58 protein-coding genes, 2 tRNA genes and 2 pseudogenes are annotated in these 54,277 nt (G+C 51.8%); 43 read left to right on the forward strand and 19 right to left on the reverse strand.

Annotated elements, in window-relative coordinates; translation table 11 throughout:
• Positions 1–222 precede the first annotated feature (222 nt).
• Positions 223–1,092: a YjeJ family protein gene (locus FTE26_RS01320; RefSeq protein ID WP_001008073.1), complete on the reverse strand. Its 870-nt coding sequence runs from the start codon at positions 1,090–1,092 to the stop codon at positions 223–225.
• Positions 1,093–1,481: 389 nt separating this feature from the next.
• Positions 1,482–2,510, reverse strand: coding sequence for an EF-P beta-lysylation protein EpmB (epmB, locus tag FTE26_RS01325; protein ID WP_000940530.1), 1,029 nt, complete (start codon positions 2,508–2,510; stop codon positions 1,482–1,484).
• Between the two features lie 41 nt (positions 2,511–2,551).
• Here epmB and efp point away from each other — a divergent pair, with 41 nt between their 5' ends.
• From efp to sugE, 4 genes are all read left to right on the forward strand, one after another.
• Positions 2,552–3,118, forward strand: coding sequence for an elongation factor P (efp, locus tag FTE26_RS01330; RefSeq protein ID WP_000257278.1), 567 nt, complete (start codon positions 2,552–2,554; stop codon positions 3,116–3,118).
• Positions 3,119–3,169: 51 nt separating this feature from the next.
• Complete coding sequence (gene ecnA / locus FTE26_RS01335) at positions 3,170–3,295, forward strand: lipoprotein antitoxin entericidin A (RefSeq protein WP_000977757.1); 126 nt, start codon at positions 3,170–3,172, stop codon at positions 3,293–3,295.
• A 110-nt stretch (positions 3,296–3,405) separates the two neighbouring features.
• Positions 3,406–3,552: a lipoprotein toxin entericidin B gene (ecnB, locus tag FTE26_RS01340; RefSeq protein WP_000239596.1), complete on the forward strand. Its 147-nt coding sequence runs from the start codon at positions 3,406–3,408 to the stop codon at positions 3,550–3,552.
• A 174-nt stretch (positions 3,553–3,726) separates the two neighbouring features.
• Positions 3,727–4,044, forward strand: coding sequence for a quaternary ammonium compound efflux SMR transporter SugE (sugE, locus tag FTE26_RS01345; protein ID WP_000118482.1), 318 nt, complete (start codon positions 3,727–3,729; stop codon positions 4,042–4,044).
• On the opposite strand, the gene blc is transcribed toward sugE, so the two are convergent.
• From blc to frdA, 6 genes are all read right to left on the reverse strand, one after another.
• Complete coding sequence (gene blc, locus FTE26_RS01350) at positions 4,041–4,574, reverse strand: lipocalin Blc (RefSeq protein ID WP_001238369.1); 534 nt, start codon at positions 4,572–4,574, stop codon at positions 4,041–4,043. The two genes, sugE and blc, sit on opposite strands and share 4 nt — an antisense overlap.
• An 88-nt stretch (positions 4,575–4,662) precedes the next feature.
• The gene (locus FTE26_RS01355; RefSeq protein WP_001339477.1) at positions 4,663–5,796 is read right to left on the reverse strand and encodes a BlaEC family class C beta-lactamase; all 1,134 of its coding nucleotides are present in this window, start codon (positions 5,794–5,796) and stop codon (positions 4,663–4,665) included.
• A gap of 62 nt (positions 5,797–5,858) precedes the next feature.
• Positions 5,859–6,218 (reverse strand): fumarate reductase subunit FrdD, encoded by a 360-nt coding sequence (gene frdD / locus FTE26_RS01360; RefSeq protein ID WP_001299198.1) that lies wholly within the window; start codon positions 6,216–6,218, stop codon positions 5,859–5,861.
• A 10-nt stretch (positions 6,219–6,228) separates the two neighbouring features.
• Positions 6,229–6,624 (reverse strand): fumarate reductase subunit FrdC, encoded by a 396-nt coding sequence (gene frdC / locus FTE26_RS01365; RefSeq protein ID WP_000208757.1) that lies wholly within the window; start codon positions 6,622–6,624, stop codon positions 6,229–6,231.
• A 10-nt stretch (positions 6,625–6,634) separates the two neighbouring features.
• Entirely contained in the window at positions 6,635–7,369 is a 735-nt protein-coding gene (gene frdB / locus FTE26_RS01370; protein WP_000829498.1) for a fumarate reductase iron-sulfur protein, read from the reverse strand.
• A complete protein-coding gene (frdA, locus tag FTE26_RS01375; protein ID WP_001192973.1) occupies positions 7,362–9,170 on the reverse strand; it encodes a fumarate reductase (quinol) flavoprotein subunit in 1,809 nt (602 codons plus the stop codon). The genes frdB and frdA overlap by 8 nt, the downstream gene beginning before the upstream one ends.
• Before the next feature lie 324 nt (positions 9,171–9,494).
• On the opposite strand from frdA, the gene epmA reads away from it, so the two are divergent.
• Positions 9,495–10,472, forward strand: coding sequence for an elongation factor P--(R)-beta-lysine ligase (epmA, locus tag FTE26_RS01380; RefSeq protein WP_000004771.1), 978 nt, complete (start codon positions 9,495–9,497; stop codon positions 10,470–10,472).
• A gap of 218 nt (positions 10,473–10,690) precedes the next feature.
• Complete coding sequence (gene yjeM / locus FTE26_RS01385; protein WP_024198533.1) at positions 10,691–12,193, forward strand: glutamate/gamma-aminobutyrate family transporter YjeM; 1,503 nt, start codon at positions 10,691–10,693, stop codon at positions 12,191–12,193.
• Between the two features lie 150 nt (positions 12,194–12,343).
• On the opposite strand, the gene mscM is transcribed toward yjeM, so the two are convergent.
• The 3 genes from mscM to rsgA form a co-directional block, all read right to left on the reverse strand.
• The gene (mscM, locus tag FTE26_RS01390; RefSeq protein WP_001236804.1) at positions 12,344–15,667 is read right to left on the reverse strand and encodes a miniconductance mechanosensitive channel MscM; all 3,324 of its coding nucleotides are present in this window, start codon (positions 15,665–15,667) and stop codon (positions 12,344–12,346) included.
• A 21-nt stretch (positions 15,668–15,688) separates the two neighbouring features.
• Entirely contained in the window at positions 15,689–16,657 is a 969-nt protein-coding gene (gene asd / locus FTE26_RS01395) for an archaetidylserine decarboxylase (protein ID WP_000934920.1), read from the reverse strand.
• A 96-nt stretch (positions 16,658–16,753) separates the two neighbouring features.
• Positions 16,754–17,806, reverse strand: a complete 1,053-nt coding sequence (rsgA, locus tag FTE26_RS01400; RefSeq protein ID WP_000041970.1) for a small ribosomal subunit biogenesis GTPase RsgA — start codon at positions 17,804–17,806, stop codon at positions 16,754–16,756.
• 94 nt (positions 17,807–17,900) lie between these two features.
• Between rsgA and orn the strand changes: the two genes are divergently transcribed.
• The 4 genes from orn (at position 17,901) to FTE26_RS01420 (ending at position 19,130) form a co-directional block, all read left to right on the forward strand.
• The gene (orn, locus tag FTE26_RS01405; RefSeq protein WP_001295188.1) at positions 17,901–18,446 is read left to right on the forward strand and encodes an oligoribonuclease; all 546 of its coding nucleotides are present in this window, start codon (positions 17,901–17,903) and stop codon (positions 18,444–18,446) included.
• Between the two features lie 210 nt (positions 18,447–18,656).
• Positions 18,657–18,732: transfer RNA gene (locus FTE26_RS01410), tRNA-Gly, on the forward strand.
• Positions 18,733–18,767: 35 nt separating this feature from the next.
• Positions 18,768–18,843 (forward strand) — tRNA-Gly (locus FTE26_RS01415).
• Between the two features lie 233 nt (positions 18,844–19,076).
• On the forward strand, positions 19,077–19,130 hold the full coding sequence (locus tag FTE26_RS01420; protein WP_010723271.1) for a hypothetical protein: 54 nt from the start codon (positions 19,077–19,079) through the stop codon (positions 19,128–19,130).
• On the opposite strand, the gene queG is transcribed toward FTE26_RS01420, so the two are convergent.
• Positions 19,113–20,252 carry a tRNA epoxyqueuosine(34) reductase QueG gene (queG, locus tag FTE26_RS01425; protein ID WP_001294219.1) on the reverse strand — a complete coding sequence of 380 codons (1,140 nt, stop codon included), beginning with the start codon at positions 20,250–20,252 and terminating at the stop codon, positions 19,113–19,115. The two genes, FTE26_RS01420 and queG, sit on opposite strands and share 18 nt — an antisense overlap.
• Between queG and nnr the strand changes: the two genes are divergently transcribed.
• From nnr to FTE26_RS01530, 21 genes are all read left to right on the forward strand, one after another.
• Entirely contained in the window at positions 20,251–21,798 is a 1,548-nt protein-coding gene (gene nnr, locus FTE26_RS01430) for a bifunctional ADP-dependent NAD(P)H-hydrate dehydratase/NAD(P)H-hydrate epimerase (protein WP_272457394.1), read from the forward strand. The two genes, queG and nnr, sit on opposite strands and share 2 nt — an antisense overlap.
• The gene (gene tsaE / locus FTE26_RS01435; RefSeq protein ID WP_000981977.1) at positions 21,770–22,231 is read left to right on the forward strand and encodes a tRNA (adenosine(37)-N6)-threonylcarbamoyltransferase complex ATPase subunit type 1 TsaE; all 462 of its coding nucleotides are present in this window, start codon (positions 21,770–21,772) and stop codon (positions 22,229–22,231) included. The genes nnr and tsaE overlap by 29 nt, the downstream gene beginning before the upstream one ends.
• Positions 22,232–22,249: 18 nt before the next feature.
• Positions 22,250–23,587: an N-acetylmuramoyl-L-alanine amidase AmiB gene (gene amiB, locus FTE26_RS01440; RefSeq protein WP_000990319.1), complete on the forward strand. Its 1,338-nt coding sequence runs from the start codon at positions 22,250–22,252 to the stop codon at positions 23,585–23,587.
• A 9-nt stretch (positions 23,588–23,596) separates the two neighbouring features.
• The gene (mutL, locus tag FTE26_RS01445) at positions 23,597–25,444 is read left to right on the forward strand and encodes a DNA mismatch repair endonuclease MutL (protein ID WP_001122507.1); all 1,848 of its coding nucleotides are present in this window, start codon (positions 23,597–23,599) and stop codon (positions 25,442–25,444) included.
• Positions 25,437–26,387: a tRNA (adenosine(37)-N6)-dimethylallyltransferase MiaA gene (gene miaA, locus FTE26_RS01450; protein ID WP_001280345.1), complete on the forward strand. Its 951-nt coding sequence runs from the start codon at positions 25,437–25,439 to the stop codon at positions 26,385–26,387. Before mutL ends, miaA begins: the two co-directional genes overlap by 8 nt.
• An 85-nt stretch (positions 26,388–26,472) precedes the next feature.
• Positions 26,473–26,781, forward strand: a complete 309-nt coding sequence (gene hfq / locus FTE26_RS01455) for an RNA chaperone Hfq (protein ID WP_001051883.1) — start codon at positions 26,473–26,475, stop codon at positions 26,779–26,781.
• Positions 26,782–26,857: 76 nt separating this feature from the next.
• Entirely contained in the window at positions 26,858–28,138 is a 1,281-nt protein-coding gene (gene hflX, locus FTE26_RS01460) for a ribosome rescue GTPase HflX (protein WP_000460360.1), read from the forward strand.
• Positions 28,139–28,223: 85 nt separating this feature from the next.
• On the forward strand, positions 28,224–29,483 hold the full coding sequence (gene hflK / locus FTE26_RS01465) for an FtsH protease activity modulator HflK (protein ID WP_000312484.1): 1,260 nt from the start codon (positions 28,224–28,226) through the stop codon (positions 29,481–29,483).
• Between the two features lie 2 nt (positions 29,484–29,485).
• On the forward strand, positions 29,486–30,490 hold the full coding sequence (gene hflC, locus FTE26_RS01470; RefSeq protein ID WP_001232412.1) for a protease modulator HflC: 1,005 nt from the start codon (positions 29,486–29,488) through the stop codon (positions 30,488–30,490).
• Positions 30,491–30,571: 81 nt separating this feature from the next.
• Positions 30,572–30,769: a DUF2065 domain-containing protein gene (locus FTE26_RS01475; RefSeq protein ID WP_001089295.1), complete on the forward strand. Its 198-nt coding sequence runs from the start codon at positions 30,572–30,574 to the stop codon at positions 30,767–30,769.
• A gap of 103 nt (positions 30,770–30,872) precedes the next feature.
• Complete coding sequence (gene purA, locus FTE26_RS01480) at positions 30,873–32,171, forward strand: adenylosuccinate synthase (protein WP_000527955.1); 1,299 nt, start codon at positions 30,873–30,875, stop codon at positions 32,169–32,171.
• 204 nt (positions 32,172–32,375) lie between these two features.
• Positions 32,376–32,801, forward strand: coding sequence for a nitric oxide-sensing transcriptional repressor NsrR (nsrR, locus tag FTE26_RS01485; RefSeq protein ID WP_001177639.1), 426 nt, complete (start codon positions 32,376–32,378; stop codon positions 32,799–32,801).
• 38 nt (positions 32,802–32,839) lie between these two features.
• Complete coding sequence (gene rnr, locus FTE26_RS01490) at positions 32,840–35,281, forward strand: ribonuclease R (protein WP_000076327.1); 2,442 nt, start codon at positions 32,840–32,842, stop codon at positions 35,279–35,281.
• A gap of 179 nt (positions 35,282–35,460) precedes the next feature.
• On the forward strand, positions 35,461–36,192 hold the full coding sequence (gene rlmB / locus FTE26_RS01495) for a 23S rRNA (guanosine(2251)-2'-O)-methyltransferase RlmB (protein WP_001293282.1): 732 nt from the start codon (positions 35,461–35,463) through the stop codon (positions 36,190–36,192).
• 126 nt (positions 36,193–36,318) lie between these two features.
• Positions 36,319–36,720, forward strand: coding sequence for a YjfI family protein (locus FTE26_RS01500; RefSeq protein ID WP_000220137.1), 402 nt, complete (start codon positions 36,319–36,321; stop codon positions 36,718–36,720).
• A gap of 18 nt (positions 36,721–36,738) precedes the next feature.
• On the forward strand, positions 36,739–37,437 hold the full coding sequence (locus tag FTE26_RS01505) for a PspA/IM30 family protein (protein ID WP_000511955.1): 699 nt from the start codon (positions 36,739–36,741) through the stop codon (positions 37,435–37,437).
• Between the two features lie 50 nt (positions 37,438–37,487).
• Positions 37,488–38,147, forward strand: a complete 660-nt coding sequence (locus FTE26_RS01510; protein ID WP_000012553.1) for a YjfK family protein — start codon at positions 37,488–37,490, stop codon at positions 38,145–38,147.
• Between the two features lie 17 nt (positions 38,148–38,164).
• Positions 38,165–38,563: a DUF350 domain-containing protein gene (locus FTE26_RS01515; protein WP_000547760.1), complete on the forward strand. Its 399-nt coding sequence runs from the start codon at positions 38,165–38,167 to the stop codon at positions 38,561–38,563.
• Positions 38,564–38,572: 9 nt separating this feature from the next.
• A complete protein-coding gene (locus FTE26_RS01520) occupies positions 38,573–39,211 on the forward strand; it encodes a DUF1190 domain-containing protein (protein ID WP_000101653.1) in 639 nt (212 codons plus the stop codon).
• A 2-nt stretch (positions 39,212–39,213) separates the two neighbouring features.
• Positions 39,214–40,377, forward strand: coding sequence for a glutathionylspermidine synthase family protein (locus FTE26_RS01525; RefSeq protein ID WP_000943982.1), 1,164 nt, complete (start codon positions 39,214–39,216; stop codon positions 40,375–40,377).
• A gap of 83 nt (positions 40,378–40,460) precedes the next feature.
• The gene (locus FTE26_RS01530; RefSeq protein ID WP_001299244.1) at positions 40,461–42,086 is read left to right on the forward strand and encodes an isovaleryl-CoA dehydrogenase; all 1,626 of its coding nucleotides are present in this window, start codon (positions 40,461–40,463) and stop codon (positions 42,084–42,086) included.
• Between the two features lie 116 nt (positions 42,087–42,202).
• Here the strand turns inward: FTE26_RS01530 and yjfN are convergent, their stop codons facing one another.
• Positions 42,203–42,478: a DUF1471 family protease activator YjfN gene (yjfN, locus tag FTE26_RS01535; protein ID WP_000811566.1), complete on the reverse strand. Its 276-nt coding sequence runs from the start codon at positions 42,476–42,478 to the stop codon at positions 42,203–42,205.
• Between the two features lie 148 nt (positions 42,479–42,626).
• Positions 42,627–42,956, reverse strand: a complete 330-nt coding sequence (bsmA, locus tag FTE26_RS01540) for a biofilm peroxide resistance protein BsmA (protein ID WP_000254642.1) — start codon at positions 42,954–42,956, stop codon at positions 42,627–42,629.
• A 181-nt stretch (positions 42,957–43,137) separates the two neighbouring features.
• Here bsmA and yjfP point away from each other — a divergent pair, with 181 nt between their 5' ends.
• Positions 43,138–43,887 carry an esterase gene (gene yjfP / locus FTE26_RS01545; protein WP_000569695.1) on the forward strand — a complete coding sequence of 250 codons (750 nt, stop codon included), beginning with the start codon at positions 43,138–43,140 and terminating at the stop codon, positions 43,885–43,887.
• On the opposite strand, the gene ulaR is transcribed toward yjfP, so the two are convergent.
• Complete coding sequence (gene ulaR, locus FTE26_RS01550; RefSeq protein ID WP_000133631.1) at positions 43,884–44,639, reverse strand: HTH-type transcriptional regulator UlaR; 756 nt, start codon at positions 44,637–44,639, stop codon at positions 43,884–43,886. The genes yjfP and ulaR overlap by 4 nt on opposite strands.
• A gap of 107 nt (positions 44,640–44,746) precedes the next feature.
• The gene (gene ulaG / locus FTE26_RS01555; protein WP_001295191.1) at positions 44,747–45,811 is read right to left on the reverse strand and encodes an L-ascorbate 6-phosphate lactonase; all 1,065 of its coding nucleotides are present in this window, start codon (positions 45,809–45,811) and stop codon (positions 44,747–44,749) included.
• Positions 45,812–46,165: 354 nt separating this feature from the next.
• On the opposite strand from ulaG, the gene ulaA reads away from it, so the two are divergent.
• Genes ulaA through ulaF form a run of 6 tightly spaced genes read left to right on the forward strand, consistent with a single transcriptional unit; the run spans position 46,166 to position 50,572 of the window.
• Positions 46,166–47,563, forward strand: coding sequence for a PTS ascorbate transporter subunit IIC (gene ulaA, locus FTE26_RS01560; protein ID WP_001300695.1), 1,398 nt, complete (start codon positions 46,166–46,168; stop codon positions 47,561–47,563).
• Between the two features lie 15 nt (positions 47,564–47,578).
• Complete coding sequence (ulaB, locus tag FTE26_RS01565; RefSeq protein ID WP_000218360.1) at positions 47,579–47,884, forward strand: PTS ascorbate transporter subunit IIB; 306 nt, start codon at positions 47,579–47,581, stop codon at positions 47,882–47,884.
• Positions 47,885–47,893: 9 nt separating this feature from the next.
• The gene (ulaC, locus tag FTE26_RS01570; RefSeq protein ID WP_000776505.1) at positions 47,894–48,358 is read left to right on the forward strand and encodes a PTS ascorbate transporter subunit IIA; all 465 of its coding nucleotides are present in this window, start codon (positions 47,894–47,896) and stop codon (positions 48,356–48,358) included.
• A 13-nt stretch (positions 48,359–48,371) separates the two neighbouring features.
• Positions 48,372–49,022 carry a 3-keto-L-gulonate-6-phosphate decarboxylase UlaD gene (gene ulaD, locus FTE26_RS01575; RefSeq protein WP_000056760.1) on the forward strand — a complete coding sequence of 217 codons (651 nt, stop codon included), beginning with the start codon at positions 48,372–48,374 and terminating at the stop codon, positions 49,020–49,022.
• 9 nt (positions 49,023–49,031) lie between these two features.
• Complete coding sequence (gene ulaE, locus FTE26_RS01580; protein ID WP_000949492.1) at positions 49,032–49,886, forward strand: L-ribulose-5-phosphate 3-epimerase UlaE; 855 nt, start codon at positions 49,032–49,034, stop codon at positions 49,884–49,886.
• Positions 49,886–50,572 (forward strand): L-ribulose-5-phosphate 4-epimerase UlaF, encoded by a 687-nt coding sequence (gene ulaF / locus FTE26_RS01585; RefSeq protein WP_001170840.1) that lies wholly within the window; start codon positions 49,886–49,888, stop codon positions 50,570–50,572. The genes ulaE and ulaF overlap by 1 nt, the downstream gene beginning before the upstream one ends.
• Before the next feature lie 128 nt (positions 50,573–50,700).
• Here the strand turns inward: ulaF and yjfY are convergent, their stop codons facing one another.
• The gene (gene yjfY / locus FTE26_RS01590; protein ID WP_000492914.1) at positions 50,701–50,976 is read right to left on the reverse strand and encodes a DUF1471 family protein YjfY; all 276 of its coding nucleotides are present in this window, start codon (positions 50,974–50,976) and stop codon (positions 50,701–50,703) included.
• Positions 50,977–51,302: 326 nt separating this feature from the next.
• On the opposite strand from yjfY, the gene rpsF reads away from it, so the two are divergent.
• From rpsF to rplI, 4 genes are read left to right on the forward strand one after another with little or no spacing between them, the layout of a single operon-like run.
• A complete protein-coding gene (rpsF, locus tag FTE26_RS01595) occupies positions 51,303–51,698 on the forward strand; it encodes a 30S ribosomal protein S6 (RefSeq protein WP_001216676.1) in 396 nt (131 codons plus the stop codon).
• Between the two features lie 6 nt (positions 51,699–51,704).
• Positions 51,705–52,019: a primosomal replication protein N gene (priB, locus tag FTE26_RS01600; RefSeq protein ID WP_001296681.1), complete on the forward strand. Its 315-nt coding sequence runs from the start codon at positions 51,705–51,707 to the stop codon at positions 52,017–52,019.
• A 4-nt stretch (positions 52,020–52,023) separates the two neighbouring features.
• Positions 52,024–52,251, forward strand: coding sequence for a 30S ribosomal protein S18 (rpsR, locus tag FTE26_RS01605; RefSeq protein WP_000135199.1), 228 nt, complete (start codon positions 52,024–52,026; stop codon positions 52,249–52,251).
• Positions 52,252–52,292: 41 nt separating this feature from the next.
• Complete coding sequence (gene rplI / locus FTE26_RS01610) at positions 52,293–52,742, forward strand: 50S ribosomal protein L9 (protein ID WP_001196062.1); 450 nt, start codon at positions 52,293–52,295, stop codon at positions 52,740–52,742.
• A 70-nt stretch (positions 52,743–52,812) separates the two neighbouring features.
• Here the strand turns inward: rplI and FTE26_RS01615 are convergent, their stop codons facing one another.
• The gene (locus tag FTE26_RS01615) at positions 52,813–53,607 is read right to left on the reverse strand and encodes a DUF2686 family protein (protein WP_001350063.1); all 795 of its coding nucleotides are present in this window, start codon (positions 53,605–53,607) and stop codon (positions 52,813–52,815) included.
• A gap of 319 nt (positions 53,608–53,926) precedes the next feature.
• On the opposite strand from FTE26_RS01615, the pseudogene FTE26_RS01620 reads away from it, so the two are divergent.
• Positions 53,927–54,145: pseudogene (locus tag FTE26_RS01620) on the forward strand (TetR/AcrR family transcriptional regulator); the annotation flags it as partial.
• Here the strand turns inward: FTE26_RS01620 and FTE26_RS01625 are convergent.
• Positions 54,047–54,277, reverse strand: a pseudogene (locus FTE26_RS01625) (IS200/IS605 family transposase); the annotation flags it as partial. The pseudogenes FTE26_RS01620 and FTE26_RS01625 overlap by 99 nt on opposite strands.

A 54,277-nucleotide genomic window follows, 5' to 3' on the forward strand; every position in this document is an offset into this window, starting at 1 on the left:
GCGCCTGACGGCGCTGTGTCTGGCATGCCTGCAATCCGGGAAACCGGACCAGGAAAAAACTTGCAGGCCATAACAGTATCTACAGCAGGCATTGCAACTGATTGAATGCTTGAGAATTTGTAGGCCGGATAAGGCGTTTACGCCGCATCCGGCATGACCAACGATCACGTTATCAGTCATTTCAGGCTGGATGGCTCCAGCCTCGCATTAGCAAAGATGAGATTATTTCGCCTGTGGTGCAGTTTTGCTGGTGGATTGAACACGTAAGTGATGCAGCGCGCGTAAGCATTGATCCTGGGTTAGCGGTTGGGCGTTATTCGCCGCTACGGTGCGAACATAGACCTGACATGGCACACCCGCGAGTTTTTTCAGTCGTTGGCTGAAATCAAGCATTCGGCGAGTGATCGCCTCTATTTCTTTACCCGGCGTTGCTTCACGCGTTTTCACCACTGCGCCGCTAAATTGTTCTTTGCCACTTTCATCTTTAAAGCGGTAAAGCACCGCCAGATAATGGTCGAACAGGTTATGTTTCCATTCCGGTTGGGAATAGGTGTCATATTCCAGATTGCCATTTTCCTGGCAGTCAACGTCATATAACGGCAGGAAATCTAACAGTGAGGTAATACGTAATGCCAGTTCACGCATTTCCGCATTATTAATTGCATGAATGATTGCTCGCGCCAGCATTTCAATCTGCAACTCATTGACGACTAACTCACATTTGCTACCGTCATGTAGCGTTAATACGAAGGTAAGATTTTCGCCTTGATTATCGGTAAGTTCCAGCGTGTTAACCCGACGATTAATATCGGCATTTTTAAGCTCATCAACCAGAATTTCTGGGATGTTTTCTGCCATTTTCTTAATGACTTTATCGCGAGCTTGCTCATACTGAAGGCGTGCAGCAGCATCCAGTTTATGCTTTTGATGCATACGACTTTCCAGCGCAATCAGCAGGTCGCGCAGTTCCATGACAGACATAAAGAACAACGATTCTTTATTGCGAGGTTCTTTAATTTTCAGCGCCAGTGCAATGAAATTATTACTCTTGCGAATAACACCGGTATTAACACCCTTGATGCTTATGGCCATGTAGGTTCTCCCTAACCATTTCTCAATTAAATAATTAATTTTAATTTATAAGCCAGATAAATGGGCTTGGTAGTAATAGTTGTTAAAATAACATAAATAGCCGTACTCACTCTATATAAACAGAAAAGAAAGGTTAATTATTGGTGTTGGCTATATAAAGAGTAACAACAGCAATGTATATGAATAATTAAAGGTTATGCAACGGGCAAAGATTAAATTTCCCAGTTTAATGACAGGTTGCTGTACTTGCGTTTGTTGCTCTTGCCGGATGCGGCGTAAACGCCTTATCCGGCCTACAGTTCATTGCAAATCCATTCAATTTCAATGCACAATGTAGGCCTGATAAGCGTAGCGCATCAGGCTAATGTTTAACTTCCCTGTTTAATCAGTTACTGCTGGCGTAGCTGGAGATCCAGCGGCGTTTTGCTGGGTTCGCCGCCGATTTCTCGCGCCAGTTTCGGCACCAGATAACCCGACACCAGTGTCAGCAACTCACGCATAATCTGCCGTGCTTCGTCATCACTCACCATAAAATGCGCCGCGCCCTGTACTTTATCGAGCACATGCAGGTAATACGGCATTACGCCGGCATCGAACAACGCATTACTCAGGTTTGCCAGCGTTTGTGCGTTATCGTTCACACCACGTAACAGAACGCTCTGGTTAAGCAGGGTGACACCGACACGGCGCAATTTAGCCATCGCCTGACGGAACGTTTCATCTACCTCATTGGCATGATTGATGTGATTCACCAGCAAGATTTGCAGCGTAGAACGGGCAAAGCGTTCAACCAGCGCCTCGGTGATACGTGCCGGGATCACAATCGGCAGACGGCTGTGAATCCGCAGACGTTTGATATGCGGGATGGCTTCCAGTTGTGTGAGCAACCAGTCCAGCTCGTGATCTTTCGCCATCAGCGGATCGCCGCCGGAGAAAATCATCTCGTCCAGTTCCGGATGCGCAGCAACATACTCAAGAGCAGTCTGCCAGTTACGCTTGTTGCCCTGATTTTCGGCATAGGGGAAGTGGCGACGGAAGCAATAGCGGCAATTTACCGCGCAGCCGCCTTTGACCAGCAAAAGCGCCCGGTTGTGGTATTTATGCAACAAACCAGGCACTACGCTGTGCTGTTCTTCCAGCGGGTCGGTGGAGAATCCGGACGCGACGACAAACTCATCTTGCGAGGTAAGTACCTGACGCAAAAGAGGATCGTCCGGATTGCCTTTCTCCATGCGATCGATAAATGAGCGGGGCACACGCAGGGCAAACAGCTTTTTGGCGCTGCGTCCGGCCAACAGTTTTTCGTCCGCGTCTATATTCAAAAGACGCAGAAGTTCATCAGGATCGGTCACAACATCGGCAAGTTGCGTTAACCAATCTTCTCTGGATGGGGTATTTAGGGTTACAATATGCGCCATTTTGTGGCTTAGCTACCAATTAACAAATTTCAGAGGGCCTTATGGCAACGTACTATAGCAACGATTTTCGTGCTGGTCTTAAAATCATGTTAGACGGCGAACCTTACGCGGTTGAAGCGAGTGAATTCGTAAAACCGGGTAAAGGCCAGGCATTTGCTCGCGTTAAACTGCGTCGTCTGCTGACCGGTACTCGCGTAGAAAAAACCTTCAAATCTACTGATTCCGCTGAAGGCGCTGATGTTGTCGATATGAACCTGACTTACCTGTACAACGACGGTGAGTTCTGGCACTTCATGAACAACGAAACTTTCGAGCAGCTGTCTGCTGATGCAAAAGCAATTGGCGACAACGCTAAATGGCTGCTGGATCAGGCAGAGTGTATCGTAACTCTGTGGAATGGTCAGCCGATCTCCGTTACTCCGCCGAACTTCGTTGAACTGGAAATCGTTGATACCGATCCGGGCCTGAAAGGTGATACCGCAGGTACTGGCGGCAAACCGGCTACCCTGTCTACTGGCGCTGTGGTTAAAGTTCCGCTGTTCGTACAAATCGGCGAAGTCATCAAAGTGGATACCCGCTCTGGTGAATACGTCTCTCGCGTGAAGTAATGCGGTTGTGGTGCGGCCTGCAGGCTGCACCATCACTTATTCAGGTCAGAGATGATGAAACGCCTTATCGTTCTTGTTTTGCTTGCCAGCACGCTGCTCACGGGCTGTAACACCGCTCGCGGTTTCGGCGAAGACATCAAACATCTCGGCAACTCCATCTCCCGCGCTGCCAGCTAATTTTTCTTCTCTTCCGAAAAATCATCAGATTTCCATCATTTTTGGCGATGTTGTCTATTATTAATTTGCTATAGGCAAACATAAATAACATTACCTAAAAGGAAGACGTTATGGTGAAGAAGACAATTGCAGCGATCTTTTCTGTTCTGGTGCTTTCAACAGTATTAACTGCCTGCAACACCACGCGTGGCGTTGGTGAAGACATTTCTGATGGCGGTAACGCGATTTCTGGTGCAGCAACGAAAGCGCAGCAATAAGCAATAACGGTACGACAGTTATGTCGTGCCGTTTGTTTTTTTGCGATAGTCACAAAGGTAATAGTTGAAATTCCCCTGCCACCTGGCAAAATATCCGTTCAACCATCAGCTTTGCAGGACGACCTGCAAACGCCTCTTTTCACCGGGGACGGCCCCAATTCTCCGGAGCCTGATATGTCCTGGATTATCTTAGTTATTGCTGGTCTGCTGGAAGTGGTATGGGCCGTTGGCCTGAAATATACCCACGGCTTTAGCCGTTTGACGCCGAGTGTTATTACCGTGACGGCGATGATAGTCAGTATGGCGCTACTTGCCTGGGCGATGAAATCGTTACCGGTAGGGACGGCTTATGCCGTGTGGACGGGTATTGGCGCAGTCGGCGCTGCCATCACCGGCATTGTGCTGCTCGGTGAGTCCGCTAACCCGATGCGCCTGGCGAGTCTGGCGTTAATCGTATTGGGGATTATTGGTCTGAAACTCAGCACTCACTAACTACCGGGCTGCTGTACCCAAATAAACTTACTGACATCAAACCCTTCCCGGGTCGCGACTGCCAGCATCTCCTGTTTCACTTCGTCAGAAATGGTTGGCGTGCGGGAGAGTATCCACAGGTAGTCGCGGTCCGGGCCGCAAACCAGCGCATGGCGGTATTCCCGATCAAGTGCAATGACGTTATAACCGCCATAGAAAGGACCAAAGAATGACACTTTCAGCGCAGCGCGTGTTGGTGCGCCGGTAAAGTACGCTTTCCCTTCACTCTGCTGCCACATTTCTCTGTCAGGGTTATAGCCTTTATTGATGACATTCAGGCCGCCGTCATCACGCAGACTGTATGTTGCGGTGACTTTTTCCAGTCCACGTTCAAAACGGTGATCAAAACGGGCAATCTCATACCAGGTACCGAGATAACGTTTTGCGTCGAAATTATTCACTACTGTTACGCCACGCGGCGGCGTAGGAGAACTGCAGGCAACGACCAGAAATGCAGCTGTCGCTGCGGCAACGAGAGGGAGCAGGCGCATAAATGTTTCCTTACTGGTTTTTTTCTAAGTGTAGATGACAGCAAGGAAAAGCGCAGAAAAGGTCCGAAAATTCGGACCCGATGAAATTTTACTGTAGAGCGTTGAGAATCTGCCAGGCGGCGGCGACTCTCGCTGGATTGGGATAGTTTTTGTTAGCCAGCATCACTATACCCAGCTCTTTTTCTGGAATAAACGCGACATAGCTACCAAATCCGCCGGTTGCCCCTGTTTTATGTACCCATGATGCGCGTACTGCAGGAGTTGGGGGCGTAATCGCTTTTACAGGGTGTGCTGCCAGTGCAATTTTATTGCCACTGCCGTTAATGATGCTGTCAGGATTTACCGGCCAGTCCAGCATTTCCCAGCCCAGGCCCTGATACATATCGCCGGTTTGCCAGTAGCGAGATTGTGCCAGTTGTATCCCTTGCTGAAGTGTTTTGTCGTTGATATCACGGGGATTCATATTGCTTCGTACCCAGCGGGCCATATCTTCAATGGTCGACTTCACACCATAAGCTTCAGCATCTAACGCCCCTGGCGAAACATGCACTGCCTTACCTTCGCGATATCCCCAGGCGTAATTCTTTTCTTCTGGGGGAGGTACATTAATCCACGTATGGTTGAGTTTGAGTGGCTGGAAGACACGAGTTTGCATCGCCTGCTCAAAACTCAAACCAGACGGCTTCACAGCCAGTGCGCCGAACAAACCGATACTGGAGTTGGCATACAGACGTTGTGTTCCTGGAGCCCATGCAGGCTGCCAGTTTTGATAGAAGCGCAGCAAGTCGCTTGAGGATTTCACTTCATCCGGCACCTGCAATGGCAGGCCGCCAGCGGTGTAGGTCGCAAGATGTAATAGTGTGATCCCATTCCACTGTTTAGCGGTAAGTTCAGGCCAGTATTTTGTTGCGGGATCGCTTAACTTGATTTCCCCTCGAGCAATAGCGTCGCCACCAAGCACGCCCGTAAATGTTTTGCTGACCGAACCTAACTCAAACAACGTTTGCTGTGTGACGGGCTGCTTTTTGGCGATGTCCGCATAGCCCCAGGTAAAGTAATAAGGTTTACCCTGATAAATTACCGCCACCGCCATACCGGGGATCTTTTGTTGCTCTATAAGCGGGGTAATTGTGCGATGCACAATATCGTTGATTTGTTGAGGGGCAGCAAATGTGGAGCAAGAGGCGGTAATTAATAAGGCGCAGAGCGTCGTTTTGAACATAAGGTCTGGTTTCCATACAAAACGGCCCGCCATAGGCGGGCCGGATTTACATTGGCGATACGTTAGATTGTAACGATACCAATCAGCGTGACAACTGTCAGGATAGCAGCCAGACCGTAGAAAACCCATTTGCCCGCAGGCACGTGAATTTTCAGATCGTGCATCGCGTGGTGCATACGGTGTAAACCACACCACAGCGGCAGAACGATCATCAGGAACAGGAATACGCGACCAATGAAGCTCTGCGCGAACGCCAGAACGCGCTCGTAGCTCAGCGCATCACCCGGAAACAGCCCCAGTGGCAGCAGAATACCCACCAGCAGGATCATCACCGGCGCAATAATTGCGCTCCACATACCACCGGCCCCGAAGAGGCCCCAGAATACCGGTTCGTCAGAACGCTTTGGATTTGGATTAATCATCTCAGGCTCCTTACCAGTACAGGGCAACAAACAGGATTACGATGGTGGCAACCACAGTTACCGCCCAGAGACTTTTGATAATTGGCTCTGGTCCCATTTTTTCGTCTTTTACAATGATATTGGCCGCTTTCGGTGCCAGTTCAAACCAGGTTTTGGTGTGCAGCAGAGCTGCCGCCAGAGTGATCAGGTTAATGATCACGATAACCGGGTTTTGTAAAAAGTCGACGAATCCCGCCCAGGCTTCCGGGCCATTTTTCAGGGCAAACAGCCCGAAAATCAGTTCAATGCTGAACCACACAGCCGGAACCGCCGTGCCTTCGCGCAGCATGTAAAAGCGATAAAACGGCAATTTTTTCCACCAGGTGGACGTCATTGGCCGTACATACGGTTTACGTTTAGTCGTCATGTTGCACTCCTTAGCGTGGTTTCAGGGTCGCGATAAGAAAGTCTTTCGAACTTTCTACTTTGCCCTGCTGAATGGCCGCAGCCGGATCGACGTGTTTCGGGCAGACTTCGGAGCAATAGCCCACGAAAGTACAGCTCCATACGCCGTTCTGGCTGTTCAACTGCGCCATACGCTCCTTCTTACCGTGGTCGCGGCTATCTTCGTTATAACGATGCGCCAGCGTAATGGCAGCCGGACCGATGAACTCTGGGTTCAGGCCAAACTGCGGGCACGCGGCGTAGCACAGACCACAGTTGATGCAACCGGAGAACTGGTGATACTTTGCCATCTGCGCCGGGGTCTGGATGTTAGTACCCTGATCCGCGGTGCGGGAGTTGCCGATGATGTACGGTTTGATCGCTTCCAGACTTTCGATGAAGTGGGTCATATCGACCACCAGATCGCGTTCAATCGGGAAGTTAGCTAACGCTTCAACCTTCATACCGTCGGTGTAATCACGCAGGAAGGTTTTACATGCCAGTTTTGGCACGTTGTTAACCATCATGCCGCAGGAACCACAAATCGCCATACGGCAGGACCAGCGGTAACTCAGGTCCGGTGCCAGGTTGTCTTTGATGTAGCCCAGCGCATCCAGTAATGAGGTAGTTGCGTCATAAGGCACTTCATAGAATGCGCTATGCGGTGCGGTATCGACTTCCGGGTTATAGCGCACCACCTCAATTTTCAGGTTTTTCATCTCAGCCATTCGCCTTCTCCTTCTTATTGGCTGCTTCCGCCTTATCGGCTGCATCCGCTTCGCCACCGTAAACGCGTTTAGCTGGCGGCAGCGTAGTAATCTTCACGTCGCTGTACTCCAGGCGAGTCGTGCCATCAGCATCGCGGAAGGCGAGGGTGTGTTTGAGGAAGTTGACGTCGTCACGCTCGGTGCAACCTTCGTCCAGACGCTGGTGTGCGCCGCGGGACTCTTTACGTGCCATTGCGGAGTGCGCCATACATTCAGCAACGTTCAGACCGTGGCCCAGTTCAATGGTGTAGAGCAGGTCGGTGTTGAACACGCTGGAGGTGTCGGTGATGCGCACGCGCTTGAAGCGTTCCTGCAGCTCTGCCAGCTTGTCGATGGTTTTCTGCATCAGTTCCGGCGTACGGTAGATACCGCAACCTTCTTCCATTGCCAGGCCCATTTCGTCGCGGATCTTCGCCCAGTTTTCGCCGCCATCCTGGTTAACCAGATCTTTCAGACGTTGTTCAACGCCAGCTGCCTGCGCTTCAATTGCCGCTTCGTTGCCATTACCGGCAGTTGCTGCACGCTCTGTCGCTTGTTCACCGGCCAGACGGCCGAAGACCACCAGTTCCGCCAGGGAGTTAGAACCCAGACGGTTTGCACCGTGCAGACCAACAGAGGAACATTCACCCACGGCGAACAGACCTTTAATGCGGGTTTCACAGTTCTGATCGGTTTCGATACCGCCCATGGTGTAGTGTGCGGTCGGACGTACCGGAATCGGTTCTTTAACCGGATCGACGCCAACGTACGCTTTCGCCAGTTCGCAGATGAACGGCAGACGTTCATGCAGTTTTTTCTCGCCGAGGTGACGCAGGTCGAGATAAACCACATCGCCACGCGGCGTGGAGATGGTGTTGCCTTTACGCCATTCGTGCCAGAAGGCCTGAGAAACTTTGTCGCGTGGACCCAGTTCCATATATTTGTTTTTCGGCTCGCCCAGCGGAGTTTCCGGGCCCATGCCGTAATCTTGCAGATAACGGTAGCCATTTTTGTTGACCAGAATACCGCCTTCACCGCGGCAGCCTTCGGTCATCAGGATACCGGAACCTGGCAGACCGGTTGGGTGATACTGAACGAATTCCATGTCACGCAGCGGAACGCCGTGGCTTAGCGCCATACCCATACCGTCACCGGTAACGATGCCGCCGTTGGTGTTGTAACGATAAACGCGACCCGCACCGCCAGTAGCCATAACGACCGCGTTAGCACGGATCTGCACCAGCGTGCCTTCCATCATGTTCATTGCTACCAGGCCGCGAACATGACCATCATCAACCAGAATATCCAGCACGAAATGTTCGTCAAAACGCTGGATCTGCGGGAATTGCAGAGAGGTCTGGAACAGCGTGTGCAGCATATGGAAGCCGGTCTTATCGGCGGCGAACCAGGTGCGCTCGATTTTCATGCCGCCGAAGCGACGTACGTTGACGCTACCATCCGGGCGACGGCTCCATGGGCACCCCCACAGTTCCAGTTGGGTCATTTCGGTTGGGCAGTGGTGGACGAAATAATCCACGACATCCTGCTCACACAACCAGTCGCCACCCGCTACTGTATCGTGAAAGTGATATTCGAAGCTGTCATGATCCTGCGCGACAGCGGCGGAGCCCCCTTCTGCAGCAACGGTATGGCTACGCATCGGGTATACTTTTGAGATTAGTGCGATTTTTGCATTTGGATTTGCCTGCGCGGCAGCAATTGCAGCACGTAATCCCGCGCCACCGGCGCCTACAATGGCAAGATCGGCTTGAAAGGTTTGCACGACATTCCTCCAGATTGTTTTTATCCCACAGCCCCGTACTTCAGGGTAAGTGCCTGAAAGTTACGGTCTGCGAACGCTATTCCACTGCTCCTTTATAGGTACAACAGTATAGTCTGATGGATAAGTCTGAAATTTGACGAGATCGATTTTTTTAGTGCGCAAGAGGGCTAAATTATCACTGAAGATGATTAATTTAATTACTAAACCATCAGATCGTGCTTTTTTTAGTCACTGCCCACCGCTGTTTGATTCCTGCGTAAAATTTGTCTCGCCGTCGCGTTGCGAGTAGACTTCGTGCCCTTGTCAAAAACTGGAGATTTAACTATGAGCGAAACGGCATCCTGGCAGCCGAGCGCATCCATTCCTAACTTATTAAAACGCGCGGCGATTATGGCGGAGATCCGTCGTTTCTTTGCCGATCGTGGAGTGCTGGAGGTGGAGACGCCTTGTATGAGCCAGGCGACGGTAACCGATATTCATTTGGTCCCGTTTGAGACACGTTTCGTTGGCCCCGGGCATTCGCAGGGGATGAATCTCTGGTTAATGACCAGCCCGGAATACCATATGAAACGCCTGCTGGTTGCCGGTTGTGGGCCGGTATTCCAGCTGTGCCGCAGCTTCCGTAATGAAGAGATGGGGCGTTATCACAACCCTGAGTTCACTATGCTGGAGTGGTATCGACCGCACTATGATATGTACCGGTTGATGAACGAGGTGGACGATCTCTTACAACAGGTGCTGGACTGCCCGGCAGCAGAAAGCCTTTCTTATCAACAAGCTTTCTTGCGTTATCTGGAAATTGACCCGCTCTCTGCCGACAAAACGCAACTGCGGGAAGTCGCAGCGAAACTGGATTTGAGCAATGTTGCTGATACCGAAGAAGACCGCGACACGCTGCTACAATTGCTGTTTACCTTTGGCGTAGAGCCAAATATTGGCAAAGAAAAACCGACCTTTGTGTACCACTTTCCAGCCAGCCAGGCATCACTGGCGCAAATCAGTACCGAAGATCATCGGGTCGCTGAACGCTTTGAGGTTTATTATAAAGGTATTGAGCTGGCGAATGGTTTCCATGAATTGACGGATGCCCGTGAGCAGCAACAACGCTTTGAACAAGATAACCGTAAGCGCGCGGCGCGCGGTTTGCCGCAGCACCCCATTGACCAGAATCTGATTGAAGCCTTGAAAGTCGGTATGCCTGACTGTTCCGGCGTGGCATTAGGTGTTGATCGTCTGGTGATGTTGGCGCTGGGCGCGGAGACACTGGCTGAAGTCATCGCCTTTAGCGTTGACCGGGCATAATTCTGAAAAATTACTGAATTAACAGCGAAGAATGGCGTGATAAGCGCCATTCTGTAGCATATGTTTTCATTTTTCCGTTAAAGGCCACAATTTAAGACTGGATATTTGATATCATCCAGGTATCAATTCTGTATTGGTTTTTACGCTGCCTGCTCAATGTTGCGCAGTGCAGTTCAGTGGGCACGTGTTATACACGCGCTGAAATGAAGGATGGTTTCATGCCTCACACGATAAAAAAGATGAGTCTGATAGGACTCATATTGATGATCTTTACTTCCGTATTTGGATTTGCCAATAGCCCATCGGCTTATTACTTAATGGGTTATAGTGCGATTCCCTTTTATATATTTTCTGCATTGTTATTCTTTATTCCATTCGCCTTAATGATGGCTGAAATGGGAGCTGCTTATCGCAAAGAAAAAGGTGGTATCTATTCCTGGATGAATAATAGTGTCGGACCACGTTTTGCCTTCATTGGTACGTTTATGTGGTTTTCCTCTTATATCATCTGGATGGTGAGTACCTCCGCGAAAGTTTGGGTACCGTTCTCAACATTCCTCTATGGTAGCGACATGACCCAGCACTGGCGTATTGCTGGACTGGAGCCTACGCAGGTGGTTGGTCTGCTGGCAGTGGCATGGATGATTCTGGTCACCGTCGTTGCTTCAAAGGGGATTAATAAAATTGCCCGCATTACTGCGGTGGGCGGTATTGCAGTAATGTGTCTGAATTTAGTATTGCTGTTAGTAAGCATTACTATTTTGTTATTAAATGGTGGGCATTTCGCGCAGGATATTAATTTCCTTGCATCACCGAACCCAGGTTATCAGTCCGGTCTGGCAATGCTATCGTTTGTGGTATTTGCTATTTTTGCCTATGGCGGAATTGAAGCGGTTGGTGGTCTGGTCGATAAAACGGAAAATCCAGAAAAGAACTTTGCCAAAGGTATTGTTTTTGCCGCTATTGTTATTTCAATCGGTTATTCGCTGGCAATATTTTTATGGGGTGTCAGCACAAACTGGCAGCAGGTATTAAGTAATGGTTCCGTTAACCTTGGCAATATTACCTATGTGCTGATGAAGAGCCTCGGGGTGACGCTGGGTAACGCACTGCATTTGTCACCTGAAGCGTCATTGTCGCTGGGCGTATGGTTTGCGCGTATTACCGGACTTTCGATGTTCCTCGCTTATACCGGTGCGTTCTTTACGCTTTGCTATTCACCGCTGAAAGCCATCATCCAGGGGACGCCGAAAGCGTTGTGGCCGGAACCGATGACGCGCCTGAATGCGATGGGGATGCCGTCTATCGCCATGTGGATGCAGTGCGGGTTGGTTACTGTCTTCATCCTGCTGGTTTCGTTTGGTGGCGGTACCGCATCCGCGTTCTTTAACAAGCTGACGCTGATGGCGAACGTGTCTATGACGCTTCCTTACCTGTTCCTCGCGCTGGCTTTCCCATTCTTTAAAGCACGTCAGGATCTCGACAGACCATTTGTGATTTTCAAAACGCGTATGTCGGCAATGATTGCGACGGTGGTTGTCGTACTGGTGGTGACATTTGCGAACGTCTTCACCATCATTCAACCTGTGGTTGAAGCCGGAGACTGGGACAGCACATTGTGGATGATTGGCGGCCCTGTCTTCTTCTCGCTGTTAGCGATGGCGATTTACCAGAACTATTGCAGTCGCATGGCGAATAAACCTGAGTTAGCTCTCGACTGATCATATGAAATCCTGCAACTCATCGTCTCTCCGGCGATGAGTTGTCAGGAAGTAATGCGTATGGATGATACTCTCCAGGGCCGGTGATAACTGAAGATGATGTTAAGCTGCTAAATGAGCCACGTTGACATCATTTGGCAGCTTCATGCATTACAAACTTCCCGCCTGACGACCTTTGCCCGCAGAAGTTAATGTTCTCCCCGTTTGCTTACCGTTGAGGCTTTCCAGACGCATCTGGAAGGGCGGGAATGGCATATCGATACCGTGGGCGTGGAAGCCTGCCAGAATCAGCTGGTGGATCTCATGGCGTAGCGGCATACGGTGACCCATCTCAGCGGCGTAAATACGCAGCTCGAAAATCTGAATCCCCTGTTGCAGATCCACCAGGAAGACTTCCGGTGCCGGGTTGTCGATCACCAGCGAGCAGCGACGCGCTGCGGTGAGCAGGATTTCCGTCACTTCTTCGCTATTGGCATCGGCAGGGGCCGGTATCGTCAACACCACGCGCGTGACCGAGTCAGAGAGCGACCAGTTGATAAACTGCTCGGTAATAAACGCCTTGTTCGGCACGATTATCTCTTTACGGTCCCAGTCGCTGATGGTGGTGGCGCGGGTGTTAATTTTCGTCACGCTACCGGTAAGATCGCGGATCGTTACCGTATCGCCAATGCGAATCGGTTTTTCGAACAGGATAATCAGGCCAGAGATAAAGTTGGCGAAAATCTCCTGCAAACCAAAACCGAGACCAACACCGAGCGCGGCAACCAGCCACTGCAATTTCGACCACTCAATACCAATCATCGAGAAGCCGACCAGCCCGCCAATCAGCATCAGCAGATATTTGGTGATGGTGGTGATGGCGTAGCCCGTACCCGGCGTTAAATCCAGGTGCTGCAAAATCGCCAGTTCCAGCAGCGCGGGCAGGTTGCGCACCAGCTGCGTGGTGATGATAAACACCAGAATGGCAATCAGCACCGCACCGAGGGTAATTGGCTCCAGACTTTCTACGCCCTGTACCGTGGAGGTGACATCCCACAGCGAAATATTTTCGAGGAAGCCGAAAGCGGAATGGATTTCTGACCACAGCACAATGACCGAAAGCAGGGCGATCAACATCAAAATTGAGCGCACCAGCCGCAAGGATTGCGCACTGATGGCATCGAGATCGACTTCGCTTTCATCGACTTCAATTGCCCCTTCCGGGCTACTGTGATGATGCGCTTCCTCTTCGCCACGCGCGCGTTGCGCTAACATCTCTGCCCGGCGATGCTTCGCCCGGTCAAACGCCAGCCTGCGACGCTGGATCAGCATCCAGCGGCGGATAACGTGATAAACCACCAGTAGCAGGAACCAGATGGCAACCGAGGTTTCAAGCCTCGCTAACAGTGCCTGCGCCGTTGCCAGATAACCCACCGCTGACGCCAGAATGGCAACCAGTGGTGCGCCAATCATCATGTTCCACAGCATATGGTTGGTAATGTTGTCGCCGCTGCCCTCTTTGTTGAGGTACAGCGGGATCCCGGCCTTTTTCAGGCTGAGGGTGACCACCGCCAGCGCACCGCAAATGAGGATAAAGCAAAGCCGTCCCAGCGAACCGGAGAATTCACGGTCGTCGAGGTTATCGAACATCATCAGCGCCATAATCAGCGGCACAATAAGCCCGATGCTCATCAGGTAGTAGCGCATCCCACGGGAAACACGTTCGCGCGGCCAGCCAAAATGAGCGATAAACAAGCCGTTCGGGCGGGCAAAGGTGGCGCAAATCATCACTACCCACAGCAGCGGCACGGTGGCCGTTACGCCATCGCCAATCGCGACCGCCAGCGGATAAGGCCACGCCTCGCGCAAGCCGTAACCCAGCGTCATCCACAGCACCGGCAGCGGTGACGCGACGAGAATCGACCAGAAAAGAGTGCGCAACGTCAGCCAGAAGTGATCCTGAGTCACTTTGCCGACTTTCGCCGCCGAACGTTCAAGAAAACGGGTGAAATAGCGGCGCGAGTAAATACTGCAACCGACCAGAATCAACGCGCCAAACAGCGGCAAAATTGTCTCTTTGCTGGTCAGCATCATCACACTGGCTTTGCCCAACTGACTGAAGGTGTCCAGCGAAATGAGACGACGCAGATCCTGGGCGATTTCCAGCGGCCAGGCGATGGTCATCGGGCGCACGTCAGAGGTCCAGAACAGATAGCGGTGCGTTGCTTCGTTCACCTCTTTCAGCGCATCCTCCAGTTGCCCGTTGGAGACTTTCAGCTTGGTCAGTTCCAATAGTAGCGTGTCGCCACCCTGCAACAATGAGTTCAGCAACTCACGCTGAGTGCGTAGTTGTGCTTCCAGAATACGGTTTTGCTCGGCGGTCAGCGGCTGACCGTCGGCCTGATGAATTTGCCGTAGCAGCGGCTGTTTATTAAGCAGATCCTCATAACGTAACCGTTGCACACGCAACTGCGCCATTTCGGTATCAAGCTGTTGTGGTTTCGGCATTTCCGGCAGCCGTGCCACCTGCGCCCGCAACGCTTCGCCGAGCAGGTTGGACGATCCCAGCCATTGCGACTGTTCACGCAGCGTATTCAGCGCCTGCCGAACCTGTAACGTCTGGCTGGTGGCCTGGCGCTGTTGCGAGGCAACGAGATCCATCCGCTGCGCCTGTTGATTCAGTGCCGCCGATAGTTCGCGGTTAATTTTGAATTGCGCGACGATGTCTTTCGGCAAATCGGCGCTGTTTTCTGCCAGCAATTCGGTACTTTCCAGCGCCCGCTCCGCCTCAAGCTGACGTTGGCTGTTCAACTGATTACGTAAGGCCTGCAAATACGCATCCAGTTGCTGGCTCTCTTTTTCCGCCAGCTCTGAGCGTAAGCGCGCTAATTCCTGACGGTTATTGGCAGACAGCTGCGCCAGTTCCAGTTCATCAACGAGCGCTTTCAGGCGTGCGGAGTCAGACTGCAACGCGAAATTTTGTGCCTGATTGAGCGGGGTATTGCCAGTAAGCGTTCCCAGGCGGCGCTCGATCTCATTTAACTGACGGCGGGCGTCGGTTTGCTGTTGCGGCAGTTGATTCAGCGAATCGGCAATCTCGCGGGCGCGCTCCTGCTCTTGCTGGGCCTGACGGCTTTTATCCAGCAACTGGCTGCTGACCTGGAGAATTTCCTGATTCAGCGCGTCGGTAGACATCCCCGGCGACACGCTGCGCGGTTCGTCACGCATGTTGTTTAATTGTGCGCGCAGAGTAGCGGAAAGTTTCGGGTAATTATCAATGACTTCTTGATATTGCTTGATGCGCTCAAGGGAACCTTTTCGTTCCTCAAGCGCATTTAAGGCGGACTGGAGCGCCTCTACGACTTCCGGCTGCGCGGGTTTCGCCGCTTTTGCCTGCTCCAGTTCTTGTGAGATTTGTTTGCTATCGGGGGCCGTCGCGGCGTACGCCCCCCAACTGAGGCACCAGGCCATCAGAAAAGTGATAATCAGGCGCACGTCAGCGTTTCCTTTGATGGATTAGACCTGGTCTTTTTTATCGTCAACCAATGGGCTGGCGTCGTGTTCTGCTTCGATCTCTTCAGCAGGAAGCGGGGCCGGTTCAGCGTCTGGCGTAACAAAGGTTTCGGTAGATACTGCCAGCGGCTGGCCAATTTTCGTGACAGACAGGCTTTCCAGTTGCTCAACCAGATTCACTTTACCCGGTGCAAACAGGTTGATAACGGTGGAACCGAGTTTAAAGCGACCCATTTCCTGGCCTTTCAGCAGTGCCACAGAACCGTCGTTTTCCCCGGCAGGCCAGGTCCAGCGCTTGATGATACCTTCGCGCGGCGGCGTAATGGTGCCCGCCCAGACCGTCTCAATGCTGCCAACAATCGTCGCTCCGACCAGAATCTGCGCCATTGGGCCAAATTCGGTATCGAAAAGGCAAATCACGCGTTCGTTACGGGCAAACAGATTCGGCACGTTCTGAGCCGTGAGATGGTTAACGGAGAAGAGATCGCCCGGTACGTAGATCATCTCACGCAGAATACCGTTGCACGGCATGTGTACGCGGTGGTAGTCACGCGGGGAGAGGTAAGTGGTCACAAACGTACCGTTGCGGAACAGGTCCGCCATCAGATAGTTGCCTGCCAGCAAGGCTTCGAGGCTGTAGTTGTGGCCTTTGGCTTGCAGGATTTTATCTTCTTCGATTTTACCCAACTGGCTGATAACGCCATCGGCAGGCATGACCAGGACATTCGGATCGGTATCGATTGGGCGTACTTCGTCACGCAGCGGACGGACAAAGAATTCGTTAAAGGTGCGGTAGCTGGCGGTGTCCGGCTTTTGCGCCTCTTTCATGTCGACCTTGTAGTATTTAACGAACAGATCGATAACCAGTTTTGTCAGCCATCCTGCCCGCTTGCTTGCGCCCCAACCCGCCAGGCGAGTAAGCCATAGTTTCGGCAGAATGTACTGTAGCGAAAGTTTAAATGAATTTAACAAGGTAGCCTCCAGGCCATTGTTTTGTCGTTCCTGATCCGGCCTACATGCCGGATCCTGAAAAAAAGGGGACGATTCTAACGACGGTTAGCTTAATTGTCAGTCATCCGTATCAGAAAAGTTTTTACGCGTTTTTACCTGCGCCATGCTTTCCAGAATACGGTGATAGTTTTCGAAACGGGTTTCCGCGATTTTTCCTTCCTCAACCGCTTCCCGGATAGCGCAGCCCGGATCGGTATCGTGTTTGCAATCGCGATATTTACACAGACCTAAATAGTCATGGAATTCGACAAAGCCCTGAGTGATTTGTTCCGGCTCCAGGTGCCAGAGGCCGAACTCACGCACACCAGGGGAATCAATCACATCACCGCCGTGCGGGAAGTGATACAGTCGTGCGGCGGTCGTGGTGTGCTGACCGAGACCCGAGTTGTCAGAGACATCGTTGGTCAGGATCTCTTTTTGCAGCCCCAGCAACGCGTTCAGCAGGCTGGATTTGCCGACGCCAGACTGGCCGGCAAAAATGCTGATGCGCCCGGTCAACGCCTCTTCCAGCGGTTTTAGCCCATCCTGAGTATGGCTGGAAACCATCAATACGCGATAACCAATGTTGCGGTAGATATCCATCTGCTCGTTGACGAACGCCATGCCTTCGTCGTCCAGCAGGTCTATCTTATTGAGCACAATAATCGGCTCAATCTGCAAGGTTTCGCAGGCCACCAGGTAACGGTCGATAATATTGAGCGACAGCTCCGGCAAAATGGCGGAGACAATGACAATCTGGTCGATGTTGGCGGCAATAGGTTTCACGCCGTCGTAGAAATCCGGACGCGTCAACACTGAGGTGCGCTCATGCACCGCTTCCACGATCCCTTTGACATTTACGCCTTCCGCCGCCGGTTTACCCGGACGCCAGACTACGCGGTCGCCGGTTACCAGCGAACGGATGGTACGGCGAATATTGCAGCGGTGAACGTCGCCATCGGCGGATTCCACATCAGCGTGCATACCAAAGCGGCTGATGACGATACCTTCATCAGGCTCGCCAAACAGATTGTCGTCGTAGTCGGGCTTCTCCTTAGACGTTTTAAGACGACGCTGGTGATTGGCGTTCACGCGGCGCTGCTGGCCTTTGGAGAGTTTATTTTTACTCAATCGTACAGACTCCTGGTCGCCCCTGATGGGCAAAACATCTATGATACACGCAATTGTGGATCAATATAGTCACTGTGAATGGGTGGAAAATAGCATGAGTGCCAATGAAAACAACCTGATTTGGATCGATCTTGAGATGACCGGTCTGGATCCCGAGCGCGATCGCATTATTGAGATTGCCACGCTGGTGACCGATGCCAACCTGAATATTCTGGCAGAAGGGCCGACCATTGCAGTACACCAGTCTGATGAACAGCTGGCGCTGATGGATGACTGGAACGTGCGCACCCATACCGCCAGCGGGCTGGTAGAGCGCGTGAAAGCGAGCACGATGGGCGATCGGGAAGCTGAACTGGCAACGCTCGAATTTTTAAAACAGTGGGTGCCTGCGGGAAAATCGCCGATTTGCGGTAACAGCATCGGTCAGGACCGTCGTTTCCTGTTTAAATACATGCCGGAGCTGGAAGCCTACTTCCACTACCGTTATCTCGATGTCAGCACCCTGAAAGAGCTGGCGCGCCGCTGGAAGCCGGAAATTCTGGATGGTTTTACCAAGCAGGGGACGCATCAGGCGATGGATGATATCCGTGAATCGGTGGCGGAGCTGGCTTACTACCGCGAGCATTTTATCAAGCTGTAAAATTTTTCCTGGTCACGTAAGCGCCGGAATCCACTTGCGGCGGCGTGATTTTGACGCTAAATTGAACGTCTTGCTGATAATTTCAGCACTTGAGATAAAAACGCAAAAAAAACTTTTTTGGGGGGTTGCAGAGGGAAAGATTTCTCGTATAATGCGCCTCCCGTAACGACGCAGAAATGCGAAAATTACGAAAGCAAAATTAAGTAGTACGCGGGAATAGCTCAGTTGGTAGAGCACGACCTTGCCAAGGTCGGGGTCGCGAGTTCGAGTCTCGTTTCCCGCTCCAAAATTTGAAAGTGCTGTAAGGCACAGACCACCCAAGCGGGAATAGCTCAGTTGGTAGAGCACGACCTTGCCAAGGTCGGGGTCGCGAGTTCGAGTCTCGTTTCCCGCTCCAAATTCTTCTCTCAATAAAATATCCACAGCGATGCGATGCGTTATTGCTGGTTTTCGTTGTCTCTGACAAACTCTTGTAAACAGAGTTATCCACAGCCTCAGGCTGTAATCTTAATTTCAAAGAAACTTCGCACGATGAATAGTATTTTTTTAACCTATTGATAGATAAGTTAAAAATTAAGATTCCGTTTTGTCGAGTCGATCACTTGACGATTTTATTCGTCTTGAATTGCAATGCGTTTTTATTTTTATTCACAAGCTGTGGATGAATCAGGCGTCACGCGGTAACCCTTTTTCAATCACCCGAACCAGACGCTGTTTTTTCGGCAATTGCACTTCGACTATGCACGCATTTCGTCTCTCTATTTGCTGCGCAATCGCCCACGCTATGTGCTCATCGAGAAGTGGGTGCTCACCTTTACGACTTTCCAGCGCTGTCAAAATCGTTTCATCCCAAGGGGCATTGCCTAATGCTACGGCGATATTACGCAGCCAACGCAGGTGACCAATACGACGAATCGCCGATCCTTCCGTGACTTTTAAAAACTTCTCTTCGCTCCAGGCGAATAACTCAATGAGTTCCGGTGCGTGTAGCGGCTTACGCGGGCTGAAATCCTCTTCTGTGGTGAGTTGTGAATAGCGATTCCACGGGCAGATAAGCTGGCAGTCATCGCAACCGTAAATACGGTTTCCCATTAACGGTCGCAACTCTTCCGGGATCGCCCCTTCAAGTTCGATGGTGAGATAAGAGATACAGCGGCGAGCATCGACGGTATATGGCTCGACGATGGCACCGGTCGGGCAAATCGTCATACAGGCCACGCATTTACCGCATCCTTCCTCGACTGGTTGATCCACGGGCAGCGGAATATCGACCAGCAATTCGCCTAAAAAGAAGAAAGAACCGGCCTCGCGATTGAGGATAAGTGAGTGCTTACCTGTCCAGCCGAGCCCAGCTTTTTCAGCTAACGGGCGCTCGAGAATAGGCGCAGAATCGACAAACGGTCTAAAATTCAGCGAAACACAATGTTGCTGAATCATCTCGCCCAGCTTTTTGAGTCGGTTGCGCAGAAGTTTGTGATAGTCACGGCCCAGCGCATAACGGCTAACATAGCCGAGTTTGGGGTTTTTCAGCGTGCTGGCAAATGCGGCGTTAGCAGGAAGGTAATTCATCCGCACGCTGATCACGCGCAGCGTACCGGGCAATAATTCATGGGGGCGAGCGCGCAGCATACCGTGACGTGCCATCCAGTCCATTTCGCCGTGGTATTGTTTGTCCAGCCATGCTTGCAGTTTGGGCTCGGACTCGCTGAGATCGGTATCGGTAATACCTACCTGCTGAAAGCCCAGTTCCAGCCCCCACTGTTTAATTTTTTGCGCTAACTGATTGAGATCGAGGGGCTCTGACATGACGGACCATACAATGAAGAAAAACCCCGTAAGTATACCACACACCGTCTGGCACGCCGACGATATCCGCCGCGGAGAACGTGAGGCGGCAGATGCGCTGGGGCTTACACTCTATGAGCTGATGCTTCGCGCTGGCGAAGCCGCATTCCAGGTGTGTCGTTCGGCGTATCCTGACGCCCGCCATTGGCTGGTGCTGTGCGGTCATGGTAATAACGGCGGCGATGGCTACGTGGTCGCGCGGCTGGCCACAGCGGTCGGCATTGAGGTCACGCTGCTGGCCCAGGAGAGCGACAAACCGTTGCCGGAAGAGGCCGCGCTGGCACGCGAAGCATGGTTAAACGCGGGAGGCGAGATCCATGCTTCGAATATTGTCTGGCCCGAATCGGTAGATCTGATTGTTGATGCGCTGCTCGGTACCGGCTTGCAGCAAGCGCCCCGCGAATCCATTAGCCAGTTAATCGACCACGCTAATTCCCATCCTGCGCCGATTGCGGCGGTTGATATCCCTTCCGGCCTGCTGGCTGAAACCGGCGCTACGCCAGGCGCAGTGATCAACGCCGATCACACCATCACTTTTATTGCGCTGAAACCAGGCTTGCTCACTGGAAAAGCGCGGGATGTTACCGGACAACTGCATTTTGACTCACTGGGGCTGGATAGTTGGCTGGCAGGTCAGGAGACGAAAATTCAGCGGTTTTCGGCAGAACAACTTTCTCACTGGCTAAAACCGCGTCGCCCGACTTCGCATAAAGGCGATCACGGGCGGCTGGTAATTATCGGTGGCGATCACGGCACGGCGGGGGCTATTCGTATGACGGGGGAAGCGGCGCTACGTGTTGGTGCTGGTTTAGTCCGAGTACTGACCCGCAGTGAAAACATTGCGCCGCTGCTGACTGCACGACCGGAATTGATGGTGCATGAACTGACGATGGACTCTCTTACCGAAAGCCTGGAATGGGCCGATGTGGTGGTGATTGGTCCCGGTCTGGGCCAGCAAGAGTGGGGGAAAAAAGCACTGCAAAAAGTTGAGAATTTTCGCAAACCGATGTTGTGGGATGCCGATGCATTGAACCTGCTGGCAATCAATCCCGATAAGCGTCACAATCGCGTGATCACGCCGCATCCTGGCGAGGCCGCACGGTTGTTAGGCTGTTCCGTCGCTGAAATTGAAAGTGACCGCTTACATTGCGCCAAACGTCTGGTACAACGTTATGGCGGCGTAGCGGTGCTGAAAGGTGCCGGAACCGTGGTCGCCGCCCATCCTGACGCTTTAGGCATTATTGATGCCGGAAATGCAGGCATGGCGAGCGGCGGCATGGGCGATGTGCTCTCTGGTATTATTGGCGCATTGCTTGGGCAAAAACTGTCGCCGTATGATGCCGCCTGTGCGGGCTGTGTCGCGCACGGTGCTGCAGCTGACGTACTGGCGGCGCGTTTTGGAACGCGCGGGATGCTGGCAACCGATCTCTTTTCCACGCTACAGCGTATTGTTAACCCGGAAGTGACTGATAAAAACCATGATGAATCGAGTAATTCCGCTCCCTGATGAGCAGGCAACATTAGACCTGGGCGAGCGGGTAGCGAAAGCCTGCGATGGCGCAACCGTAATCTATCTGTATGGCGATTTAGGCGCAGGTAAAACCACCTTTAGCCGGGGCTTTTTACAAGCTCTGGGTCATCAGGGTAATGTCAAAAGCCCCACTTATACGCTGGTCGAACCCTATACGCTCGACAATTTAATGGTTTATCACTTTGATTTGTACCGCCTTGCCGATCCCGAGGAGCTGGAGTTTATGGGGATTCGCGATTATTTTGCCAACGATGCCATCTGCCTGGTGGAGTGGCCACAACAAGGTACTGGTGTTCTTCCTGACCCGGATGTCGAAATACACATTGATTATCAGGCACAAGGCCGTGAGGCGCGCGTGAGTGCGGTTTCCTCTGCGGGTGAATTGTTGCTGGCGCGTTTAGCCGGTTAACCTTTGAAAGGTGGCGGGATGATGTATCGCATCAGAAATTGGTTGGTAGCGACGCTGCTGCTGCTGTGCACGCCGGTGGGTGCCGCGACGCTCTCTGATATTCAGGTTTCTAACGGTAATCAACAGGCGCGGATAACGTTGAGTTTTATTGGCGATCCTGATTATGCGTTTAGCCATCAAAGCAAACGCACCGTGGCGCTCGATATCAAACAAACGGGCGTGATTCAGGGACTGCCGTTGTTGTTCAGCGGCAATAATCTGGTGAAGGCGATTCGCTCTGGAACGCCTAAAGATGCACAAACGCTACGGCTGGTGGTCGATCTTACCGAAAACGGTAAAACCGAAGCGGTGAAGCGGCAGAATGGCAGCAATTACACTGTCGTCTTTACGATTAACGCCGATGCGCCGCCACCTCCTCCTCCGCCGCCCGTGGTTGCGAAACGCGTTGAAACGCCTGCGGTTGTCGCACCGCGCGTCAGCGAACCGGCGCGCAATCCGTTTAAAACGGAAAGTAACCGCACTACGGGTGTTATCAGCAGTAATACGGTAACGCGTCCGGCAGCGCGCGCGACGGCTAACACTGGCGATAAAATTATCATCGCTATTGATGCCGGACACGGCGGTCAGGACCCTGGCGCTATCGGCCCCGGTGGTACGCGGGAGAAAAATGTCACCATCGCCATCGCGCGTAAATTGCGTACTTTGCTCAATGACGATCCGATGTTTAAGGGCGTTTTAACCCGTGACGGGGATTACTTTATCTCGGTGATGGGGCGCAGTGATGTGGCACGTAAGCAAAACGCCAATTTCCTCGTGTCGATTCACGCTGATGCCGCACCGAACCGCAGTGCGACTGGCGCTTCCGTATGGGTGCTCTCTAACCGTCGCGCCAACAGCGAAATGGCCAGCTGGCTGGAGCAGCACGAGAAACAGTCGGAGCTGCTGGGTGGGGCGGGTGATGTGCTGGCGAACAGTCAGTCTGACCCCTATTTAAGCCAGGCGGTGCTGGATTTACAGTTCGGTCATTCCCAACGGGTAGGGTATGATGTAGCGACCAGTATGATCAGTCAGTTGCAACGCATTGGCGAAATACATAAACGCCGACCAGAACACGCGAGTCTCGGCGTTCTGCGTTCGCCGGATATCCCGTCAGTACTGGTCGAAACCGGTTTTATCAGCAACAACAGCGAAGAACGTTTGCTGGCGAGCGACGATTACCAACAACAGCTGGCAGAAGCCATTTGCAAAGGCCTGCGCAATTATTTCCTTGCGCATCCGATGCAATCTGCGCCGCAGGGGGCAACGGCACAAACTGCCAGTACGGTGACGACGCCAGATCGCACGCTGCCAAACTAAGGACGATTGATGCCAATTCAGGTCTTACCGCCACAACTGGCGAACCAGATTGCCGCAGGTGAGGTGGTCGAGCGACCTGCGTCGGTAGTCAAAGAACTGGTGGAAAACAGCCTCGATGCAGGTGCGACGCGTATCGATATTGATATCGAACGCGGTGGGGCGAAACTTATCCGCATTCGTGATAACGGCTGCGGTATCAAAAAAGATGAGCTGGCGCTGGCGCTGGCTCGTCATGCCACCAGTAAAATCGCCTCTCTGGACGATCTCGAAGCCATTATCAGCCTGGGCTTTCGCGGTGAGGCGCTGGCGAGTATCAGTTCGGTTTCCCGCCTGACGCTCACTTCACGCACCGCAGAACAGCAGGAAGCCTGGCAGGCCTATGCCGAAGGGCGCGATATGAACGTGACGGTAAAACCGGCGGCGCATCCTGTGGGGACGACGCTGGAGGTGCTGGATCTGTTCTACAACACCCCGGCGCGGCGCAAATTCCTGCGCACCGAGAAAACCGAATTTAACCACATTGATGAGATCATCCGCCGCATTGCGCTGGCGCGTTTCGACGTCACGATCAACCTGTCGCATAACGGTAAAATTGTGCGTCAGTACCGCGCAGTGCCGGAAGGCGGGCAAAAAGAACGGCGCTTAGGCGCGATTTGCGGCACCGCTTTTCTTGAACAAGCGCTGGCGATTGAATGGCAACACGGCGATCTCACGCTACGCGGCTGGGTGGCCGATCCAAATCACACCACGCCCGCACTGGCAGAAATTCAGTATTGCTACGTGAACGGTCGCATGATGCGCGATCGCCTGATCAATCACGCGATCCGCCAGGCCTGCGAAGACAAACTGGGGGCCGATCAGCAACCGGCATTTGTGCTGTATCTGGAGATCGATCCGCATCAGGTGGACGTCAACGTGCACCCCGCCAAACACGAAGTGCGTTTCCATCAGTCGCGTCTGGTGCATGATTTTATCTATCAGGGCGTGCTGAGCGTGCTACAACAGCAACTGGAAACGCCGCTACCGCTGGACGATGAACCCCAACCTGCACCGCGTTCCATTCCGGAAAACCGCGTGGCGGCGGGGCGCAATCACTTTGCAGAACCGGCAGCTCGTGAGCCGGTAGCTCCGCGCTACACTCCTGCGCCAGCATCAGGCAGTCGTCCGGCTGCCCCCTGGCCGAATGCGCAGCCAGGCTACCAGAAACAGCAAGGTGAAGTGTATCGCCAGCTTTTGCAAACGCCCGCGCCGATGCAAAAACCAAAAGCGCCGGAACCGCAGGAACCTGCACTTGCGGCGAACAGTCAGAGTTTTGGTCGGGTACTGACTATCGTCCATTCCGACTGTGCGTTGCTGGAGCGCGATGGCAACATTTCACTTTTATCCTTGCCAGTGGCAGAACGTTGGCTACGTCAGGCACAATTGACGCCGGGTGAAGCGCCCGTTTGCGCCCAGCCGCTGCTGATTCCGTTGCGGCTAAAAGTTTCTGCCGAAGAAAAATCGGCATTAGAAAAAGCGCAGTCTGCCCTGGCGGAATTGGGTATTGATTTCCAGTCAGATGCACAGCATGTGACCATCAGGGCCGTGCCTTTACCCTTACGCCAACAAAATTTACAAATCTTGATTCCTGAACTGATAGGCTACCTGGCGAAGCAGTCCGTATTCGAACCTGGCAATATTGCGCAGTGGATTGCACGAAATCTGATGAGCGAACATGCGCAGTGGTCAATGGCACAGGCCATAACCCTGCTGGCGGACGTGGAACGGTTATGTCCGCAACTTGTGAAAACGCCGCCGGGTGGTCTGTTACAATCTGTTGATTTACATCCGGCGATAAAAGCCCTGAAAGATGAGTGATATCAGTAAGGCGAGCCTGCCTAAGGCGATTTTTTTGATGGGGCCGACGGCCTCCGGTAAAACGGCGTTAGCCATTGAGCTGCGTAAAATTTTACCAGTAGAGTTGATAAGCGTTGATTCTGCCCTTATTTACAAAGGGATGGATATCGGGACGGCGAAGCCGAACGCTGAAGAGTTACTCGCCGCGCCGCACCGATTGCTGGATATTCGCGATCCGTCGCAGGCTTACTCGGCTGCTGATTTTCGCCGCGATGCGCTGGCGGAAATGGCCGATATCACCGCGGCGGGGCGGATCCCACTGTTAGTGGGCGGTACGATGTTGTATTTCAAGGCATTGCTGGAAGGGTTGTCGCCGCTACCGTCGGCAGACCCGGAAGTGCGGGCCAGAATTGAGCAACAGGCGGCAGAGCAAGGTTGGGAGTCATTGCATCGTCAACTTCAGGAGGTAGATCCGGTTGCGGCAGCAAGGATTCATCCAAATGATCCACAAAGGCTTTCCCGGGCACTGGAAGTTTTTTTCATTTCGGGTAAAACTTTAACGGAACTGACGCAAACGTCAGGAGACGCTCTACCGTATCAGGTGCATCAGTTCGCCATCGCCCCGGCGAGCCGTGAACTGCTCCATCAACGCATTGAGCAGCGTTTTCATCAGATGTTGGCTTCAGGTTTTGAAGCAGAAGTCCGGGCGCTTTTTGCCCGAGGAGATTTGCATACGGACTTGCCTTCCATTCGTTGCGTGGGTTATCGCCAGATGTGGTCTTACCTTGAAGGCGAAATCTCATACGATGAAATGGTTTATCGAGGTGTTTGCGCCACGAGACAGTTGGCGAAGCGGCAGATAACCTGGCTGCGTGGTTGGGAAGGGGTTCACTGGCTTGACAGTGAAAAACCAGAACAGGCGCGTGACGAAGTATTACAGGTTGTTGGTGCTATCGCAGGCTGAATGTGTACAATTGAGACGTATCGTGCGCAATTTTTTCAGAATCGAAAGGTTCAAAGTACAAATAAGCATATAAGGAAAAGAGAGAATGGCTAAGGGGCAATCTTTACAAGATCCGTTCCTGAACGCACTGCGTCGGGAACGTGTTCCAGTTTCTATTTATTTGGTGAATGGTATTAAGCTGCAAGGGCAAATCGAGTCTTTTGATCAGTTCGTGATCCTGTTGAAAAACACGGTCAGCCAGATGGTTTACAAGCACGCGATTTCTACTGTTGTCCCGTCTCGCCCGGTTTCTCATCACAGTAACAACGCCGGTGGCGGTACCAGCAGTAACTACCATCATGGTAGCAGCGCGCAGAATACTTCCGCGCAACAGGACAGCGAAGAAACCGAATAAGGTTTCGGGCTGTTTTTTTTACACGGGGAGCCAGCGATCCTGCGTTCCCCGCTGATCTATTTAGAGGGTTATACGCTTGTTTGACCGTTATGATGCTGGTGAGCAGGCGGTACTGGTACACATCTATTTTACGCAAGACAAAGATATGGAAGACCTCCAGGAGTTTGAATCTCTGGTCTCTTCCGCCGGTGTCGAAGCATTGCAGGTGATTACCGGTAGCCGTAAAGCGCCGCACCCAAAGTATTTTGTAGGTGAAGGTAAAGCAGTTGAAATTGCGGAAGCTGTCAAAGCGACGGGTGCTTCGGTCGTTCTTTTTGACCATGCCCTGAGCCCGGCGCAAGAGCGTAACCTGGAGCGTTTGTGCGAGTGTCGTGTTATCGACCGCACCGGCCTTATTTTAGATATTTTCGCCCAACGTGCGCGTACCCATGAGGGTAAGTTGCAGGTTGAGCTGGCGCAGCTGCGCCATCTGGCTACGCGCCTGGTGCGTGGCTGGACCCACCTTGAAAGACAGAAAGGCGGGATAGGTTTGCGTGGTCCGGGTGAAACCCAGCTCGAAACCGACCGTCGTTTGTTGCGTAATCGCATCGTGCAGATACAGTCACGCCTGGAAAGAGTTGAAAAGCAGCGTGAGCAGGGGCGGCAATCGCGTATCAAAGCCGACGTTCCTACTGTTTCGCTGGTGGGATATACCAACGCCGGTAAATCTACCCTTTTCAATCGCATCACCGAAGCGCGGGTCTACGCGGCAGACCAGTTGTTTGCCACCCTCGACCCGACGTTGCGGCGTATTGACGTTGCAGATGTCGGTGAAACCGTACTTGCAGATACCGTAGGGTTTATTCGCCACCTGCCGCACGATCTGGTGGCGGCATTTAAAGCCACGTTACAAGAGACGCGGCAAGCCACATTACTGCTGCACGTCATTGATGCGGCGGATGTGCGTGTACAAGAAAACATCGAAGCGGTGAATACAGTTCTTGAAGAGATCGACGCTCACGAGATCCCAACCCTGCTGGTGATGAACAAGATCGATATGCTGGAAGATTTCGAACCGCGTATTGATCGGGACGAAGAGAACAAACCGATCCGTGTCTGGCTTTCCGCACAGACCGGAGCGGGGATACCACAGCTTTTTCAGGCTTTGACGGAGCGGCTTTCCGGCGAGGTGGCGCAGCATACATTGCGTTTGCCGCCGCAGGAAGGGCGTCTGAGAAGTCGTTTTTATCAGCTTCAGGCAATAGAAAAAGAGTGGATGGAGGAGGACGGCAGCGTAAGTCTGCAAGTTCGTATGCCGATCGTTGACTGGCGTCGCCTCTGTAAACAAGAACCGGCGTTGATCGATTACCTGATCTAACGGCGTAGCGTCTGAAGCGTGGAGTCATATCCTCTGGCGTCGAAAGACAACAGGGATCACCGCATAACAAATATGGAGCACAAACATGGCGTGGAATCAGCCCGGTAATAACGGACAAGACCGCGACCCGTGGGGAAGCAGCAAACCTGGCGGCAACTCTGAGGGAAATGGAAACAAAGGCGGTCGCGATCAAGGGCCACCTGATTTAGATGATATCTTCCGCAAACTGAGCAAAAAGCTCGGTGGTCTGGGCGGCGGTAAAGGCACCGGATCTGGCGGTGGCAGTTCATCGCAAGGCCCGCGCCCGCAGCTTGGCGGTCGTGTCGTTACCATCGCAGCGGCAGCGATTGTCATTATCTGGGCGGCCAGTGGTTTCTATACCATTAAAGAAGCCGAACGCGGCGTGGTAACACGCTTTGGTAAATTCAGCCATCTGGTTGAGCCGGGTCTGAACTGGAAACCGACGTTTATCGACGAAGTCAAACCGGTGAACGTGGAAGCCGTGCGTGAACTGGCCGCTTCTGGTGTGATGCTGACGTCGGACGAGAACGTAGTGCGCGTTGAGATGAACGTGCAGTACCGCGTCACCAATCCGGAAAAATATCTGTTTAGCGTGACCAGCCCGGATGACAGCCTGCGTCAGGCTACCGACAGCGCCCTGCGCGGGGTTATCGGTAAATACACCATGGACCGCATTCTGACGGAAGGTCGTACCGTGATTCGTAGCGATACTCAGCGCGAACTGGAAGAGACTATCCGTCCGTATGACATGGGTATCACGCTGCTGGACGTCAACTTCCAGGCTGCTCGTCCGCCGGAAGAAGTAAAAGCGGCGTTTGACGATGCGATTGCCGCGCGTGAAAACGAACAGCAATACATTCGTGAAGCAGAAGCGTATACCAACGAAGTTCAGCCGCGTGCGAACGGTCAGGCGCAACGTATCCTCGAAGAGGCGCGTGCGTACAAGGCCCAGACCATCCTGGAAGCTCAGGGTGAAGTGGCGCGCTTTGCTAAACTTCTGCCGGAATATAAAGCCGCGCCGGAAATTACTCGCGAGCGTCTGTATATCGAGACGATGGAAAAAGTGTTGGGTAACACCCGCAAAGTGCTGGTTAACGATAAAGGTGGCAACCTGATGGTTCTGCCGTTAGACCAGATGCTGAAAGGCGGTAACGCCCCTGCGGCGAAGAGCGATAACGGTACCAGCAATCTGCTGCGTCTGCCGCCAGCCTCTTCCTCCACAACCAGTGGAGCAAGCAACACGTCGTCCACCAGTCAGGGCGATATTATGGACCAACGCCGCGCCAACGCGCAGCGTAACGACTACCAGCGTCAGGGGGAATAACGATGCGTAAGTCAGTTATCGCGATTATCATCATCGTGCTGGTAGTGCTTTACATGTCTGTCTTTGTCGTCAAAGAAGGTGAGCGCGGTATTACGCTGCGTTTTGGTAAGGTACTGCGTGACGATGACAACAAACCTCTGGTTTATGAGCCGGGTCTGCATTTCAAGATACCGTTCATTGAAACGGTGAAAATGCTCGACGCACGTATTCAGACCATGGACAACCAGGCCGACCGCTTTGTGACCAAAGAGAAGAAAGACCTGATCGTCGATTCTTACATCAAATGGCGCATCAGCGATTTCAGCCGTTACTACCTGGCAACGGGTGGTGGCGACATTTCGCAAGCGGAAGTGCTGTTGAAACGTAAGTTCTCTGACCGTCTGCGTTCTGAAATTGGTCGCCTGGACGTGAAAGACATCGTCACCGATTCCCGTGGTCGTCTGACCCTCGAAGTACGTGACGCGCTGAACTCCGGTTCTGCGGGTACAGAAGATGAAGTTACTACCCCGGCAGCGGATAACGCCATTGCCGAAGCGGCAGAGCGCGTAACGGCTGAGACGAAGGGCAAAGTTCCGGTCATCAACCCGAACAGTATGGCGGCGCTGGGTATTGAGGTTGTCGATGTGCGAATTAAGCAGATCAACCTGCCGACAGAAGTGTCTGAAGCGATCTACAACCGTATGCGCGCCGAGCGTGAAGCGGTAGCGCGTCGTCACCGTTCACAAGGTCAGGAAGAAGCGGAAAAACTGCGCGCGACTGCCGACTATGAAGTGACCAGAACGCTGGCAGAAGCTGAGCGTCAGGGCCGCATCATGCGTGGTGAAGGCGATGCCGAAGCAGCCAAACTGTTTGCTGATGCATTCAGTAAAGATCCGGACTTCTACGCATTCATCCGTAGCCTGCGTGCTTATGAGAACAGCTTCTCTGGCAATCAGGACGTGATGGTCATGAGCCCGGATAGCGATTTCTTCCGCTACATGAAGACGCCGACTTCCGCAACGCGTTAATATAACGACTGCGGTACAGGTCATTAAAGCCACCGCATCCTCAGGGATGTCGGTGGTTTTCTTTTTCTATAAGGATAATGAATGAATTCGACAATCTGGCTGGCGCTTGCCCTGGTTTTGGTACTAGAGGGTTTAGGGCCGATGCTTTACCCGAAGGCATGGAAGAAGATGATCTCTGCGATGACCAATTTGCCCGATAATATTTTACGTCGTTTTGGCGGTGGACTTGTGGTTGCGGGCGTTGTGGTCTACTACATGTTGAGGAAAACGATTGGCTGAACAAAAAACAGACTGATCGAGGTCATTTTTGAGTGCAAAAAGTGCTGTAACTCTGAAAAAGCGATGGTAGAATCCATTTTTAAGCAAACGGTGATTTTGAAAAATGGGTAACAACGTCGTCGTACTGGGCACCCAATGGGGTGACGAAGGTAAAGGTAAGATCGTCGATCTTCTGACTGAACGGGCTAAATATGTTGTACGCTACCAGGGCGGTCACAACGCAGGCCATACTCTCGTAATCAACGGTGAAAAAACCGTTCTCCATCTTATTCCATCAGGTATTCTCCGCGAGAATGTAACCAGCATCATCGGTAACGGTGTTGTGCTGTCTCCGGCCGCGCTGATGAAAGAGATGAAAGAACTGGAAGACCGTGGCATCCCCGTTCGTGAGCGTCTGCTGCTGTCTGAAGCATGTCCGCTGATCCTTGATTATCACGTTGCGCTGGATAACGCGCGTGAGAAAGCGCGTGGCGCGAAAGCGATCGGCACCACCGGTCGTGGTATCGGGCCTGCTTATGAAGATAAAGTAGCACGTCGCGGTCTGCGTGTTGGCGACCTTTTCGACAAAGAAACCTTCGCTGAAAAACTGAAAGAAGTGATGGAATATCACAACTTCCAGTTGGTTAACTACTACAAAGCTGAAGCGGTTGATTACCAGAAAGTTCTGGATGATACGATGGCTGTTGCCGACATCCTGACTTCTATGGTGGTTGACGTTTCTGACCTGCTCGACCAGGCGCGTCAGCGTGGCGATTTCGTCATGTTTGAAGGTGCGCAGGGTACGCTGCTGGATATCGACCACGGTACTTATCCGTACGTAACTTCTTCCAACACCACTGCTGGTGGCGTGGCGACCGGTTCCGGCCTGGGCCCGCGTTATGTTGATTACGTTCTGGGTATCCTCAAAGCTTACTCCACTCGTGTAGGTGCAGGTCCGTTCCCGACCGAACTGTTTGATGAAACTGGCGAGTTCCTCTGCAAGCAGGGTAACGAATTCGGCGCAACTACGGGGCGTCGTCGTCGTACCGGCTGGCTGGACACCGTTGCCGTTCGTCGTGCGGTACAGCTGAACTCCCTGTCTGGCTTCTGCCTGACTAAACTGGACGTTCTGGATGGCCTGAAAGAGGTGAAACTCTGTGTGGCTTACCGTATGCCGGATGGTCGTGAAGTGACGACCACTCCGCTGGCAGCTGACGACTGGAAAGGTGTAGAGCCGATTTACGAAACCATGCCGGGCTGGTCTGAATCCACCTTCGGCGTGAAAGATCGTAGCGGTCTGCCGCAGGCGGCGCTGAACTACATCAAGCGTATTGAAGAGCTGACTGGTGTGCCGATCGATATCATCTCTACCGGTCCGGATCGTACTGAAACCATGATTCTGCGCGATCCGTTCGACGCGTAATTCTGGTACGCCTGGCAGATATTTTGCCTGCCGGGCTAACAGTGTGATACATTGCTGTGTCGGTTAAGCCATTACGCTATCCGACACAGTGTTAAATCCTCGCTTTTTTCCTTCCCCGAACTGAAATAAATTAGCGACACAGCTTGTGGCTGGTTTATCATCAATATAAATGTATTTTTTCCCGATTTCCCTTTTGAGGTTGATGTGCAGTTAACGAGTTTCACTGATTACGGATTACGTGCGCTGATCTACATGGCGTCATTGCCAGAAGGGCGGATGACCAGTATTTCTGAAGTGACTGACGTCTACGGCGTCTCCCGTAATCATATGGTCAAAATAATCAATCAACTTAGTCGTGCCGGCTACGTGACTGCTGTTCGTGGAAAAAATGGCGGCATTCGCCTGGGTAAACCGGCGAGTGCGATACGTATTGGTGATGTGGTGCGCGAGCTGGAGCCCTTATCGCTGGTGAATTGCAGCAGTGAGTTTTGCCACATTACACCTGCCTGTCGGTTGAAACAGGCGCTTTCTAAGGCCGTGCAAAGTTTTCTTACGGAACTGGATAACTACACGCTTGCCGATTTGGTTGAAGAGAATCAACCGCTTTATAAATTATTGCTGGTGGAGTGACGAAAATCTTCATCAGAGATGACAACGGAGGAACCGAGATGTCACAAGATCCTTTCCAGGAACGCGAAGCTGAAAAATACGCGAATCCCATCCCTAGTCGGGAATTTATCCTCGAACATTTAACCAAACGTGAAAAACCGGCCAGCCGTGATGAGCTGGCGGTAGAACTGCACATTGAAGGCGAAGAGCAGCTTGAAGGCCTGCGTCGCCGCCTGCGCGCGATGGAGCGCGATGGTCAACTGGTCTTCACTCGTCGTCAGTGCTATGCGCTGCCGGAACGCCTCGACCTGGTGAAAGGTACCGTTATTGGCCACCGTGATGGCTACGGCTTTCTGCGGGTTGAAGGGCGTAAAGATGATTTGTATCTCTCCAGCGAGCAGATGAAAACCTGCATTCATGGCGATCAGGTGCTGGCGCAGCCGCTGGGCGCTGACCGTAAAGGTCGTCGTGAAGCGCGTATTGTCCGCGTACTGGTGCCAAAAACCAGCCAGATTGTTGGTCGCTACTTTACTGAAGCGGGCGTCGGCTTTGTGGTTCCTGACGATAGCCGTCTGAGCTTCGATATCTTAATCCCGCCCGATCAGATCATGGGCGCGCGGATGGGCTTTGTGGTCGTAGTCGAACTGACTCAGCGTCCGACTCGCCGCACCAAAGCGGTGGGTAAAATCGTCGAAGTGCTGGGCGACAATATGGGCACCGGCATGGCGGTTGATATCGCTCTGCGTACCCATGAAATTCCGTACATCTGGCCGCAGGCTGTTGAGCAACAGGTTGCCGGGCTGAAAGAAGAAGTGCCGGAAGAAGCAAAAGCGGGCCGTGTTGATCTGCGCGATTTACCGCTGGTCACCATTGATGGCGAAGACGCCCGTGACTTTGACGATGCAGTTTACTGCGAGAAAAAACGCGGCGGCGGCTGGCGTTTATGGGTCGCGATTGCCGACGTCAGCTACTATGTGCGTCCGCCAACGCCGCTGGACAGAGAAGCGCGTAACCGTGGCACGTCGGTGTACTTCCCTTCGCAGGTTATCCCGATGCTGCCGGAAGTGCTCTCTAACGGCCTGTGTTCGCTCAACCCGCAGGTAGACCGCCTGTGTATGGTGTGCGAGATGACGGTTTCGTCGAAAGGCCGCCTGACGGGCTACAAATTCTACGAAGCGGTGATGAGCTCTCACGCGCGTCTGACCTACACCAAAGTCTGGCATATTCTGCAGGGCGATCAGGATCTGCGCGAGCAGTACGCCCCGCTGGTTAAGCATCTCGAAGAGTTGCATAACCTCTATAAAGTGCTGGATAAAGCCCGTGAAGAACGCGGTGGGATCTCATTTGAGAGCGAAGAAGCGAAGTTCATGTTCAACGCTGAACGCCGTATTGAACGTATCGAACAGACCCAGCGTAACGACGCGCACAAATTAATTGAAGAGTGCATGATTCTGGCGAATATCTCGGCGGCGCGTTTCGTTGAGAAAGCGAAAGAACCGGCACTGTTCCGTATTCACGACAAGCCGAGCACCGAAGCGATTACCTCTTTCCGTTCAGTGCTGGCGGAGCTGGGGCTGGAGCTGCCGGGTGGTAACAAGCCGGAACCGCGTGACTACGCGGAACTGCTGGAGTCGGTTGCCGACCGTCCTGATGCAGAAATGCTGCAAACCATGCTGCTACGCTCGATGAAACAGGCGATTTACGATCCAGAAAACCGTGGTCACTTCGGTCTGGCATTGCAGTCCTATGCGCACTTTACTTCGCCGATTCGTCGTTATCCTGACCTGACGCTGCACCGCGCCATTAAATATCTGCTGGCGAAAGAGCAGGGGCATCAGGGCAACACCACTGAAACCGGCGGCTACCATTATTCGATGGAAGAGATGTTGCAACTGGGTCAGCACTGTTCGATGGCGGAACGTCGTGCCGACGAAGCAACGCGCGATGTCGCTGACTGGCTGAAGTGTGACTTCATGCTCGACCAGGTAGGTAACGTCTTTAAAGGCGTAATTTCCAGCGTCACTGGCTTTGGCTTCTTCGTCCGTCTGGACGACTTGTTCATTGATGGTCTGGTCCATGTCTCTTCGCTGGACAATGACTACTATCGCTTTGACCAGGTAGGGCAACGCCTGATGGGGGAATCCAGCGGCCAGACTTATCGCCTGGGCGATCGCGTGGAAGTTCGAGTCGAAGCGGTTAATATGGACGAGCGCAAAATCGACTTTAGTCTGATCTCCAGTGAACGCGCACCGCGCAACGTCGGTAAAACGGCGCGCGAGAAAGCGAAAAAAGGCGATGCAGGCAAAAAAGGCGGCAAGCGTCGTCAGGTCGGTAAAAAGGTAAACTTTGAGCCAGACAGCGCCTTCCGCGGTGAGAAAAAAACGAAGCCGAAAGCGGCGAAGAAAGACGCGAGAAAAGCGAAAAAGCCATCGGCGAAAACGCAGAAAATAGCCGCAGCGACCAAAGCGAAGCGTGCGGCGAAGAAAAAAGTGGCAGAGTGATCAATACCCTCTTTAAAAGAAGAGGGTTAGATTGCTGACAAAATGCGCTTTGTTCATGCCGGATGCGGCGTGAACGCCTTATCCGGCCTACATAATCACGCAAATTCAATATATTGCAGAGATCATGTAGGCCGGATAAACGTAGTGCATCAGGCAAAACGTAAACAACGAGTACATTAATGAGCGAAATGATTTACGGCATCCACGCAGTGCAGGCCCTGCTGGAGCGCGCCCCTGAACGTTTTCAGGAAGTCTTTATTTTAAAAGGCCGTGAAGATAAACGTCTGTTACCGCTGATTCACGCCCTTGAGTCTCAGGGCGTGGTTATCCAGTTGGCAAACCGCCAATATCTCGACGAGAAAAGCGACGGTGCCGTGCATCAGGGCATTATCGCCCGCGTGAAGCCAGGACGTCAGTATCAGGAAAACGATCTGCCGGATCTGATCGCTTCGCTCGATCAACCGTTCCTGCTGATCCTCGACGGTGTAACCGATCCGCACAACCTCGGCGCGTGCCTGCGTAGCGCGGACGCTGCTGGCGTTCACGCGGTGATTGTGCCGAAAGATCGCTCCGCACAGCTCAACGCTACGGCGAAAAAAGTAGCCTGCGGCGCGGCAGAAAGCGTTCCACTGATTCGGGTGACTAACCTTGCGCGCACCATGCGTATGTTGCAGGAAGAGAATATCTGGATCGTCGGTACGGCAGGCGAGGCGGATCATACACTCTATCAGAGCAAAATGACCGGACGCCTGGCGCTGGTGATGGGCGCGGAAGGTGAAGGTATGCGTCGCCTGACCCGTGAACATTGCGATGAGTTGATCAGCATCCCAATGGCAGGAAGTGTTTCTTCCCTGAACGTTTCGGTTGCAACCGGAATTTGCTTATTTGAAGCGGTTCGTCAGCGCAGCTAGTTCGTCTGAATTATGAAAAGCCATCCAGATTTGGATGGTTTTTTTTTGTCTATAGCTGGTAAGATAATTACGTACTGCAAATATTCATTTTATTAATATTTAAACTAAATCTATATGGAATAATATATGACATGGAATCCGTTGGCGCTGGCGACGGCGCTGCAAACTGTACCTGAACAAAATATTGATGTGACAAATAGCGAGAGCGCATTAATTATTAAAATGAATGATTATGGCGATTTGCAAATCAATATTCTTTTTACTTCCCGCCAAATGATTATCGAAACCTTTATTTGTCCGGTAAGTAGTATCAGCAATCCAGATGAATTTAATACCTTCTTATTAAGAAATCAGAAGATGATGCCGTTGTCATCGGTAGGAATCTCCAGCGTGCAACAGGAAGAGTATTACATTGTTTTCGGGGCGTTATCGCTTAAATCTTCTCTTGAAGATATCCTGCTTGAGATAACCTCGCTGGTAGATAACGCATTGGATCTGGCTGAAATTACAGAAGAATATTCACACTAATTACAAGGACGGGTATTTATGGGAATTTTAAAAAGTTTATTTACGCTGGGGAAATCGTTTATCTCCCAGGCGGAAGAATCCATTGAAGAAACCCAGGGCGTGCGCATGCTGGAACAGCATATTCGTGACGCTAAAGCTGAACTCGATAAAGCCGGAAAATCTCGCGTTGATCTGCTGGCGCGGGTGAAATTAAGTCACGATAAGCTGAAAGATTTACGTGAGCGCAAAGCCAGTCTGGAAGCCCGTGCGCTGGAAGCGTTAAGCAAGAACGTTAATCCGTCGTTGATTAACGAAGTTGCTGAAGAAATCGCGCGCCTTGAGAATCTCATTACCGCTGAAGAGCAAGTGTTGTCGAATCTGGAAGTCTCCCGTGATGGCGTGGAAAAAGCAGTTACAGCGACAGCGCAGCGTATCGCTCAGTTTGAGCAGCAAATGGAAGTCGTTAAAGCCACTGAAGCCATGCAGCGTGCACAACAGGCTGTAACAACCTCTACCGTTGGCGCATCTTCCAGCGTTTCGACAGCGGCAGAATCCTTAAAACGCCTGCAAACGCGTCAGGCCGAACGTCAGGCTCGCCTGGATGCTGCTGCACAGTTGGAAAAAGTCGCAGACGGTCGCGATCTTGATGAAAAGCTGGCGGAAGCCGGAATTGGCGGTAGCAATAAAAGTAGCGCCCAGGATGTATTAGCAAGACTGCAACGCCAACAGGGCGAGTAATTTTTTTGCCAGCCTCGCTAAAAGGCTGGCAACTATTTTAAGGATAAAATATGTCTGGTTTTTTCCAGCGTCTGTTTGGCAAGGATAATAAGCCTGCTATCGCTCGCGGTCCGCTGGGACTTCATCTCAATAGTGGCTTTACGCTCGACACGTTAGCGTTTCGTTTGCTGGAAGATGAATTGCTGATTGCGCTGCCGGGTGAGGAATTTACGGTAGCCGCTGTCAGCCACATCGATCTGGGCGGCGGTAGTCAGATTTTCCGCTACTACACTTCAGGCGATGAATTTCTGCAAATCAATACCACCGGCGGCGAAGATATTGATGACATTGATGATATCAAGCTCTTTGTCTATGAAGAGAGCTACGGTATCAGTAAAGAGAGTCACTGGCGCGAGGCGATCAACGCCAAAGTGATGGGGGCAATGATCTTAAACTGGCAGGAAAAACGCTGGCAGCGATTTTTTAACAGCGAAGAACCGGGAAATATCGAACCCGTCTACATGCTGGAAAAAGTAGAAAATCAAAACCATGCCAAATGGGAGGTCCATAATTTTACCATGGGCTACCAACGCCAAGTAACCGAAGATACTTACGAATATTTGCTGTTAAATGGTGAGGAATCTTTTAACGATCTCGGCGAGCCAGAGTGGTTATTTTCGCGCGCGTTGGGTGTCGATATCCCGCTGACATCACTTCATATTATTGGTTAATTACAAGGACGTTTACAATGCATATACTGGATTCACTTCTTGCCTTTAGCGCCTATTTTTTTATTGGCGTGGCTATGGTGATTATTTTTCTTTTTATCTATTCTAAAATTACACCGCACAACGAATGGCAGTTAATCAAAAACAATAATACCGCGGCTTCACTGGCGTTCAGTGGTACATTGTTAGGTTACGTTATCCCATTATCCAGTGCGGCAATCAATGCGGTGAGTATTCCAGACTATTTCGCCTGGGGCGGGATTGCACTGGTGATTCAGTTACTCGTTTTTGCTGGTGTCAGACTTTATATGCCCGCATTAAGCGAAAAAATTATTAATCACAATACCGCAGCAGGAATGTTTATGGGAACCGCCGCGCTGGCTGGCGGTATTTTTAACGCAGCTTGTATGACATGGTAATGGACGATCATGGCCAGAAAACGCAAATCAAGAAATAACAGTAAAATTGGTCACGGAGCGATCAGTCGCATTGGAAGACCGCATAATCCTTTTGAGCCGCGCCGCAATCGCTACGCACAAAAATACTTAACGTTGGTGCTAATGGGCGGTGCCGTTTTTTTAATAGTCAAAGGATGGAGTGAAAGTAGCGATGTCGATAACGACGGCGACGGAACGTTTTACTCGACAGTGCAGGATTGTATTGATGACGGTAATAATGCCGACATTTGCGCGCGTGGCTGGAATAACGCCAAAGCGGCGTTTTATGCCGATGTTCCGAAGAATATGACTCAGCAGAACTGTCAGTCTAAGTATGAAAATTGTTACTACGACAACGTTGAACAGAGTTGGATCCCGGTAATATCTGGATTTTTGTTAAGCCGGGTTATTCGTAAAGATCGCGATGAGCAGTTTGTTTATAACAGCGGCGGATCCTCATTTGCTTCCCGCCCCGTCTGGCGCAACACTTCCGGTGATTACTCCTGGCGCTCCGGTTCTGGCAAAAAAGAGTCTTACTCTTCAGGCGGCTTTACCACCAAAAAAGCGTCAACCGTTTCGCGCGGCGGCTATGGTCGTTCTTCCAGCGCCCGTGGGCATTGGGGAGGCTAATCATGCTGAGACACAACGTTCCTGTGCGACGGGATCTGGACCAGATCGCCGCTAACAACGGTTTCGACTTTCATATCATCGACAATGAAATCTATTGGGATGAGAGTCGGGCTTACCGTTTTACTCTGCGCCAGATTGAAGAGCAGATCGAAAAACCGACTGCGGAACTGCATCAGATGTGCCTTGAGGTGGTGGATCGCGCGGTTAAAGACGAAGAGATCCTGACGCAACTGGCGATCCCGCCGTTGTACTGGGATGTGATCGCCGAAAGCTGGCGCGCACGCGATCCTTCGCTGTATGGCCGGATGGATTTTGCCTGGTGTGGCAATGCGCCGGTGAAGCTGCTGGAGTACAACGCCGATACGCCGACCTCGTTGTATGAGTCGGCTTATTTCCAGTGGTTGTGGCTGGAGGATGCCCGGCGCAGCGGCATTATTCCGCGTGATGCCGATCAGTACAACGCCATTCAGGAACGCCTGATTTCGCGCTTTAGTGAGCTTTACAGTCGGGAACCGTTTTATTTTTGCTGCTGTCAGGACACCGATGAAGACAGGAGTACCGTGCTGTACTTGCAGGACTGCGCCCAGCAGGCAGGGCAGGAGTCGCGGTTTATCTACATTGAAGATCTCGGTTTGGGCGTCGGCGGCGTACTGACCGATCTTGATGATAATGTCATCCAGCGTGCATTTAAGCTGTATCCGCTGGAGTGGATGATGCGTGACGATAACGGTCCGCTGCTGCGCAAGCGTCGCGAGCAATGGGTGGAGCCGTTATGGAAAAGTATCTTGAGTAATAAAGGGCTAATGCCGCTGCTTTGGCGCTTCTTTCCTGGTCATCCTAACCTTCTTGCATCCTGGTTTGAGGGCGAAAAACCGCAGATTGCCGCTGGCGAAAGCTATGTGCGTAAACCGATCTACTCGCGCGAAGGCGGAAACGTCACCATTTTCGACGGTCAGAATAACGTCGTTGACCACGCTGATGGTGATTACGCCGATGAACCGATGATCTACCAGGCGTTTCAACCTCTGCCGCGATTTGGCGATAGCTACACACTCATCGGTAGCTGGATTGTCGATGATGAAGCGTGCGGAATGGGGATCCGTGAAGATAACACACTGATCACCAAAGACACCTCACGTTTCGTTCCGCATTACATTGCTGGATAAGAATGTTTTAGCAATCTCTTTCTGTCATGAATCCATGGCAGTGACCATACTAATGGTGACTGCCATTGATGGAGGGAGACACAGTGCACTGGCAAACTCACACCGTTTTTAATCAACCTATACCATTAAATAACAGCAACTTATACCTGTCTGATGGCGCGCTCTGCGAAGCGGTAACGCGTGAAGGTGCTGGCTGGGATAGCGATTTTCTAGCCAGTATTGGTCAGCAGTTAGGAACGGCTGAATCCCTTGAACTGGGGCGGCTGGCGAATGTGAATCCGCCTGAATTATTGCGCTACGATGCGCAAGGACGCCGTCTGGACGATGTGCGTTTTCACCCCGCCTGGCACCTGCTGATGCAGGCGCTATGTACCAATCGGGTGCACAATCTTGCCTGGGAAGAAGACGCTCGCTCCGGCGCATTTGTGGCGCGCGCGGCGCGTTTTATGTTGCACGCACAGGTTGAGGCAGGGTCGTTATGTCCGATAACCATGACCTTTGCCGCCACGCCATTGCTGTTACAGATGTTACCCGCGCCGTTTCAGGACTGGACCACGCCGCTGCTGAGCGATCGCTACGATTCTCACTTATTGCCAGGTGGGCAAAAACGCGGTTTGTTGATTGGCATGGGAATGACGGAAAAGCAGGGCGGTTCCGATGTCATGAGCAACACCACCCGCGCAGAGCGCCTGGAAGATGGCTCTTATCGGCTGGTGGGGCATAAATGGTTTTTCTCGGTGCCGCAAAGCGATGCGCATCTGGTGCTGGCGCAGACTACGGGCGGTTTGTCCTGCTTTTTTGTGCCGCGCTTTTTGCCTGACGGGCAACGCAACGCGATTCGCCTCGAGCGGCTGAAAGATAAGCTGGGTAATCGCTCTAACGCCAGCTGCGAAGTGGAGTTTCAGGATGCCATTGGCTGGTTGTTGGGGCAGGAAGGGGAAGGAATTCGTCTGATCCTGAAAATGGGTGGGATGACGCGTTTTGATTGCGCCCTGGGTAGCCATGCCATGATGCGCCGTGCATTTTCGCTGGCGATTTATCATGCACATCAACGCCATGTTTTTGGTAATCCATTGATCCAACAGCCCCTTATGCGTCATGTCTTAAGTCGCATGGCACTTCAGCTTGAAGGGCAAACGGCGTTGCTGTTTCGTCTTGCGCGAGCGTGGGACCGGCGTGCCGATGCCAAAGAAGCCCTGTGGGCGCGTTTATTTACGCCTGCGGCAAAATTTGTGATCTGCAAAAGAGGTATGCCGTTTGTGGCCGAAGCGATGGAGGTGCTGGGCGGCATTGGTTATTGCGAGGAGAGCGAGTTGCCGCGGCTTTACCGGGAGATGCCGGTAAACAGTATTTGGGAAGGTTCCGGCAATATTATGTGTCTGGATGTGCTGCGCGTTCTCAATAAGCAAGCGGGCGTATACGACTTATTGTCGGAAGCGTTTGTGGAAGTGAAAGGGCAGGATCGCTATTTTGATCGCGCGGTTCGTCGTTTACAGCAGCAGCTGCGCAAGCCAGCTGAAGAATTGGGGCGAGAGATTACTCATCAGCTATTCCTGCTGGGCTGCGGTGCGCAAATGTTGAAATATGCCTCTCCGCCAATGGCGCAGGCGTGGTGTCAGGTGATGTTAGATACGCGCGGCGGCGTACGGTTGTCAGAGCAGATCCAGAATGATTTATTGCTGCGGGCGACGGGGGGAGTGTGTGTGTAAGCGTATACGACTGATGCGACGCTGGTTTCGATTAACTCAATGAAATATGTGAAAATTGTAGGCCGGACAAGGCGCTCGCGCCGAATCCGGCATTGTTCATTTGCTGTAGATGACACTCATGCATACAGTATCGCCTGTACGCGCCAGTTATCAGGCTGCTGGTCTTCGTACATGGTAATAATGCGGTACCATGACGCACCTTGTTCATCGGCCTTTAACGCCACGATACGTTCCACGTCCTGCGGATCCCCTGAAATATTGCTAACTGAGATCTGACCTATTTCATTCAGGCCCGTCACGCAGTCAGCACTGGCGAATTCTGCAGACTGTGCCGTGGCGCTCGCAGGATAAGTCACTAATTGCAGCGAGGGTGAGGCAAGTAATTGTTTCATCGTCAGCTCCATTTTTCGTTTCCCCACATGTTGCAGGGCATTCCATCGCGGTAATAAACGCCCAGGCTTCCAGCCGGTAATTTATTGTGCACAGGTAAACGCATAGGGACGCAAAGCAATGTAAAGCTGACTATGTAAGTTGTCTGATTTATTTACGGTACAAAATGGCTTGTGAATACCACTGTCCTGTCACGATGGTTTCGTCCACCATGACGACAACGTAATAATCAGCTTTTGCAGCGACAGCTTTTGCTCTGATTTCTGCTAATGCGTCATCCGGAGAACCCCGAACCATCGTGCTTACGCTACCTATTCGCTGTAACCCTTGCGTCTGGTCGCGGCGAATCTCTTGCGGATGGTTCGTTACTGGCGGTGCTGGCTGTGGCGTACCTTGCAGTGCGCTACAGGCACTTAACATCAACACCAATAATAAACTGGCAAACCGGTAAATAACGCTATTACGTTTCCTGCTAACCATAGTGTAGTGCCTTATTAATTTAACTTTGGGGGAATGTTCCCGAATTGTTACCTGGTACGCGATTTTCGAATGAAAACGTGACGAAAGCGTAACCCACATCTCAACATTATGAACTAATACCGCCAGCAGAAACTTGTGCTAAGGATTTCTTCATGTCATACCAGACAAAAAGGAGAGACAGATGATTGAAATAGAATCACGCGAGCTGGCAGATATTCCCGTTCTTCATGCTTATCCTGTCGGGCAAAAAGATACCCCGTTACCGTGCGTAATTTTTTATCACGGCTTTACTTCATCCAGTCTGGTGTATAGCTATTTTGCCGTTGCGCTGGCGCAGGCTGGTTTGCGGGTGATCATGCCGGATGCGCCCGATCACGGTAGCCGTTTTAGTGGTGACGCAGCGCGGCGGTTAAATCAATTCTGGCAAATCTTGCTACAAAGTATGCAGGAATTCACTACTTTACGTGCGGCAATAGCCGAAGAAAAGTGGCTGCTTGATGACCGTCTGGCAGTCGGTGGTGCGTCGATGGGCGCGATGACGGCACTGGGGATTACCGCTCGCCACCCCACGGTGAGATGTACCGCCAGCATGATGGGATCGGGCTATTTTACATCACTCGCCCGTTCACTGTTTCCACCGCTGATACCTGAAACGACAGCACAGCAGAATGAATTCAATAACATTGTCGCGCCGCTGGCAGAGTGGGAAGCGACAAACCACCTGGAACAACTTAGTGACAGACCTCTACTGCTGTGGCATGGCCTCGACGATGACGTTGTGCCTGCCGACGAATCACTACGTTTGCAGCAGGCCTTAAGCGAGACGGGACGGGATAAACTGCTAACCTGTTCATGGCAGCCAGGCGTGCGTCACCGCATTACGCCTGAGGCGTTAGATGCTGCAGTGACATTTTTCCGCCAGCATCTTTAAACACGCAGAATGCTGACCCCTTGCGCTTCCAGTTGTTGCAGGATTTCCGGGTTAGCATTTTTGCCGGTGATCAGCATATCAATTTGATCGGCACGGCTAAAAAGCATTCCCGCGCGTTCGCCAATCTTACTGCTATCAACCAGTACCACCAGTTTCCCTACCACGCTCAGCATCTTCTGCTCTGCCATTGCCGTCAGCATATCGGTTTTATACAACCCTTCTGCTGTCAGTCCTTTGCCGCTGGTAAACATCCAGTGCCCGGCATAGAGACTGTTTTCGCTGCCCTGCGGGCTTAAAGTGATGGACTGACTTTTGTTGTACTGTCCGCCCATAATGATCACGCTGTCATGTTCTTGATCGATCAGGTAATTTGCCAGCGGTAGATAATTAGTGATGATTTGCACTGGCTTGCCACACATTTCCCGCCCAAGCAGAAACGCGGTGGAGCCGCAGTTGATGACTACGCTTTCGCCCGGATTAACCAGCTGCGAGGCCGCTTTAGCGATACGTACTTTTTCATCGTGATTCTGCGCCTGATGCAGATTCATCGGCGTCCAGCGCGGGCGCTGTTGGGTAATAGCTTCTGCGCCATTGCGCACTTTTTTCAGTTTGCCGCTTTCGTCAAGTTTATTGATATCGCGTCGCGCAGTGGCAGGCGAAATTCCCAGACGCTCAACGACTTTCTCAACGGTCACAAAGCCCAATTGTGCGAGCATTTCCAGGAGGATTTGATGTCTTTGTGCTTCAGTCATGAGCTATTCCGATAAAATTTGATTTTTTTAGATGATATTTGAAATAGCCAGGAAATACTACGCCGGATAGCGCGAACTACTCCACGCTATCCGGTATAAACGACAGATTACAGGAATGACTTGAACGGCAGATCCGGTTCAATAGTGAAGCAATCATCGAAACCACGCGGATAGTGGTACTCGAAGTTGTCTTTATCCAGCGGCCAGGTAAATTTGCCGCCAACCTGCCAGATAAACGGCTTGAAGCCATACTTCAGGCGATCTTTTTTCATCTCCCACAGCACGCGGATCTCTTGCGGATCGGCCTGGAAGTTTGACCAGATATCGTGGTGGAACGGGATCACTACTTTCGCATTCAGCGCTTCACCCATACGCAGCATATCGGCGCTGGTCATTTTGTCGGTGATACCACGCGGATTTTCGCCGTATGAACCTAAAGCCACGTCGATCTGATGCTCATTACCATGTTTTGCATAGTAGTTAGAGTAGTGGGAGTCGCCGCTGTGATACAGGGAGCCGCCAGGCGTTTTGAACAGGTAGTTCACCGCGCGATCGTCCATGCCGTCCGGCAGTACGCCAGCCGCTTTTTGATCGGCAGGCAGGGTGATCAGTGCAGTACGGTCGAAAGCGTCAAGCGCATGAATTTCAATGTCTTTCACTTTTACAACATCGCCCGGTTTGACCACGATGCAACGCTCTTTCGGTACGCCCCAGCCAATCCACAAATCAACGCAGGTTTTCGGTCCAATGAATGGTACGTCATCAGCACAGTTCTGCATCACGGCAGCAGCGACGTTAACGTCGATATGATCGTTGTGATCGTGAGTCGCCAGTACCGCGTCGATCTGGCGAATCGCAAACGGATCAAGAACAAACGGGGTGGTGCGTAGGTTTGGCTGCAGTTTTTTCACGCCAGCCATGCGCTGCATCTGGTGACCCTGTTTCATTAACGGGTTACCGTGACTTTGTTTGCCAGTGCCGCACCAGAAATCAACGCAAACGTTGGTGCCACCTTCTGATTTCAACCAGATCCCGGTGCAGCCTAGCCACCACATCGCAAATGTGCCAGGGGCGACCTGCTCTTGTTCAATTTCTTCATTCAGCCAGCTACCCCACTCCGGGAAAGTGCTCAGGATCCAGGATTCTCGGGTGATACTTTTCACTTTACTCATCGCCATTTACCTTCATGATAGTTCAATTCGAATCAATATATGATTGGTTTTGATTAATCCTGACACTATTTTTTCAGGAAGGCAATGACCATTTTTTGACTTTTTGCCAGGGAAGTTGTTGTTGATTTTGAGTGTGGAAAGATTTAATGGAATGTGTAGTTAAATTAACTAAATGAATTTAAATAAATAATTGTTTCGTTGTGTGAATCCCACTCTATCCGTGTGGAATTATTTGCGGGTCGCGTCACATTTAATCATAAATAATCTTGTTGTGATTAATTTTGAAAATTAGAGTGAGTGCACAACATTCCGGGTGTGCGGAATACCCGGTTACCTCTTCTTCAGGAGATCGTTATGGAGATCCTCTACAACATCTTTACCGTGTTTTTTAACCAGGTCATGACCAATGCCCCGTTGTTGCTGGGTATTGTGACCTGTCTGGGCTACATCCTACTGCGCAAAAGTGTCAGCGTTATTATTAAAGGCACGATTAAAACCATAATTGGTTTCATGTTGTTGCAGGCAGGGTCCGGCATCCTCACCAGCACCTTCAAACCGGTGGTGGCGAAAATGTCCGAAGTCTACGGCATTAACGGCGCAATTTCCGATACTTACGCGTCGATGATGGCAACCATCGACCGCATGGGCGATGCCTATAGCTGGGTAGGTTACGCGGTGTTGTTAGCGCTGGCGCTGAACATCTGTTACGTGCTGCTGCGTCGCATTACCGGTATTCGTACCATCATGCTGACTGGTCATATCATGTTCCAGCAGGCGGGGCTGATTGCCGTTACGTTGTTTATTTTCGGCTACTCCATGTGGACAACCATTATCTGCACGGCGATTCTGGTTTCGCTCTACTGGGGCATTACCTCCAACATGATGTACAAGCCGACTCAGGAAGTGACGGACGGCTGCGGTTTCTCCATCGGTCACCAGCAACAGTTTGCATCATGGATTGCCTATAAAGTTGCGCCGTTCCTCGGCAAAAAAGAGGAAAGCGTTGAAGACCTCAAACTGCCAGGCTGGCTGAATATTTTCCACGACAACATCGTCTCCACGGCGATTGTGATGACCATCTTCTTTGGTGCCATTCTGCTCTCCTTCGGTATCGACACCGTGCAGGCGATGGCAGGCAAAGTGAACTGGACGGTGTACATCCTGCAAACTGGTTTCTCCTTCGCGGTGGCGATCTTCATCATCACTCAGGGCGTGCGCATGTTTGTGGCGGAACTCTCTGAAGCATTTAACGGTATCTCCCAGCGCCTGATCCCTGGTGCGGTTCTGGCGATTGACTGTGCGGCTATCTATAGCTTCGCGCCGAACGCCGTGGTTTGGGGCTTTATGTGGGGCACCATCGGTCAGCTGATTGCGGTTGGCATCCTGGTCGCCTGCGGTTCCTCGATCCTGATTATTCCCGGCTTTATCCCGATGTTCTTCTCCAACGCCACCATCGGCGTGTTCGCTAACCACTTCGGCGGCTGGCGTGCGGCGCTGAAGATATGTCTGGTGATGGGGATGATTGAAATCTTTGGCTGCGTCTGGGCGGTGAAACTCACCGGTATGAGCGCCTGGATGGGCATGGCGGACTGGTCGATTCTGGCACCGCCGATGATGCAGGGCTTCTTCTCCATCGGTATCGCCTTTATGGCCGTCATCATTGTAATTGCACTGGCTTATATGTTCTTCGCTGGCCGCGCACTGCGCGCAGAAGAAGATGCAGAAAAACAACTGGCAGAACAGTCTGCTTAATAAGGAGTTTTGATTATGACCGTACGTATTCTGGCTGTGTGTGGCAACGGACAAGGCAGTTCCATGATCATGAAGATGAAAGTGGACCAGTTTTTAACCCAATCAAACATTGACCACACGGTAAATAGCTGCGCGGTTGGCGAATACAAAAGCGAGTTGAGCGGCGCGGATATCATCATCGCTTCTACGCACATTGCGGGCGAAATCACCGTGACCGGCAACAAATACGTGGTTGGTGTGCGCAACATGCTCTCTCCTGCCGACTTTGGCCCGAAACTGCTGGAAGTGATCAAAGCGCATTTCCCGCAGGACGTGAAGTAAGGACGCGCCATGAAATTACGTGATTCGCTGGCGGAAAATAAATCCATCCGCCTGCAGGCTGAAGCTGAGACATGGCAGGACGCAGTAAAAATCGGCGTTGACCTGCTGGTGGCGGCGGATGTTGTCGAGCCGCGTTACTACCAGGCGATTCTGGATGCGGTTGAACAGCACGGTCCGTACTTTGTGCTCGCACCTGGCCTGGCAATGCCGCACGGTCGCCCGGAAGAGGGTGTTAAGAAAACCGGTTTTGCGCTGGTGACGCTGAAAAAGCCGCTGGAGTTCAACCACGAAGATAATGATCCGGTGGATATACTCATCACCATGGCGGCGGTCGATGCCAACACTCACCAGGAAGTGGGTATCATGCAGATCGTCAACCTGTTTGAAGATGAAGAGAATTTCGACCGTTTACGCGCCTGCCGTACCGAGCAGGAAGTACTGGATCTCATTGACCGCACCAACGCGGCAGCTTAAGAAGGAATTGAAGATGTCATTACCAATGTTGCAAGTCGCGCTGGACAACCAGACTATGGATAGCGCCTACGAAACCACTCGCCTGATTGCCGAAGAAGTCGACATTATCGAAGTGGGTACCATTCTGTGCGTGGGCGAAGGCGTGCGTGCGGTTCGCGATCTGAAAGCGCTCTACCCGCACAAAATCGTACTGGCTGACGCCAAAATTGCCGATGCAGGCAAAATCCTTTCGCGTATGTGCTTCGAAGCCAACGCTGACTGGGTGACCGTGATTTGCTGTGCGGATATCAACACCGCCAAAGGTGCGCTGGACGTAGCAAAAGAGTTTAACGGCGACGTGCAGATCGAACTGACCGGTTACTGGACCTGGGAACAGGCGCAACAGTGGCGCGATGCAGGCATTCAGCAGGTGGTTTATCACCGCAGCCGTGACGCACAGGCCGCAGGCGTGGCGTGGGGTGAAGCGGACATTACCGCGATCAAACGTCTTTCCGATATGGGCTTCAAAGTCACCGTCACCGGTGGCCTGGCACTGGAAGATCTGCCGCTGTTCAAAGGTATTCCGATTCATGTGTTTATCGCTGGTCGCAGCATCCGTGATGCCGCTTCTCCGGTGGAAGCTGCACGTCAGTTCAAACGTTCCATCGCCGAACTGTGGGGCTAAGGAGCGGATATGTTGTCCAAACAAATCCCGCTTGGCATCTATGAAAAAGCGCTCCCCGCCGGGGAGTGCTGGCTGGAACGGCTGCAACTGGCAAAAACGCTGGGCTTCGATTTTGTCGAGATGTCGGTAGATGAAACGGACGATCGCCTGTCGCGCCTCGACTGGAGCCGCGATCAGCGTCTGGCGCTGGTGAACGCGATTGTTGAAACTGGCGTACGCGTGCCGTCCATGTGCCTTTCTGCTCATCGTCGTTTCCCACTGGGTAGCGAAGATGACGCGGTGCGGGCGCAGGGGCTGGAGATTATGCGTAAAGCTATCCAGTTCGCCCAGGACGTTGGTATTCGCGTGATCCAGCTGGCGGGCTATGACGTTTATTATCAGGAAGCCAATAACGAAACGCGTCGTCGTTTCCGTGACGGCCTGAAAGAGAGCGTTGAGATGGCAAGCCGTGCGCAGGTGACGCTGGCGATGGAGATCATGGATTATCCGTTGATGAACTCCATCAGCAAGGCGCTGGGCTACGCGCACTATCTCAACAATCCGTGGTTCCAGCTCTACCCGGATATCGGCAACCTGTCGGCGTGGGACAACGATGTGCAGATGGAGTTGCAGGCCGGAATCGGGCATATCGTCGCGGTACATGTGAAAGACACCAAACCTGGCGTCTTCAAAAACGTGCCGTTTGGCGAAGGTGTAGTGGATTTCGAACGTTGTTTCGAAACGCTCAAACAGAGTGGCTATTGCGGGCCGTACCTGATTGAGATGTGGAGCGAAACGGCGGAAGACCCGGCGGCAGAAGTGGCGAAAGCGCGTGATTGGGTGAAAGCGCGCATGGCGAAAGCGGGCATGGTGGAGGCGGCATAATGCAAAAGCTAAAACAGCAGGTATTTGAAGCCAACATGGAGCTGCCGCGCTACGGGCTGGTGACCTTTACCTGGGGCAACGTCAGCGCTATCGACCGCGAACGCGAGCTGGTGGTGATCAAGCCCAGCGGCGTTGCCTACGAAACCATGAAAGCGGACGATATGGTGGTGGTTGATATGAGCGGCAAGGTGGTGGAAGGGGAGTATCGCCCATCTTCCGACACTGCGACGCATCTCGAACTCTACCGTCGTTACCCGTCGCTTGGCGGCATTGTCCATACCCACTCCACTCATGCCACCGCATGGGCGCAGGCGGGGCTGGCGATCCCGGCGTTAGGCACTACGCATGCCGACTACTTCTTTGGCGACATCCCGTGCACGCGCGGATTAAGCGAAGAAGAGGTGCAGGGTGAGTATGAACGGAACACTGGCAAAGTGATTATCGAAACGCTGGGCTACGCCGAGCCGCTGCATACGCCGGGAATTGTGGTGTATCAGCACGGACCGTTCGCCTGGGGGAAAGATGCCCACGACGCGGTGCATAACGCGGTAGTGATGGAAGAAGTGGCGAAAATGGCGTGGATTGCGCGCAGTATTAATCCACAACTCAATCACATCGACAGCTTCCTGATGAATAAACACTTCATGCGTAAGCACGGTCCCAACGCTTATTACGGGCAGAAGTAAAACACGCGCTGCGGAAATTTCCTTCCTCGGGAGATAACTGGTCTAATTCCGCAGCCGTTTTTCAAAAAAAGCCCCCTGCGAAGGGGGCAAAGCAAACTATGGCAATGTTTCGTTGGTTATACCTGGTGCTAGCGATAAATATCCGCGCTGGCGTGCATATTGCCGTTACTCCCCGGTTCCCGCATCAGAATTACGTGGTAGTACGTTGCGCCCTGCGCATCTGTCTCTTCATTTAATGCCTGACGTGCTTCGCTTTCAGTGGCGAAATTATGATTGATATAAATCACGCCTAAGCTTTGCACATCGTCCATATTTCTGGCCTGGTGGTTATTAATTTCAATGGCTGCCCATGTATTTGCACTTAGCAAAAGCACAGCCAGAAGGGCTAAAACTCGACTGAACATAGATACCTCCTCGACGGCTGTCTTCGTGTGCTCTCCTCTGTGATGATCTTCTGATTTAATTTTAATCAATGATAAAGAAGTTGATGGCGACCATTTCTGATGCAGTTGTTCGAAAAAACACTGTGACGGAATGTGATGAACTTCAAATCAGCGGTTTAGAGGTTATTTGCGAAAGGGGAGATTTATTTCTGCTCCGCCCTTGAGTTTAGCGGGGCATACAAGTACTATAACGCGTCATTTTTCAGCCGACCTTTAACACGTTCCTTGCCTCCCCGGGATTCGGCTGACCCAGACAGGAGGCTGAATAATCCGTAAGGAGCAATTCGATGCGTCATTACGAAATCGTTTTTATGGTCCATCCTGACCAGAGCGAACAGGTTCCGGGCATGATCGAGCGCTACACTGCTGCCATCACTGGTGCAGAAGGCAAGATCCACCGTCTGGAAGACTGGGGCCGCCGTCAGCTGGCTTACCCGATCAACAAACTGCACAAAGCACACTACGTTCTGATGAACGTTGAAGCTCCGCAGGAAGTGATCGATGAGCTGGAAACTACCTTCCGCTTCAACGATGCCGTTATCCGCAGCATGGTTATGCGTACCAAGCACGCTGTTACCGAAGCATCTCCGATGGTTAAAGCGAAAGACGAGCGCCGTGAGCGTCGCGATGATTTCGCAAACGAAACCGCTGATGATGCTGAAGCTGGGGATTCTGAAGAGTAATTTCTGATGACCAACCGTCTGGTGTTGTCCGGCACCGTGTGCAGGACTCCCCTTCGAAAGGTCAGTCCATCAGGAATTCCTCACTGCCAGTTCGTGCTTGAGCATCGTTCTGTGCAGGAGGAAGCCGGCTTTCACCGGCAGGCGTGGTGCCAAATGCCCGTTATTGTTAGCGGACACGAAAACCAGGCCATTACTCACAGTATAACGGTCGGCAGTCGCATAACCGTTCAGGGGTTCATTTCATGCCACAAGGCAAAGAACGGACTGAGCAAAATGGTTTTGCATGCCGAGCAGATTGAATTGATAGATTCTGGAGACTAGCCATATGGCACGTTATTTCCGTCGTCGCAAGTTCTGCCGTTTCACCGCGGAAGGCGTTCAAGAGATCGACTATAAAGATATCGCTACGCTGAAAAACTACATCACCGAAAGCGGTAAGATTGTCCCAAGCCGTATCACCGGTACCCGTGCAAAATACCAGCGTCAGCTGGCTCGCGCTATCAAACGCGCTCGCTACCTGTCCCTGCTGCCGTACACTGATCGCCATCAGTAATCGGTCACGGTCCATTAATACGACTTTGAGAGGATAAGGTAATGCAAGTTATTCTGCTTGATAAAGTAGCAAACCTGGGTAGCCTGGGTGATCAGGTAAACGTTAAAGCGGGCTATGCTCGTAACTTCCTGGTACCGCAGGGTAAAGCTGTTCCAGCTACCAAGAAAAACATTGAATTCTTCGAAGCACGTCGCGCTGAACTGGAAGCTAAACTGGCTGAAGTTCTGGCAGCTGCTAATGCTCGCGCTGAGAAAATCAATGCACTGGAAACTGTTACCATCGCGTCTAAAGCTGGCGACGAAGGTAAACTGTTCGGTTCCATCGGTACTCGCGACATCGCTGACGCTGTAACTGCAGCTGGCGTTGAAGTGGCTAAGAGCGAAGTTCGTCTGCCGAACGGCGTTCTGCGTACCACTGGCGAACACGAAGTGAGCTTCCAGGTTCACAGCGAAGTATTCGCGAAAGTGATCGTAAACGTAGTAGCTGAATAATTCGTTATTCAACGAGACGTAAAAACGCCGACCATTGGTCGGCGTTTTGCTTTCTATTTTTCGTCAGGTATTAGTTTCGCAAGTAGATCCATTCACCATTCTCTTGTGTCCATAAGTCAGGATGGTTTGCTGGCGTTAGATGCATACGATCACTCCTTATGTCTCGGTCCTGCGGCACTCGCTCGAAACCTAAACCCGAGTAGATTGCTGCTGAATTTGATAAGGAACGTAGACCAATTTTCAAATCATGGGGTAAATCAGAATACGCGTTTAGCAATGCAGCAATGATGAATCCGAGGGCATTAGAAACGCCTGTAACAGTGCGAAGTTGGTCGATATAAAGATCGATTGTTGGTAGTTCAGATGACCAGCAATTAGGCATTTGGGCAGGAAGGGTTACAACGTATCCTATCGTTTGGCCGGTATAGTCTGGAGTACCATAACCAGGTCCCAAAACCACTTCGTGTATTGTGTATTTACTGTTGGGTTCGAAGGATTCGACATCTTGCAATAAATATTTCAGTTCTGCGGTTAACCTCGCACCCGCGTGAGCTTTATTGTATTTCTGGGCGTGAATATTATCTAATGTAGCTTCATGGTTCCATCCAAAAGAATTATCACCATTCATTGTTACTCCATCGTAAGCATTACACTTCGTTGCTAACTTATTGAATGCTTGCCAGTCAGAGAGATCTAGTTTGTGGATCTCAACAGTACGTCTGCCATCGCAATTATGATCTCTTCCACGATTTGGCAGTAATGTAGCACGTGCATATTGATGAAATTTTAATTTTACTGGTTTGTCGGTGGACGAAAAATGGGGTGAATATGCAGGAAATGAATAAATAGTCGTTGGTAATGTCATTGTAATGTTACCTGTTTAATGTTTTTATAAATATCGCAGCTGATGTTCACAGAAAAAGAATCGATATTAATAAAAATAAGTTTGTTTTCTGAAGTAGTGAAAATAGCGGATGGTGAAAGATATTAATATCAAAAATCGCTCATTATGGATATAACGATGCCCCCGGGGAGAAAATGACTTCCACGCCTTCCACCATACATTCTTGTTGTGCGGTATGTAATTATTCTACGCTGTTGGTATCGGTGCGTTTGTTAATCATCTGGTTAACCAGCCACAAAAAGCCATTGAGAAAATTATTGATTTTACATGGGATTATTATATTGCTAACCCTTGGTTTTTAAAAATTGTGCATAGTGAAAATCAAAGTAAAGGTGTGCATTATGCAAAATCACAGCGTCTCTTAGAAATTAACCATGCGCACTTGCAGTTAATGGAATCCTTATTGGATGAAGGGAAGAAATACAATATTTTTAAGCCAGGTATCGACCCATTGCAGGTGAATATTAATATTGCTGCGCTTGGGGGATATTATTTGATCAACCAGCATACGCTTGGCCTGGTTTATCTGGTGCGCCGTAAAACCCCGTCCTTCAGGGCGGGGATATAAGGCGCGGTTTTCCACCTGACCAGGTGTTTGCTGTTGTTCAATGTATTGGCGGATGACGGATAT

Source organism: Escherichia sp. S10b, from assembly GCF_028421345.1.
Lineage (GTDB): Bacteria > Pseudomonadota > Gammaproteobacteria > Enterobacterales > Enterobacteriaceae > ECMA0423.

Coding starts and splice junctions, on each gene's coding strand:
- FTE26_RS01320 (WP_001008073.1), bottom strand. CDS start 1,092: ATGGCCATAAGCATCAAGGGTGTTAATACCGGTGTTATTCGCAAGAGT.
- epmB (WP_000940530.1), bottom strand. CDS start 2,510: ATGGCGCATATTGTAACCCTAAATACCCCATCCAGAGAAGATTGGTTA.
- efp (WP_000257278.1), top strand. CDS start 2,552: ATGGCAACGTACTATAGCAACGATTTTCGTGCTGGTCTTAAAATCATG.
- ecnA (WP_000977757.1), top strand. CDS start 3,170: ATGATGAAACGCCTTATCGTTCTTGTTTTGCTTGCCAGCACGCTGCTC.
- ecnB (WP_000239596.1), top strand. CDS start 3,406: ATGGTGAAGAAGACAATTGCAGCGATCTTTTCTGTTCTGGTGCTTTCA.
- sugE (WP_000118482.1), top strand. CDS start 3,727: ATGTCCTGGATTATCTTAGTTATTGCTGGTCTGCTGGAAGTGGTATGG.
- blc (WP_001238369.1), bottom strand. CDS start 4,574: ATGCGCCTGCTCCCTCTCGTTGCCGCAGCGACAGCTGCATTTCTGGTC.
- FTE26_RS01355 (WP_001339477.1), bottom strand. CDS start 5,796: ATGTTCAAAACGACGCTCTGCGCCTTATTAATTACCGCCTCTTGCTCC.
- frdD (WP_001299198.1), bottom strand. CDS start 6,218: ATGATTAATCCAAATCCAAAGCGTTCTGACGAACCGGTATTCTGGGGC.
- frdC (WP_000208757.1), bottom strand. CDS start 6,624: ATGACGACTAAACGTAAACCGTATGTACGGCCAATGACGTCCACCTGG.
- frdB (WP_000829498.1), bottom strand. CDS start 7,369: ATGGCTGAGATGAAAAACCTGAAAATTGAGGTGGTGCGCTATAACCCG.
- epmA (WP_000004771.1), top strand. CDS start 9,495: ATGAGCGAAACGGCATCCTGGCAGCCGAGCGCATCCATTCCTAACTTA.
- yjeM (WP_024198533.1), top strand. CDS start 10,691: ATGCCTCACACGATAAAAAAGATGAGTCTGATAGGACTCATATTGATG.
- orn (WP_001295188.1), top strand. CDS start 17,901: ATGAGTGCCAATGAAAACAACCTGATTTGGATCGATCTTGAGATGACC.
- nnr (WP_272457394.1), top strand. CDS start 20,251: ATGACGGACCATACAATGAAGAAAAACCCCGTAAGTATACCACACACC.
- queG (WP_001294219.1), bottom strand. CDS start 20,252: ATGTCAGAGCCCCTCGATCTCAATCAGTTAGCGCAAAAAATTAAACAG.
- tsaE (WP_000981977.1), top strand. CDS start 21,770: ATGATGAATCGAGTAATTCCGCTCCCTGATGAGCAGGCAACATTAGAC.
- amiB (WP_000990319.1), top strand. CDS start 22,250: ATGATGTATCGCATCAGAAATTGGTTGGTAGCGACGCTGCTGCTGCTG.
- mutL (WP_001122507.1), top strand. CDS start 23,597: ATGCCAATTCAGGTCTTACCGCCACAACTGGCGAACCAGATTGCCGCA.
- miaA (WP_001280345.1), top strand. CDS start 25,437: ATGAGTGATATCAGTAAGGCGAGCCTGCCTAAGGCGATTTTTTTGATG.
- hfq (WP_001051883.1), top strand. CDS start 26,473: ATGGCTAAGGGGCAATCTTTACAAGATCCGTTCCTGAACGCACTGCGT.
- hflK (WP_000312484.1), top strand. CDS start 28,224: ATGGCGTGGAATCAGCCCGGTAATAACGGACAAGACCGCGACCCGTGG.
- hflC (WP_001232412.1), top strand. CDS start 29,486: ATGCGTAAGTCAGTTATCGCGATTATCATCATCGTGCTGGTAGTGCTT.
- FTE26_RS01475 (WP_001089295.1), top strand. CDS start 30,572: ATGAATTCGACAATCTGGCTGGCGCTTGCCCTGGTTTTGGTACTAGAG.
- purA (WP_000527955.1), top strand. CDS start 30,873: ATGGGTAACAACGTCGTCGTACTGGGCACCCAATGGGGTGACGAAGGT.
- rnr (WP_000076327.1), top strand. CDS start 32,840: ATGTCACAAGATCCTTTCCAGGAACGCGAAGCTGAAAAATACGCGAAT.
- rlmB (WP_001293282.1), top strand. CDS start 35,461: ATGAGCGAAATGATTTACGGCATCCACGCAGTGCAGGCCCTGCTGGAG.
- FTE26_RS01500 (WP_000220137.1), top strand. CDS start 36,319: ATGACATGGAATCCGTTGGCGCTGGCGACGGCGCTGCAAACTGTACCT.
- FTE26_RS01505 (WP_000511955.1), top strand. CDS start 36,739: ATGGGAATTTTAAAAAGTTTATTTACGCTGGGGAAATCGTTTATCTCC.
- FTE26_RS01510 (WP_000012553.1), top strand. CDS start 37,488: ATGTCTGGTTTTTTCCAGCGTCTGTTTGGCAAGGATAATAAGCCTGCT.
- FTE26_RS01515 (WP_000547760.1), top strand. CDS start 38,165: ATGCATATACTGGATTCACTTCTTGCCTTTAGCGCCTATTTTTTTATT.
- FTE26_RS01520 (WP_000101653.1), top strand. CDS start 38,573: ATGGCCAGAAAACGCAAATCAAGAAATAACAGTAAAATTGGTCACGGA.
- FTE26_RS01525 (WP_000943982.1), top strand. CDS start 39,214: ATGCTGAGACACAACGTTCCTGTGCGACGGGATCTGGACCAGATCGCC.
- yjfN (WP_000811566.1), bottom strand. CDS start 42,478: ATGAAACAATTACTTGCCTCACCCTCGCTGCAATTAGTGACTTATCCT.
- bsmA (WP_000254642.1), bottom strand. CDS start 42,956: ATGGTTAGCAGGAAACGTAATAGCGTTATTTACCGGTTTGCCAGTTTA.
- yjfP (WP_000569695.1), top strand. CDS start 43,138: ATGATTGAAATAGAATCACGCGAGCTGGCAGATATTCCCGTTCTTCAT.
- ulaR (WP_000133631.1), bottom strand. CDS start 44,639: ATGACTGAAGCACAAAGACATCAAATCCTCCTGGAAATGCTCGCACAA.
- ulaG (WP_001295191.1), bottom strand. CDS start 45,811: ATGAGTAAAGTGAAAAGTATCACCCGAGAATCCTGGATCCTGAGCACT.
- ulaA (WP_001300695.1), top strand. CDS start 46,166: ATGGAGATCCTCTACAACATCTTTACCGTGTTTTTTAACCAGGTCATG.
- ulaB (WP_000218360.1), top strand. CDS start 47,579: ATGACCGTACGTATTCTGGCTGTGTGTGGCAACGGACAAGGCAGTTCC.
- ulaC (WP_000776505.1), top strand. CDS start 47,894: ATGAAATTACGTGATTCGCTGGCGGAAAATAAATCCATCCGCCTGCAG.
- ulaD (WP_000056760.1), top strand. CDS start 48,372: ATGTCATTACCAATGTTGCAAGTCGCGCTGGACAACCAGACTATGGAT.
- ulaE (WP_000949492.1), top strand. CDS start 49,032: ATGTTGTCCAAACAAATCCCGCTTGGCATCTATGAAAAAGCGCTCCCC.
- ulaF (WP_001170840.1), top strand. CDS start 49,886: ATGCAAAAGCTAAAACAGCAGGTATTTGAAGCCAACATGGAGCTGCCG.
- yjfY (WP_000492914.1), bottom strand. CDS start 50,976: ATGTTCAGTCGAGTTTTAGCCCTTCTGGCTGTGCTTTTGCTAAGTGCA.
- rpsF (WP_001216676.1), top strand. CDS start 51,303: ATGCGTCATTACGAAATCGTTTTTATGGTCCATCCTGACCAGAGCGAA.
- priB (WP_001296681.1), top strand. CDS start 51,705: ATGACCAACCGTCTGGTGTTGTCCGGCACCGTGTGCAGGACTCCCCTT.
- rpsR (WP_000135199.1), top strand. CDS start 52,024: ATGGCACGTTATTTCCGTCGTCGCAAGTTCTGCCGTTTCACCGCGGAA.
- rplI (WP_001196062.1), top strand. CDS start 52,293: ATGCAAGTTATTCTGCTTGATAAAGTAGCAAACCTGGGTAGCCTGGGT.
- FTE26_RS01615 (WP_001350063.1), bottom strand. CDS start 53,607: ATGACATTACCAACGACTATTTATTCATTTCCTGCATATTCACCCCAT.